This window comes from Enterobacter cloacae complex sp. IR53041 (genome assembly GCF_049238285.1).
GTDB lineage: Bacteria > Pseudomonadota > Gammaproteobacteria > Enterobacterales > Enterobacteriaceae > Enterobacter > Enterobacter roggenkampii.
Genome location: NZ_JBMKHB010000029.1, coordinates 1 through 55,231 on the forward strand (window position 1 = coordinate 1; position 55,231 = coordinate 55,231).

58 protein-coding genes (1 of these 58 cut by a window edge) are annotated in these 55,231 nt (G+C 56.8%); 16 read left to right on the forward strand and 42 right to left on the reverse strand.

Annotated features, from left to right (window positions below; genetic code table 11):
• On the reverse strand, window positions 1-133 hold a 133-nt coding region (locus tag ACOTXF_RS18320), incomplete at its 3' end, for an IS1 family transposase (RefSeq protein ID WP_421635291.1).
• A gap of 174 nt (window positions 134-307) precedes the next feature.
• On the opposite strand from ACOTXF_RS18320, the gene tam reads away from it, so the two are divergent.
• A complete protein-coding gene (tam, locus tag ACOTXF_RS18325) occupies window positions 308-1,066 on the forward strand; it encodes a trans-aconitate 2-methyltransferase (protein ID WP_039266406.1) in 759 nt (252 codons plus the stop codon).
• Window positions 1,067-1,071: 5 nt separating this feature from the next.
• On the opposite strand, the gene ACOTXF_RS18330 is transcribed toward tam, so the two are convergent.
• From ACOTXF_RS18330 to ACOTXF_RS18365, 8 genes are all read right to left on the reverse strand, one after another.
• Window positions 1,072-2,262, reverse strand: coding sequence for a cytochrome c biogenesis protein/redoxin (locus ACOTXF_RS18330; protein ID WP_045415921.1), 1,191 nt, complete (start codon window positions 2,260-2,262; stop codon window positions 1,072-1,074).
• A gap of 137 nt (window positions 2,263-2,399) precedes the next feature.
• Window positions 2,400-3,701, reverse strand: coding sequence for an ATP-binding protein (locus tag ACOTXF_RS18335; RefSeq protein WP_232927095.1), 1,302 nt, complete (start codon window positions 3,699-3,701; stop codon window positions 2,400-2,402).
• Entirely contained in the window at window positions 3,698-4,438 is a 741-nt protein-coding gene (locus tag ACOTXF_RS18340; protein ID WP_023327475.1) for a response regulator, read from the reverse strand. The genes ACOTXF_RS18335 and ACOTXF_RS18340 overlap by 4 nt, the downstream gene beginning before the upstream one ends.
• A 44-nt stretch (window positions 4,439-4,482) precedes the next feature.
• Window positions 4,483-5,478 carry an alpha/beta fold hydrolase gene (locus ACOTXF_RS18345; RefSeq protein ID WP_047746685.1) on the reverse strand — a complete coding sequence of 332 codons (996 nt, stop codon included), beginning with the start codon at window positions 5,476-5,478 and terminating at the stop codon, window positions 4,483-4,485.
• A 145-nt stretch (window positions 5,479-5,623) separates the two neighbouring features.
• On the reverse strand, window positions 5,624-6,064 hold the full coding sequence (locus ACOTXF_RS18350) for a GNAT family N-acetyltransferase (protein WP_232927097.1): 441 nt from the start codon (window positions 6,062-6,064) through the stop codon (window positions 5,624-5,626).
• Between the two features lie 12 nt (window positions 6,065-6,076).
• On the reverse strand, window positions 6,077-6,547 hold the full coding sequence (locus tag ACOTXF_RS18355) for a GNAT family N-acetyltransferase (RefSeq protein ID WP_045415930.1): 471 nt from the start codon (window positions 6,545-6,547) through the stop codon (window positions 6,077-6,079).
• Window positions 6,548-6,558: 11 nt separating this feature from the next.
• A complete protein-coding gene (locus ACOTXF_RS18360; RefSeq protein ID WP_045415933.1) occupies window positions 6,559-7,146 on the reverse strand; it encodes a hypothetical protein in 588 nt (195 codons plus the stop codon).
• Window positions 7,146-8,108 (reverse strand): hypothetical protein, encoded by a 963-nt coding sequence (locus tag ACOTXF_RS18365; protein ID WP_032674783.1) that lies wholly within the window; start codon window positions 8,106-8,108, stop codon window positions 7,146-7,148. Before ACOTXF_RS18365 ends, ACOTXF_RS18360 begins: the two co-directional genes overlap by 1 nt.
• Before the next feature lie 176 nt (window positions 8,109-8,284).
• Between ACOTXF_RS18365 and ACOTXF_RS18370 the strand changes: the two genes are divergently transcribed.
• Complete coding sequence (locus ACOTXF_RS18370) at window positions 8,285-8,833, forward strand: GNAT family N-acetyltransferase (RefSeq protein WP_032674782.1); 549 nt, start codon at window positions 8,285-8,287, stop codon at window positions 8,831-8,833.
• Here ACOTXF_RS18370 and ACOTXF_RS18375 read toward each other — a convergent pair.
• The 9 genes from ACOTXF_RS18375 to sad all read right to left on the reverse strand — a co-directional run bounded on the left by ACOTXF_RS18375 (window position 8,821) and on the right by sad (window position 19,189).
• Window positions 8,821-9,735: a bestrophin family protein gene (locus ACOTXF_RS18375; protein WP_045415936.1), complete on the reverse strand. Its 915-nt coding sequence runs from the start codon at window positions 9,733-9,735 to the stop codon at window positions 8,821-8,823. The two genes, ACOTXF_RS18370 and ACOTXF_RS18375, sit on opposite strands and share 13 nt — an antisense overlap.
• Before the next feature lie 200 nt (window positions 9,736-9,935).
• Complete coding sequence (locus ACOTXF_RS18380; protein WP_048961962.1) at window positions 9,936-11,387, reverse strand: tagaturonate reductase; 1,452 nt, start codon at window positions 11,385-11,387, stop codon at window positions 9,936-9,938.
• A 118-nt stretch (window positions 11,388-11,505) separates the two neighbouring features.
• Window positions 11,506-12,033, reverse strand: coding sequence for a GNAT family N-acetyltransferase (locus ACOTXF_RS18385; RefSeq protein ID WP_021242496.1), 528 nt, complete (start codon window positions 12,031-12,033; stop codon window positions 11,506-11,508).
• Between the two features lie 82 nt (window positions 12,034-12,115).
• The gene (locus tag ACOTXF_RS18390; RefSeq protein ID WP_021242497.1) at window positions 12,116-13,081 is read right to left on the reverse strand and encodes a sensor domain-containing diguanylate cyclase; all 966 of its coding nucleotides are present in this window, start codon (window positions 13,079-13,081) and stop codon (window positions 12,116-12,118) included.
• Between the two features lie 110 nt (window positions 13,082-13,191).
• Window positions 13,192-14,640, reverse strand: coding sequence for a GGDEF domain-containing protein (locus tag ACOTXF_RS18395; protein ID WP_021242498.1), 1,449 nt, complete (start codon window positions 14,638-14,640; stop codon window positions 13,192-13,194).
• A gap of 113 nt (window positions 14,641-14,753) precedes the next feature.
• On the reverse strand, window positions 14,754-15,110 hold the full coding sequence (locus ACOTXF_RS18400) for a DUF4186 domain-containing protein (protein WP_021242499.1): 357 nt from the start codon (window positions 15,108-15,110) through the stop codon (window positions 14,754-14,756).
• Window positions 15,110-16,036 carry a glutaminase B gene (glsB, locus tag ACOTXF_RS18405; RefSeq protein WP_008503201.1) on the reverse strand — a complete coding sequence of 309 codons (927 nt, stop codon included), beginning with the start codon at window positions 16,034-16,036 and terminating at the stop codon, window positions 15,110-15,112. The genes ACOTXF_RS18400 and glsB overlap by 1 nt, the downstream gene beginning before the upstream one ends.
• Before the next feature lie 62 nt (window positions 16,037-16,098).
• Complete coding sequence (locus tag ACOTXF_RS18410) at window positions 16,099-17,688, reverse strand: methyl-accepting chemotaxis protein (RefSeq protein ID WP_021242500.1); 1,590 nt, start codon at window positions 17,686-17,688, stop codon at window positions 16,099-16,101.
• A 112-nt stretch (window positions 17,689-17,800) separates the two neighbouring features.
• Window positions 17,801-19,189: a succinate-semialdehyde dehydrogenase gene (gene sad, locus ACOTXF_RS18415; RefSeq protein WP_045415945.1), complete on the reverse strand. Its 1,389-nt coding sequence runs from the start codon at window positions 19,187-19,189 to the stop codon at window positions 17,801-17,803.
• A 98-nt stretch (window positions 19,190-19,287) separates the two neighbouring features.
• Here sad and ptrR point away from each other — a divergent pair, with 98 nt between their 5' ends.
• A complete protein-coding gene (gene ptrR, locus ACOTXF_RS18420) occupies window positions 19,288-20,166 on the forward strand; it encodes a putrescine utilization regulator PtrR (RefSeq protein WP_021242502.1) in 879 nt (292 codons plus the stop codon).
• On the opposite strand, the gene ACOTXF_RS18425 is transcribed toward ptrR, so the two are convergent.
• The 3 genes from ACOTXF_RS18425 to ACOTXF_RS18435 all read right to left on the reverse strand — a co-directional run bounded on the left by ACOTXF_RS18425 (window position 20,120) and on the right by ACOTXF_RS18435 (window position 22,303).
• The gene (locus ACOTXF_RS18425; protein ID WP_045415948.1) at window positions 20,120-20,602 is read right to left on the reverse strand and encodes a GNAT family N-acetyltransferase; all 483 of its coding nucleotides are present in this window, start codon (window positions 20,600-20,602) and stop codon (window positions 20,120-20,122) included. The two genes, ptrR and ACOTXF_RS18425, sit on opposite strands and share 47 nt — an antisense overlap.
• Before the next feature lie 92 nt (window positions 20,603-20,694).
• Window positions 20,695-21,486: a PhzF family phenazine biosynthesis protein gene (locus ACOTXF_RS18430; RefSeq protein WP_045415951.1), complete on the reverse strand. Its 792-nt coding sequence runs from the start codon at window positions 21,484-21,486 to the stop codon at window positions 20,695-20,697.
• Window positions 21,487-21,514: 28 nt separating this feature from the next.
• Window positions 21,515-22,303: a PhzF family phenazine biosynthesis protein gene (locus tag ACOTXF_RS18435; RefSeq protein WP_045415954.1), complete on the reverse strand. Its 789-nt coding sequence runs from the start codon at window positions 22,301-22,303 to the stop codon at window positions 21,515-21,517.
• Window positions 22,304-22,480: 177 nt separating this feature from the next.
• Here ACOTXF_RS18435 and ACOTXF_RS18440 point away from each other — a divergent pair, with 177 nt between their 5' ends.
• Window positions 22,481-23,677 (forward strand): sugar transporter, encoded by a 1,197-nt coding sequence (locus tag ACOTXF_RS18440; RefSeq protein WP_045415957.1) that lies wholly within the window; start codon window positions 22,481-22,483, stop codon window positions 23,675-23,677.
• Window positions 23,678-23,772: 95 nt separating this feature from the next.
• Here the strand turns inward: ACOTXF_RS18440 and ACOTXF_RS18445 are convergent, their stop codons facing one another.
• On the reverse strand, window positions 23,773-24,438 hold the full coding sequence (locus tag ACOTXF_RS18445) for a MarC family NAAT transporter (protein WP_008502235.1): 666 nt from the start codon (window positions 24,436-24,438) through the stop codon (window positions 23,773-23,775).
• 255 nt (window positions 24,439-24,693) lie between these two features.
• On the opposite strand from ACOTXF_RS18445, the gene marR reads away from it, so the two are divergent.
• Genes marR through marB form a run of 3 tightly spaced genes read left to right on the forward strand, consistent with a single transcriptional unit; the run spans window position 24,694 to window position 25,782 of the window.
• Window positions 24,694-25,128, forward strand: coding sequence for a multiple antibiotic resistance transcriptional regulator MarR (marR, locus tag ACOTXF_RS18450; protein ID WP_008502236.1), 435 nt, complete (start codon window positions 24,694-24,696; stop codon window positions 25,126-25,128).
• A 21-nt stretch (window positions 25,129-25,149) separates the two neighbouring features.
• A complete protein-coding gene (gene marA / locus ACOTXF_RS18455) occupies window positions 25,150-25,530 on the forward strand; it encodes an MDR efflux pump AcrAB transcriptional activator MarA (RefSeq protein ID WP_008502237.1) in 381 nt (126 codons plus the stop codon).
• A gap of 33 nt (window positions 25,531-25,563) precedes the next feature.
• Window positions 25,564-25,782 (forward strand): multiple antibiotic resistance protein MarB, encoded by a 219-nt coding sequence (gene marB / locus ACOTXF_RS18460; protein ID WP_008502238.1) that lies wholly within the window; start codon window positions 25,564-25,566, stop codon window positions 25,780-25,782.
• 31 nt (window positions 25,783-25,813) lie between these two features.
• Here the strand turns inward: marB and eamA are convergent, their stop codons facing one another.
• The gene (gene eamA / locus ACOTXF_RS18465) at window positions 25,814-26,719 is read right to left on the reverse strand and encodes an O-acetylserine/cysteine exporter (RefSeq protein ID WP_021242508.1); all 906 of its coding nucleotides are present in this window, start codon (window positions 26,717-26,719) and stop codon (window positions 25,814-25,816) included.
• A gap of 194 nt (window positions 26,720-26,913) precedes the next feature.
• Between eamA and ydeE the strand changes: the two genes are divergently transcribed.
• Entirely contained in the window at window positions 26,914-28,107 is a 1,194-nt protein-coding gene (ydeE, locus tag ACOTXF_RS18470) for an efflux MFS transporter YdeE (RefSeq protein ID WP_047746701.1), read from the forward strand.
• 46 nt (window positions 28,108-28,153) lie between these two features.
• Here ydeE and zinT read toward each other — a convergent pair whose 3' ends face one another.
• The 8 genes from zinT to ACOTXF_RS18510 all read right to left on the reverse strand — a co-directional run bounded on the left by zinT (window position 28,154) and on the right by ACOTXF_RS18510 (window position 36,171).
• Window positions 28,154-28,795, reverse strand: coding sequence for a metal-binding protein ZinT (gene zinT, locus ACOTXF_RS18475; RefSeq protein ID WP_047746703.1), 642 nt, complete (start codon window positions 28,793-28,795; stop codon window positions 28,154-28,156).
• A 52-nt stretch (window positions 28,796-28,847) separates the two neighbouring features.
• Complete coding sequence (urtE, locus tag ACOTXF_RS18480; RefSeq protein WP_023327459.1) at window positions 28,848-29,546, reverse strand: urea ABC transporter ATP-binding subunit UrtE; 699 nt, start codon at window positions 29,544-29,546, stop codon at window positions 28,848-28,850.
• A 9-nt stretch (window positions 29,547-29,555) separates the two neighbouring features.
• The gene (gene urtD / locus ACOTXF_RS18485) at window positions 29,556-30,353 is read right to left on the reverse strand and encodes an urea ABC transporter ATP-binding protein UrtD (protein ID WP_047746706.1); all 798 of its coding nucleotides are present in this window, start codon (window positions 30,351-30,353) and stop codon (window positions 29,556-29,558) included.
• Window positions 30,353-31,426: an urea ABC transporter permease subunit UrtC gene (gene urtC, locus ACOTXF_RS18490; protein WP_023327457.1), complete on the reverse strand. Its 1,074-nt coding sequence runs from the start codon at window positions 31,424-31,426 to the stop codon at window positions 30,353-30,355. The genes urtD and urtC overlap by 1 nt, the downstream gene beginning before the upstream one ends.
• On the reverse strand, window positions 31,426-33,000 hold the full coding sequence (gene urtB / locus ACOTXF_RS18495) for an urea ABC transporter permease subunit UrtB (protein ID WP_047746710.1): 1,575 nt from the start codon (window positions 32,998-33,000) through the stop codon (window positions 31,426-31,428). The genes urtC and urtB overlap by 1 nt, the downstream gene beginning before the upstream one ends.
• A 24-nt stretch (window positions 33,001-33,024) precedes the next feature.
• On the reverse strand, window positions 33,025-34,296 hold the full coding sequence (urtA, locus tag ACOTXF_RS18500) for an urea ABC transporter substrate-binding protein (RefSeq protein ID WP_047746712.1): 1,272 nt from the start codon (window positions 34,294-34,296) through the stop codon (window positions 33,025-33,027).
• 201 nt (window positions 34,297-34,497) lie between these two features.
• On the reverse strand, window positions 34,498-35,601 hold the full coding sequence (locus tag ACOTXF_RS18505) for a cobalamin-independent methionine synthase II family protein (RefSeq protein WP_047746715.1): 1,104 nt from the start codon (window positions 35,599-35,601) through the stop codon (window positions 34,498-34,500).
• A gap of 156 nt (window positions 35,602-35,757) precedes the next feature.
• Window positions 35,758-36,171 (reverse strand): rhodanese-like domain-containing protein, encoded by a 414-nt coding sequence (locus tag ACOTXF_RS18510; protein ID WP_008502248.1) that lies wholly within the window; start codon window positions 36,169-36,171, stop codon window positions 35,758-35,760.
• A 73-nt stretch (window positions 36,172-36,244) separates the two neighbouring features.
• Between ACOTXF_RS18510 and ftrA the strand changes: the two genes are divergently transcribed.
• Window positions 36,245-37,252: a transcriptional regulator FtrA gene (gene ftrA, locus ACOTXF_RS18515; protein WP_021242516.1), complete on the forward strand. Its 1,008-nt coding sequence runs from the start codon at window positions 36,245-36,247 to the stop codon at window positions 37,250-37,252.
• 40 nt (window positions 37,253-37,292) lie between these two features.
• Window positions 37,293-37,829: a dihydrofolate reductase family protein gene (locus tag ACOTXF_RS18520; RefSeq protein ID WP_047746717.1), complete on the forward strand. Its 537-nt coding sequence runs from the start codon at window positions 37,293-37,295 to the stop codon at window positions 37,827-37,829.
• Window positions 37,830-38,002: 173 nt separating this feature from the next.
• On the opposite strand, the gene ACOTXF_RS18525 is transcribed toward ACOTXF_RS18520, so the two are convergent.
• On the reverse strand, window positions 38,003-38,365 hold the full coding sequence (locus ACOTXF_RS18525) for a hypothetical protein (RefSeq protein WP_032651813.1): 363 nt from the start codon (window positions 38,363-38,365) through the stop codon (window positions 38,003-38,005).
• Window positions 38,366-38,610: 245 nt separating this feature from the next.
• On the opposite strand from ACOTXF_RS18525, the gene ACOTXF_RS18530 reads away from it, so the two are divergent.
• Window positions 38,611-38,841 carry a DUF2554 family protein gene (locus ACOTXF_RS18530; RefSeq protein WP_008502251.1) on the forward strand — a complete coding sequence of 77 codons (231 nt, stop codon included), beginning with the start codon at window positions 38,611-38,613 and terminating at the stop codon, window positions 38,839-38,841.
• Here ACOTXF_RS18530 and ACOTXF_RS18535 read toward each other — a convergent pair whose 3' ends face one another.
• The gene (locus tag ACOTXF_RS18535) at window positions 38,842-40,806 is read right to left on the reverse strand and encodes a peptidase U32 family protein (protein ID WP_021242519.1); all 1,965 of its coding nucleotides are present in this window, start codon (window positions 40,804-40,806) and stop codon (window positions 38,842-38,844) included.
• 80 nt (window positions 40,807-40,886) lie between these two features.
• Window positions 40,887-41,414, reverse strand: a complete 528-nt coding sequence (locus tag ACOTXF_RS18540) for a helix-turn-helix domain-containing protein (protein ID WP_008502254.1) — start codon at window positions 41,412-41,414, stop codon at window positions 40,887-40,889.
• A gap of 89 nt (window positions 41,415-41,503) precedes the next feature.
• On the opposite strand from ACOTXF_RS18540, the gene ACOTXF_RS18545 reads away from it, so the two are divergent.
• A complete protein-coding gene (locus tag ACOTXF_RS18545; RefSeq protein ID WP_047747158.1) occupies window positions 41,504-42,670 on the forward strand; it encodes a benzoate/H(+) symporter BenE family transporter in 1,167 nt (388 codons plus the stop codon).
• Here the strand turns inward: ACOTXF_RS18545 and ACOTXF_RS18550 are convergent.
• On the reverse strand, window positions 42,650-43,522 hold the full coding sequence (locus tag ACOTXF_RS18550) for a helix-turn-helix transcriptional regulator (RefSeq protein ID WP_023292442.1): 873 nt from the start codon (window positions 43,520-43,522) through the stop codon (window positions 42,650-42,652). The two genes, ACOTXF_RS18545 and ACOTXF_RS18550, sit on opposite strands and share 21 nt — an antisense overlap.
• Window positions 43,523-43,695: 173 nt before the next feature.
• Between ACOTXF_RS18550 and ACOTXF_RS18555 the strand changes: the two genes are divergently transcribed.
• Window positions 43,696-44,592: a DMT family transporter gene (locus tag ACOTXF_RS18555; protein WP_047747160.1), complete on the forward strand. Its 897-nt coding sequence runs from the start codon at window positions 43,696-43,698 to the stop codon at window positions 44,590-44,592.
• A gap of 34 nt (window positions 44,593-44,626) precedes the next feature.
• Here ACOTXF_RS18555 and ACOTXF_RS18560 read toward each other — a convergent pair whose 3' ends face one another.
• Window positions 44,627-45,301, reverse strand: coding sequence for a DUF3313 domain-containing protein (locus ACOTXF_RS18560; protein ID WP_316937185.1), 675 nt, complete (start codon window positions 45,299-45,301; stop codon window positions 44,627-44,629).
• 135 nt (window positions 45,302-45,436) lie between these two features.
• A complete protein-coding gene (locus ACOTXF_RS18565) occupies window positions 45,437-47,032 on the reverse strand; it encodes an ABC transporter substrate-binding protein (RefSeq protein WP_232927110.1) in 1,596 nt (531 codons plus the stop codon).
• A gap of 111 nt (window positions 47,033-47,143) precedes the next feature.
• Between ACOTXF_RS18565 and pepT the strand changes: the two genes are divergently transcribed.
• Complete coding sequence (pepT, locus tag ACOTXF_RS18570) at window positions 47,144-48,373, forward strand: peptidase T (protein WP_232927107.1); 1,230 nt, start codon at window positions 47,144-47,146, stop codon at window positions 48,371-48,373.
• On the opposite strand, the gene tehB is transcribed toward pepT, so the two are convergent.
• Entirely contained in the window at window positions 48,370-48,963 is a 594-nt protein-coding gene (tehB, locus tag ACOTXF_RS18575; protein WP_048962926.1) for a tellurite resistance methyltransferase TehB, read from the reverse strand. The genes pepT and tehB overlap by 4 nt on opposite strands.
• Before the next feature lie 135 nt (window positions 48,964-49,098).
• On the opposite strand from tehB, the gene ydcK reads away from it, so the two are divergent.
• Entirely contained in the window at window positions 49,099-50,079 is a 981-nt protein-coding gene (ydcK, locus tag ACOTXF_RS18580; protein ID WP_048962925.1) for a YdcK family protein, read from the forward strand.
• Here the strand turns inward: ydcK and rimL are convergent.
• The 4 genes from rimL to ACOTXF_RS18600 all read right to left on the reverse strand — a co-directional run bounded on the left by rimL (window position 50,074) and on the right by ACOTXF_RS18600 (window position 54,568).
• Entirely contained in the window at window positions 50,074-50,613 is a 540-nt protein-coding gene (rimL, locus tag ACOTXF_RS18585) for a 50S ribosomal protein L7/L12-serine acetyltransferase (protein ID WP_045353993.1), read from the reverse strand. The genes ydcK and rimL overlap by 6 nt on opposite strands.
• Before the next feature lie 103 nt (window positions 50,614-50,716).
• Window positions 50,717-52,372 carry a glucan biosynthesis protein D gene (locus tag ACOTXF_RS18590; protein WP_021242530.1) on the reverse strand — a complete coding sequence of 552 codons (1,656 nt, stop codon included), beginning with the start codon at window positions 52,370-52,372 and terminating at the stop codon, window positions 50,717-50,719.
• Window positions 52,373-52,614: 242 nt separating this feature from the next.
• Entirely contained in the window at window positions 52,615-53,388 is a 774-nt protein-coding gene (locus ACOTXF_RS18595; RefSeq protein WP_021242531.1) for a transporter substrate-binding domain-containing protein, read from the reverse strand.
• Between the two features lie 10 nt (window positions 53,389-53,398).
• Window positions 53,399-54,568: a pyridoxal phosphate-dependent aminotransferase gene (locus tag ACOTXF_RS18600; protein ID WP_047747167.1), complete on the reverse strand. Its 1,170-nt coding sequence runs from the start codon at window positions 54,566-54,568 to the stop codon at window positions 53,399-53,401.
• Window positions 54,569-54,682: 114 nt separating this feature from the next.
• On the opposite strand from ACOTXF_RS18600, the gene ACOTXF_RS18605 reads away from it, so the two are divergent.
• Window positions 54,683-55,231, forward strand: partial view of a LysR family transcriptional regulator gene (locus tag ACOTXF_RS18605; RefSeq protein ID WP_008502268.1) — the 5' portion only. Its footprint extends 294 nt past the window's final position; 549 of the gene's 843 nt are visible here — the first part of the coding sequence; its start codon is at window positions 54,683-54,685; the stop codon falls past the right edge of the window.

A 55,231-nucleotide genomic window follows, 5' to 3' on the forward strand; every position in this document is an offset into this window, starting at 1 on the left:
AAGTGAACTGCAGTTGCCATGTTTTACGGCAGTGAGAGCAGAGATAGCGCTGATGTCCGGCAGTGCTTTTACCGTTACGCACCACGCCTTCAGTACCTGAGCAGGAGGGACAACTGATAGAAACAGAAGCCACTGGAGCACCTCAAAAACACCATCATACACTAAATCAGTAAGTTGGCACCATTACCCACCTTTCCTCATTTTCTGACTCTGCTGGCTTCTTCTGGCCAAACACCCTTGCCAATACCGCTTTGCAGGCATCTGCCTGTGCTATTCTTGCAGAAACATGCAAAACGGAGAATTGATAATGGCCGACTGGAACCCTTCTCTTTACCTGCAATTTGGCGCAGAAAGAACGCGTCCGGCCGCAGAACTGCTCGCCAGAGTTCCTCTGGATGAGGCCGCTACCATCGCGGATTTGGGCTGCGGACCGGGAAACAGCACCGCGCTGCTGAAGCATCGCTGGCCTTCTGCTCACATCACCGGGGTCGATAACTCCCCTGCCATGCTCGAGGAAGCACGCGCCGCCTTACCCGATTGCCATTTTGTAGAGGCCGATATTCGTCAGTACACGCCCGGCCAGCCGCTGAGCCTGATTTATGCCAACGCGTCGCTGCAATGGGTTCCGGACCATTACGATCTCCTGCCGCATCTAGTCTCCCTGCTTAAGCTAAATGGCGTGCTGGCGATCCAGATGCCTGATAACTGGCTGGAACCCACCCATGTGGCGATGCGTGAAGTGGCGCTGGAGCAAGACTACCCAGATCGTGGCCGCGAACCGCTGCCGGGCGTACACGCTTATTACGATATTCTGTCGGAAGCTGGCTGTGACGTGGATATCTGGCGGACAACCTATTATCACAAAATGAGCTCTCATCAGGCGATTATTGACTGGGTAAGCGCCACCGGCCTGCGCCCCTGGCTTCAGGAACTGAACGAGAGCGAGCAGAAACGGTTCCTGAAACGCTACCATGAACTGCTGGAAGAGCAGTATCCGCTCCAGGAAAACGGGCAGATACTGCTGGCTTTTCCAAGGTTGTTTATCGTGGCTCAACGCCAGCCCTGATCCGATTATGAGCGGGCTTCTTTGAGCAGTTGCTGGATAACCTTTTCCTGTTGCTCATAGTCACCTTCGCCAAAGGCGGTATAGCGCAGCTGCCCTTTGGCATCAAAATAGTAATGTGCTGGCCAGTACTGATTGCCGAACGCATTCCAGATTTGATAGTTGTTATCCGTCACCACCCGATACGGCAGTTGCCATTTATTCACCGCATTTTTAACCGACGACAGCGGTTTCTCCCAGGGATATTCCGGGGTGTGAACGCCAATCACCACCAGACCCTGCGGCTGGTACTTTGTGGCCCACTCCCGCACATGGGGGAGCGTATGCTGGCAATTAATGCAGTCCCACGTCCAGAAATCAATCAGTACAACCTTTCCCCGTAACGATTCAGACGTGACAGGGTCACCGTTTATCCACCCTGTTCCACCGCTTAGCGAAGGCAGCTGGCTGCTGGGCTCTGTCATGACTACCGGCTGGAGCTTCACCGGCGCGGTGGCAGGTTTCGCCAGATTCAAGAGCGCCGTCTCAAGACGGTCCGCGACGCCGTTTGCCCCTTTCAGTAGCGAAGTCATCCCCGTCGCGTTCAGGATGACTGCGGCTAACATCGCCACCCCCGCACCCTGACGCAGCTTCGCCATTAGCGCCGATTTTGCTCTCAGTGGTGCCATCAGCGAGCGTCCGCCAAACACGAGTAGACCCAGCATCAGCGCGCATCCGCTGCCATAGGCGGCAAGCAGTGCGCCTGTGGCGATGGCCGAATGCCCCGCAATATTAATGCTGAAAATCGTGCCCAGAATAGGCCCGGCGCAGGGAGACCAGAGCAGCCCAACCGCTAGCCCGGCCAGAAAAGCCGATGCCATTCCGCGCGTTTGCCCGCTGCGGCTGTTGAGAACATTTCCCGCGCTGACGGCCGGTCCCGCAATACGCTGGGCGAAAGACGGGAAAATCAATGCCAGCGCGGCGGTGGCCAGAATGACGAGCGCGATCCAGCGCCCGACAATGGTTGCCTCTGTTATCCACTCGCTGGCGACGGAGACGACCATTGCCACCAGGGTGAACATCACGATCATCCCCGCAAGCAGGGCCAGAATATGCCGACGCTGCCCCTGGAAACCGGCGAACAGGAGTGGAATAACCGGGAGCGTACATGGGCTGAGCAGGCTTATCATCCCGCCCAGAAAAGCGATTACCAGAAACATAGTGACCTCACATGACATGTCCTGCGACACTGCAGTGAGGCTATTTCATCGTGCGGATGTGTTCAGGGTATGTGTAAACGCGTGGGTTTTGTCTGGCTCTGTATCGCCCAGGCCGGGAGATACAAAGCCGTACAATTTTACGAACGACGCGGTAGCGTAATGGCGACATACAGTCCGCCCCCGGCGCGGTTCGCCAGCCTGAGTTTTCCTTCCAGCTGTGCGGTCAGCTGCGCGGCAATCGCCAGGCCGAGTCCTGTCCCGCCGGTATCGCGGTTACGCGAGGTTTCAACCCGATAAAACGGCTGCAGAACCGCCTCCAGCTCGGCTTCGGGTATTCCCGGTCCGTCGTCCATAATGTGAATAATGACCTCGCTGTCCGACGAAACGTCTATCGCAATCGCAGCACGCTCGCCGAATTTGAGGGCGTTATCCAGCAGGTTGGTCATCACCCGGCGAAGCGCCTGCGGCCGCGTGACGATGGGCAAGCGGGTTTCGCTTGCCTGAAAGTGCACGTTTTTACCGATGTCCTGATAATCGCAGGCGATGCTGTTGATCCAGGCGTTCAGCTCCAGCTTCAGTGACGTCTCCTCCAGTGATTCCGATGACCGGGCATACGCAATGCCCTCCCGCACCAGACGAGACATGTTATCAAGGTCGTTCAGGAGCTTGTCGCGAAGTTCAGGCTCTCCGGCCATTTCGACGCGCAGCTTCATGCGGGTAATGGGCGTCTGGAGATCGTGAGAAATCGAGGCCAGGATCTGCGCGCGTTCCCGGAGATAAGACTGTATGCGCGCCTGCATGGCGTTGAAGGCATGCGCTGCCCGCTGCACCTCAAGCGGCCCTTTTTCCGTCATAGGCTTGCTGGCCGCCGGATCCAGCGCATCCACCGCGCGGGTAAAGTGTGAAAAAGGCCGTACCACCTGCCGCACGGCGATCCAGGCGCAGACGGCCAGTACGAGCAGTTGCAGGATGAGGACGACCGGTAGCCAGCTGGCGACGGGCGGCATGCGTGGGATCAGGTCAATGGTCAGCGGTGCGCCATCACGTAACGTAAGGTGGGCCTGAATATGTGAAATGGCGCCAGGAACGGCGGTAAAGCTAAGCGGGTAATGCGCGGCCAGCGTCGCTTTTAAGGTTCTGATGGCGTCCTGCGAACGCTTATCCGTCGGCTCTGCGCCGGGTTCCCCTGTGCCCAGGATATAACGATAGTTACCTCGTTCAAGCCGCGGCAGCCAGGCGGCGCGTTCGCTGGCCGGTAAGCGATCTAAAATGGCGACGCTGGTTGCGACATCGTTTTCCAGATTACCGAGCATCACCGTGCGGGCGCTGTGCATGCGTTCAACCATGACCAGCGTCAGGCTCAGGGCGTTAGCCAGCAGCAGACCGGCCAGCACGACGAGCAGCAAACGGGCCAGCAGCGAGCGCGGCCAGATCGTCATTCGTTAACCTCTTTGATGGTCACCGGCATCGTAAAGACGTAGCCTTCGCTGCGCACGGTTTTGATATAGGCGGGCGTGCGGGCATCTTCATTGAGACGCTGGCGAACCCGGCTAACCAGCAGGTCGATTGAGCGTTCAAACAGCTCGGCGTCTCGCCCCTGCGTCAGGTTGAGCAATTGGTCTCGGGTCAGCACGCGCTGCGGATGGTCAAGGAAAACGCGCAGCAGACGATACTCCGCTCCGCTGAGCGCGACGATCACCCCTTCCGGGTCGATTAAGTGGCGAGCGACGGTATCGAGCTGCCATTCACCGAATATCACCAGACGCCCTGCTTCCGTCACCTGTAAATTGGGCGGCATCGCGCGAAAACGCCGTAAAATCGCTTTAATGCGCGCCAGTAGTTCACGCGCGACAAACGGCTTCACGACGTAATCATCCGCCCCCATTTCCAGACCCAGGATCCTGTCCGTCTCCTCGTTACGCGCGGTCAGCATCAGAATGGGCAAATCTTTATACTTCCCGACGCGCAGCTCTCGACACAGCGTAAGGCCGTCGTCACCGGGCATCATAATATCCAGCACCACCAGGTCGATATGCTGTTTATCCAGCACGGCACGCATCTCTTTGCCGTTCGCCGCGCCGGAGGCGCGATAACCGGACTTAACGAGATAGTCGACAATCAGTTCACGAATATCCCTGTCGTCATCGACGACAAGGATGTGGTCAATATGTTCCACCGAACTCTCCAGACCGAAGGGTAACGTACTGAAAATAGCACATTTCACAGCTTGTCCGCGTCGATAACCGCCTTAACGAAATCCTGCGGATCTTCCTGAGGCGGATTGTGCCCCACGGTTGCGCCGAAGGTGCGGTGCTCATATTTGCCGGTAAATTTAGCTGCATAGGCCTGCGGTGCCGGATGCGGCGCGCCGTTGTTGCCGCCTTCGATGGTGATCGTTGGTACGGTGATATTCGGCAGCGTGGCCAGTTTTTGCTCGTAGCGGTCGTATTTGCGCTCGCCTTTTTCCAGCCCTAAACGCCAGCGATAGTTACTGAGCGTCACCGCGACGTGGTCCGGGTTATCGAGGGATTTGGCGCTGGCGTTAAAGACCGCGTCGCTGAATTTCCAGTCAGGCGAGGCCTGCGACCAGATTAAGCACGCAAAGTCATGCGTGTTTTTGGCATAGCCTTCCGCACCGCGCTCTGTCGCAAAATAGAATTGATACCACCACTGCTGCTCTGCTTTTGGCGGCAGCGGCTGTTTGCCAATCTGCTGGCTGCTGATGAGATACCCGCTCACCGACACCAGTGATTTTACGCGCTCTGGCCACAGCGCCGCGACGATATCCGCCGTCCGGGCACCCCAGTCATATCCTGCAAACACCGCCTGCCGGATATTCAGGGCATCCATCAGATTAACGATATCTTTCGCCATCGCCGAGGGCTGGCCGTTGCGCGGTGTGTTTGCTGACAGGAAGCGCGTGGTACCGTAGCCGCGCAGAGACGGCACAATGACCCGGTAGCCTTTTGCCGCCAGAGCGGGTGCGACCTCGGCGTAGCTGTGAATATCGTAGGGCCAGCCGTGCAATAAAATAACCGGCTGACCGTCTTTCGGGCCAATGTCGACATAACCGACGTTCAGATCGCCAGCGTTAATTTGCTGGGGATGATCAAAGGCGGCCGCGAAATTCGTGCCGGTGGCTTCCGCCTGACAGGACATCACGGTGCCAAGCGAAACGGTCAGTGCGAGGGTTGAGTAAGCAAGTTTGCTGAACATGTTGGTATCTCCGGTTGAGTACAATTCACGGGGATATCACAACACCTCAATGTATAGCGGATATGTGCGAAAGCGGGTTTATTGCAAGCCTGTGTATGTATCCGGGACGCTGATACAGTGTGATACAAACACAGGCCTTGAAGTCTTAGAGGGAGAGACGGTAGCGGACGTAGTCGTCAGCTTCACCATATTTGTCATAAAGTTTACGCGCCGGATTGTTCTCCCGGGTGACCCAGTACAGTTTCGACCACCCTTCGCGCTTGCCTTCCTCAATCAGAGCGTCAATGAGCGCCTTACCGGCCCCCGCCCCGCGTTCGGCAGCATCAACAAACAGATCTTCCAGGTAGCAGATGGGCGCGGTTGACCAGGTGCCTTCGTGCAGAACACACATTGCGAAACCGATGATCTTTTCGTCCTTCTCCACGACCCGGCAGAACATCGATGAATGCGCTGAGAGCGCCCTTTCCCACGTCGCTGCGGTGACGGATTCCTCAAGGTAGCAATCATAAAAATGGGTATAGCCGTCCCACAGCAGTCGCCATTGGGAATAATCGTCTTTGTATAGCGGTCGTACCGTAACAGCCATGTTTTCCTCACATTACAGAGTAATCGCCATTTCAAAACAGCGTAAATCAGCCCCCGCCATACGCGAGTGATGATAGTTTTCGCGCAGCGTCACAAACCCCAGCTTCTGATAAAACGACTGGGCGTTAGGCGTTGCATCAAGCGTCAGGCGGGTTATCCCCCGGCTGCGGGCCTCATGTTTGAGGGCCTCAATAATCCGGGTCGCCATGCCTTTGCCGGAGGCTGCGGGCAAGGTGAAAATCGCCTCCAGGCAATGGGTATCCAGATCGAGGTAGCCGGTTGCCGCAACATCGCCCTTTTCATCTTCAACCACGTAAAAAGGGTATTCAATGACCATGTGCCGATAGCGTTCGGGCATCAGATCGGGCGTCCAGCGCGCAATGACCTCAGCGTCGTAACTGGTTGTACAGCCGTGACGAATCGCCTGATTGCGTATATTCCAGAGTGTTTCGGCTTCCTGTGGCGTGGCTTTTCGTAATGTCATAACCTCCCCCTTTAACGGCTTTTTAGCCGCATTTCCCGTGCCAATCTGGCAAGACGCTGAGTACGACAATAGAGCGTAAACAGAACAAAGCCGCTGCCGTTCATCACCACCCGACAAAGTAACAGCGCGAAAGATGCAATGACGTGTGGCCAGAGGCTTCCATCATGAGAAAGCATGACATGTAGAACCTGAACGAGGGTCGTTATCAGCAGGATGATGAACAACGCCATAAAGCCCGACAATCCCGACGTCCTTCCACGAGCCAGTAGTACGCTTGTCACAATGAGCGCGCCTGTCATCGTCAATGATGGTAAGAAAAAGCTCAATGCATGATGTAAAGGTGACAAACCCTGCAACGTGCTGAGAAAAGGCAAAAGGTTTAGCGCAAACGCCACTAAAAACAGAGGTAACAGCATAGCTACCGGGTAAGGATTTTGACGCGGAAGCTCGCTGAGGGGTCGCGAAAAATACCGTTCCAGCTCGGGAGTGGAATTATCCAGAAGGCGGGTATCACGACGAGCAATAGCCTCCTCTATATCTTTACCATGTTGCAGGAGATCCTGGAAAACCCGTCCGGTTAACAAACTCAAAAACTTCATCAGAATACCGCCAGTGACTGAATGGTACCGATAATGTATTTACCGGTCCGTGGTAAGTTACTGGGCGCTGCAATAACGCCGCTCACCGCACTTCCTGCTAATGCTGCGGCACTTGTTACCACTTGCCCAAGTTGTCGAGTGAGTTCTACCTGAACCGGCCCGGTTGGAAAGCGTTTCGGATAAAGACCCGCGCGGATAAGAGCCTTGATTTCTTTGTTGCTTATACCGGGGTTTTGCGCGCGAATTATCAATTCGGTCAAACGAGCACGATCCTGACGAGGATAGCTTTTTAACCATTCAGTGGCTTTCAAGGAAGATATGGATTTCATTGCACGCCAGGTGGTAACGGCTTCTTTTAATGCCCCACCTGCACTTGCTAACGAAATTACATCCAGTGATGTGGAGGTGGCGACGTACCATTCTTGCGTATCGAGCCATGCAACATTTCCGCCACCGTTTTCAACCAGATCATAAATTCGATAAAGACCGTTAACACATTGTAATCCGGTAGCGAGAGTACCAGCGTAGCCGATAGCCACTAAAACACCACTGCCTCCTGCGGTAAGAGGTGTTGCTGCCGTGCCTGCAAGCATTACACCTCCAGTAATGATCATCGCGCCACAGGATAGTACAGTCGACGCAAGCTCAGTACCCATGGATGTCGATGTCACAGCGTCAGTCAATGATTTACCTACGCTGGATGTGGATGGCTGCGAATTCGCTTTCGTTACAATTACGTGGGTTACAATACCACTTTGGCCATTAGGATGACGCTGACCAGAGCGAACCAGGTAGCGTTGAGTACCATCAGAATAAATGATACCGGCCTGAGCAAATTCGCGATTACAGTCCATGGCGGAACCCAGTGCTTTGAAATCGAAATCTGCAGCCCCTAAACCTGCCATTCGCGCATAATCATAACCGGGGAGATTGGTCTCAGGATTCATTCCAGGCAAAACCATACATTATTCCTTATGTGGGTAGGTAAGTTAGCCCAACTAATCTGATGGTAGTCGAACGCTCAGCAGAGCAAAATTTTGGTAGTAAATACGTTACAACGCAACTAAACAGAACGTCATATAGATGAAAATACCAGAACGCAAACAAAAGCATAACGCCTAAATAGGGAGATCCGCGCATGACAATACCGACGCTCACGACAGAACGTTTACTGCTGAAACCGCTGGTTGCGGAAGATGCCGTCCAGATACAAACGCTGTATCCGCGCTGGGAGATCGTCCGCTATATGGTCTCTTCCGTACCCTGGCCCTATCCGGATAACGGCGCGGAAAACTATGTCAACAACGTGGCGCTGCCGGATATGGCGAAAGGGATTGCCTGGTTCTGGAGCATCCGGCGACGTGAGGTGCCGGATGAATTGATGGGCATTATTTGCCTGTACGACGTCGAGGATAACAACCGCGGGTTCTGGCTCGCGCCGGAGTTTCAGGGGCACGGATATATGCGCGAAGCCAGCATTGCCGCGACGGATTACTGGTTCAACACGCTAAACAAATCCGTTTTGCGGGCCCCGAAGGCCGCCGCCAACAGCCGCTCCCGTCGTATTTCGGACAGTAGCGGCATGCGGCTTATCAGAACGGAGAAGAAAGCCTACGTCAGCGGGATGCTGGACTCCGAGCTGTGGGAGATTACCCGCGACGAGTGGAACGCCCGTCAGGTCAGCTGATAGTGCTTATCCGGCATCAGCCTGTCCGGAATGTTCTCTTCATCATTCATCTGCAGCAGATCGCGTTCCATCATGTTGCAGATGGCGTCCAGCGGCAGGTCGTTATCTTCCGTGCCAAACGGGTCTTCCAGCTCTTCCGCCAGGGTGTCCAGCGAAATAAAGGTGTAGGAAATCAGCGCAGAGACAAAGGGCGTCATGTAGTGCAGGTCCACAACCAGCGCGAACGGCAGCATGATGCAGAACAGATATACCGTGCGGTGCAAAATCAGCGTGTAGGCAAACGGCACCGGCGTGGTCGCAATGCGCTCGCAGCCGGAAAGGACGATAGACATGTCGTTCAGACGGTTGTTCAGGCTATGGAACAGAATGTCTGAGAGTTGCCCGTTTCGCCGCCGCACGGCCAGCCACTCCCCCATCATCAGCAAAATACGGTTCGCCGGTGAGTTGGCGTCCATGACTTTACGTAAATCCTCCGCAGCAAGATAACGAGAGAGCTGCTCAGCATTCAGTTCCCGGCGCAGGGTCATGCGCAGACAGTTGGCGAAAGCAATCTGCAGGCGGACAAATTCGCCGAGGTGCTTATCGTCGGGTAAGGTGTTTTTTACCTCGCGAAACAGCGAGCGTGCCGCTATCATCAACTGCCCCCAGAGCAGCCTCGCCTCAACGTAGCGTGAATAACAGGCGTTGTTTCTGAAACCCAGAAAGATAGCGATCGCCACGCCGAGAATGCTGAATGGCGCCACGGTAAATTTGATACCGAGCGAGGTATACCACGGCAACATCAGGATAACGGCGATAGAGAGCAGGAAGTTGAGCAGCAATCGGGTATAGATCTTGGGAAGTACCGAACCGTGCCAGACAAAAATCAGTTGTAGCCAGTGCTGTTTAGGACGAACGATCATAGTGAGTTTCAGACAAGAAAAGAGCGAGGCTATTAAACGTGATCCCCGTCACCGTTGCAAGCTTGTTAACGGGACATTGCATTTTCTCCCCTGATTAGCGAAATTCGCACGGTGCTGCATGTGCTTTTTAAAAACAAAGCACATAGTATGTTGTAACTAAATGGGGCCTATTCAAACCCGGCCGAAGCCGGGTGAATGCATTAGCAAAGCGGTTTAACCGCGGCGCGCATGCCCTTAAGCAGAATGGCATCCAAATCCAGCGTCACCTGGTCGACAAGACCGCTTACCTGCGTCAAGTCCTGCTCCCAGTGGTCGCGTGCGCTGAGCACCGACTGCACCAGTTCACGGGTGCTAAGCTGCCGATCGCGGTGCTGCGCCCACAGCTGCTGATAACGTTCCAGCCAGCGTGCATCATCCTGCACCGGATAGCTCTCCCCGTTACGCTCCGCGCGATAAAACGCGATCAATGCGGCCAGAGCAAACGTCAGGCGAGCCGGTAATTGCCCCGTCGCCGTCTGCCCTGCCAGCAGCTGCGGCAGGATGCGGGTGCGGTATTTGGTCATACCGTTAAGCGCGATGGAGAGCAGCTGGTGTCTGATGTAGGGATTACGAAAACGTCCTGTCACCGCACTGGCGAACGATTCCAGCTCGTTACACGGCAAATCGAGGACCGGAATGATCTCCTGATAAATTGCTTTTTCGACGAACGCGCAGACCTCGGCATCATTCATCGCCTCGCCTACCGTATCCAGCCCGGCCTGGAAGGCGACCGGCACCAGCGCCGTGTGCGCGCCGTTCAGAATGGCCACCTTGCGTTCTTTGTAGGGCCTGATGTCGTCGACAATCAGCACGTTTAACGGGTACTTATCCAGACGAAGTTCGTGCGAAAGAGATGCCGGTCCCTGAATCACAAACAGATAAAAATGTTCGGCCGTGTCGAGGAACCCATCGTGATAATCCAGTTCAGCCTCCAGTGCGGCCGCTTCATCGCGGGGATAGCCTGTCACGATACGGTCAACCAGCGTCGAGCAGAAGCTGTTGGCGTCGTTGAGCCACTGAATAAAGGCAGCAGGCAGCGCCCACTCCTGCGCATAGCGCAAGACGAGTTCACGCAGTGCGTCACCGTTGTAGTCAATCAGCTCGCAGGGAATGATTATCCAGCCCTTGTCAGCCGCACCGTTGAAGTGGCTAAAGCGCTCAAACAGCAGACGCGTCAGCTTCGCCGGATAGCTCACCGCAGGGGCATCGTCGACGCTGTCACCCGCGTGGTAGCTGATACCCGCTTCGGTGGTGTTCGAGAATACAAACCGCATATCGGGATTGTGAGCCAGTTTCAGAAATGCGCCATAGTCGTCATAGACGCTGATTTCCCGGTTAACGGAGCGGATCAGCCGGGCCTCGCTCACCGCCTCGCCCTGCTCATTCAGGCCACGAACGATCGTGGTGTACAACCCATCCTGGGTGCTTAACGACGGCGGGAAGTCGCTCTGAATCGGGCGTACGATTACCACGCCAGCGTTAAGATCGGTATGTTCGTTTAACAGGTCAATTTGCCAGTCGACAAACGCACGCAGGAAATTGCCTTCACCAAACTGAATGATGCGTTCTGGATAGTGCGCACCGGGAAAATCACGACGGTTGAGCGTGTTCACAAGGGGATTCCTTTTATGATTAGTCATACAGCCTGATAAGATTGGTACGATAACTTATCAAAACTTAACGACCGGAAACCCTGTTTTGATCAATCCGCGGTGCGGTTGTGCAAAATAATTATAAGAACTTATAAAAGACAGAGGTGGCGGTCATGGCGCCGTCAGGCATCAGCGCGTAGCGCGGGATCTCACCAACTTTTTGCCAGCCGGCACGCAGGTAGAAAATTTCGGCCCCGCTGCCGGTGGAGGTATCGAGCACCAGCACAGAAATGTCTCTGGCCCGGGCCTCAGCCTCCAGCGCTTCCATTAACGCCATTGCTGCCCCTTTTCGACGCGCTTTCTCATGCACCAGCAGCTTCGCCACATCCGCCCGGTGCGGCTGGTTTTCCGGCTGGTCTGCGATCAGCTGCACCGTTCCAATGACCCCGTCCTGCGCATCGACGCAGGCAAGCACCAGCCGCTCGCCTCGCGCGACGCTTTCGGCAATACCGCGCCAGAAAGTACGGGCCTTGTCGAGGCTAAAAGGGAGCATAAAGCTGACGGATGCCCCGCCGTTTACGCAGTTTTCGAGGATCCCGGCCAGCGCATCAAGATGGATGAGGATCTCTTCCCGGGTGAGGGTTTTGATTTGCAGTGAGGTATTCATTGTTTTTCCTTACGTTGAATACGCTCACTTTGGGTTTAACAACTTATTAACGCAAGCGGTTCGGACATAGGCTTTTATTATGTCACCGGGCGCGCTGGCGCTGCTGCTTCATGGCATACATCTTTTCATCGGCATCTTTTAACCACTGTTGCAGGTCGTTGCCGTTATGATCGAATTCACTGAGCCCCCATGAGAAGTGTAGCGACCACGGGTGAAGCTTGCGGGCGTTATAGCTTTCCACCTGCTCGGCGAGATACTGCATGGCTATCCAGGCGCCCTGCTCGTCGGTATCCGCGAACAGCACCGCGAACTCATCCCCGCCAAAACGCACCAGCATATCGGCCTCACGGAAAGCGCTGCGCATCAGCTGCGCCATAACTTTAAGCGCCTTATCGCCCTCTTCATGCCCGTAGCGATCGTTAATCTCCTTAAAGCGATCCAAATCCAGCCAGCCGAGCGTCAGCGGCTCCGCCCGGCGTCGGGCAACCGAAAGCGTAAACCGCACCAGCTGATTAAAGCCCCGGCGGTTGAATAAGCCGGTTAACTCATCCGTGGTCGCCGCGCTGATGGCGGCAAACTCATCTTCTGCCAGCGCGCCCAGGTCTCCCAGCACGGCAAGATCGGCCGCCGAGAACTCACGGGGGGCGTAATCAATCAGACACAGCGAACCCACGCTGGCGCCATCCCGTAAGCGCAGCGGGAAGCCCGCATAAAAACGCACGCGAGGTTCACCCGCCACCAGCGGATTATCCGCAAAACGATCGTCCTGCAGCATATCCCCAACCACCAGCGGTGCTTCGGTGAGGATCGTATGGCCACAAAACGAGATATTACGCGGAACGGTGTCAGGCGCCTTGCCATCGGCCGACTTCACGATTAGCGAGTGCTCATCAATGAGGTTGACCATTGCCAGCGGCACCTGGAAGAAGCGCTTCGCCAGACGCGTAAGCCGGTCAAACGCCGGGGAACTGTCGATCTCAAGCAGACCTGATTCGCGCAGCGAGTTCAGTCTGTCTGTTTCATTTTCAGGGGTTGCAGGTGCTTTCATAATGTCTCCTGACGTAAAGCGTTACTAAAAGCGTAGCTTAAACAGTGACATTGTCAGTGTTCTGACAGTCTGTTAAGCCACTTGCTATTCACGTCAATGCCTTATGACGATTAACGCAGCTCTGTTTCATGCCCGGTGGCGGCAGTAATATGCTCGTCCGCGACCCGGGCGCTGGTACGATTTCGACCCGCTTTTTTTGAACGATAGAGGTGATCGTCCGCTTCGGTCATGAGTTTGTTGAAGACCTCGGTTAACTGCCATGCCTCCGCCTTCCCGCTTCCAAGGCCAATACTGACCGTCAGAGAGAGCGTTTGCTGACGCCATGTAAAAGGATGGTTAGCGACGGTAGTTCTGATACGTTCCGCCAGTTCATAACCGTGTCGAGCGTCGCCAGAGTTGACCACCACCGCGAACTCTTCCCCGCCCATACGCGCGACCATCCCGTCTTCACCGACCACCTGCTGAACCTGCCGGGCGAATGACGCCAGCACGCGGTCGCCACACTCGTGGCCGTAGTTATCGTTGATGCTTTTGAAGTAATCGATATCCAGCAGCATAACGGTCAGGAAACGCGAATGGCGGTGCGTCTCTTCGTGTTTTAACGCCTCATAAAGTCCGGAACGCGAATAAACCTGCGTTAAAAAGTCATAATCCGCCCGCAGGGAAACCTGACGGATCAGGGAATTAATGGCTGCCATGCTGACGGAAACCAGCACCGGACAGATCGCCATCGTGGCAATACCCAGCCGGGCAGAAAACATCATTGGGGTGGTCAGCGGTGTCGCCACGGCAATATTAATCACCGAGTTGGCGACCAGAATAATTTCAATGGCGCCCGTGACAAACGTCAGCAAGCAGGTCACAGGCAATGGGTAGCGTACCGCACACCAGATAAGCGCAGGCAGTGGAAAAGAGAGGCTCCCCGCGCCGCCAATCACGACTGACGCGACCACCGAGACGATCAGCGCAATAACCGGTAACAGCTGCTCCAGACGTAACCTGAATTCGCGCACGGGCATGCCTATCGTGAGCATACACGGCACAACAAGCACGCCGGTTGAGAACTGCTCGCTAAACCAGTCGGCAAAGAGCGGCCAGAAGGTGTGGCTGTCAATCCCGACCGACCCTACCGCGCCGAGCAGTGCGCACAGCAGCGCAGCGATCAGGCAGTAGTTGAACAGGCGTAATGCGTTAAGCGGATCCGGGGTTTTCTTCATCAGCCGCCTGTCACGCTGAATCAGCACGGCGACCACAACGATAAAGACCATGTTAGACAGGTTGATCACCACGGAGGCTATCCCCCAGTTGGTCGTCACCGCGTCGTACATCAGCATGGCAACATAGGATACCGCGTAGTAATGCAGGCGATTCAGAAAAACATAGCGGGCAAAGATCCCTGCCATCACGCCGTTGAGGGGCCAGAACAGCGACAAGGCTTCCACGAGACGTAATTCCGCCCCCACAAAATAGAACAAAGTGGTGAGGATAAAGATCGTCGATGCATTTCGCAGCGGCGTGTCAGGCTGGAACGGCCTGAAAGCGGTAAGAGCAGAACGCATTAAATTTCATTCCATATGAAAGCTTATGGCAGTTATTGCGGTCGTCAGCACGATCGGCGCTCACTTAGGATGAATCTATAACACAAATATAACGGGATCATAACTCGTCAAATTTAGGCGTTCATCTGGAGCACCAGCCAGTGGTGAATCACGCTGACGATATACTGCTGCTGCTGCGCGGTGAGCTGAACACCGTGAGGAATATTATGCCATTTCGCCAGACAGCCCCGGCAACAGGTGGCGGTGGCATGCTGGGCGATAAATACCGGGTGACCGCGCATGGGCGTCTGTTTGCCGTCATTCGCGGGTTGTGCAGGGGCAAGGCGCTTTTCGACAAAATCAGCGGCATGCTGATCAATGGTATCGGGGCCTTTATCCCAGCAATACTGCCGTTCCTTATCGCCTAAGCGGAAGCGCGAGCGAAACGTCGATCGCGCCAGACGGGAAAAAAGGGGATCCAGGTCAGACATCAGTAAACGGAACGTCCCATACGCTGGGTCAGTTTCTCCAGAACCGCGACACCGGCAAGGGAATTTCCCGTTTCGTCCAGCTCGGGGCTCCAGACCGCAATCGCCATTTCATGCGGTACAATCGCCACCACTCCGCCGCCCACGCCCGACTTGGCCGGGAGGCCAACGCGCCAGGCAAACTCGCCGGCGTTTTGATACATCCCGCTGGTTGCCATCAGCGCGTTGACCTGGCGCGCCTGCAGAGGAGAAACCACCTCCTGGTCGAGGTGCGGCGCGTGCCCCTGATGCGCAAGGAACAGGAACGTCTGAGCCAGCTCAACGCAGCTCATTTTCAGGGCGCAGTAGTGGAAATAGTTTTGCAGGACGGTCGCCACGTCGTTATGGAAGTTGCCGAAGGATTTCATCAGCCACGCGATGGCCGCGTTACGGGCAGAGTGTTCGAACTCCGAGCGGGCCACCACCGGATCGTAGGCAATGTCGTCAACCCCCGAGAGCTGGCGTACTATCTCCAGCATTCGCTGACGCGGTGCGCTGAGGCGGCTCTGCAGCATATCGCAGACCACCAGCGCCCCGGCGTTGATAAAGGGATTGCGCGGTTTACCCTGCTCGATTTCAAGCTGAAGCAGCGAGTTAAAAGGCTGGCCGGACGGATCTTTACCCACGCGCTGCCAGATTTCGTCTTCTTCATACTGGCGCATCGCCGCAACCAGACTGAGCACTTTCGAAATGGACTGAATGGAAAAACGTTCTGTTGCATCCCCTGCCTGGAATCGCTGTCCGTCGATGGTGCAGATAGCAATACCCAGCTTATTCCCGCTGACCGAGGCAAGGGCCGGAATATAGTCGGCAACCTTCCCCTTTCCAATTAACGGACGAACCTGCGCCAGAATCTCGTCCAACATCTCATTATGGATGACCGCAGCCACACTTTGCTCCTTGCCCTCAGGCTAAAACGGGCTGCGAGTATAACAGAGGCTTATGTATTGCGTCAGGCGCTAAGACGAAAACGCGAAACGGCCTGCAATAAAAGATCGGATTGCTTTTGCAGCCGCTCAGAGGCCTCCGAGGCGTCAGAGACCAGCAGGTCCGTCTGACGGGATACCTGATTCAGCGCCTGAAGCTGACGCGTCATCAGGTGAATACGCTCTCCCTGACTGAGCGTGGCGGTGGAGATCTCATTCAGCAAACTGCTCAAATTGCCCACCAGACCGGTGACCTGCTGCAAATTCTCTTCCATCAGGGTGACGGCACGGGAACCGTCTTCGATACCCTGCAGTGAACGGTTGATCAGCTCCTGAATGGTCTGTGTCGAGTGGCTGCTCTTTCTGGCCAGCAGTCCAACCTCGCGGGCGACGACGGCAAACCCGCGCCCCTGATTTCCGGCATGGGCGGCCTCAATGGCGGCATTCAGCGCCAGGATGTTCGTCTGAAACGCCACGCTGTCGATCATCGCCACGATCCCGCGCATCTCAGACGATCGGTCGACGATCGCCTGCATAGACGCGTTTACGGTCGACATCATCTGGTCGCCGCCCACGGCTGCCTGGCGCGCTTCATCGGCCCGGGAGCTGGCGAGTCTGGCATAGCCGGTATTCCCTTCCACGTGGCTTTCCAGCGCCGCAATATGCGCCGTCACATCCTCAAGCTCTTTCGCCTGACGTGCCGACTGCTGATACAGCTTCTGGTTACCCTGCGCCAGAGAATCAATGTTCTCCACCATGGTAGCCGTGGCGTGGCTGACCTGCGTCACCAGCTGCTGCAGGCCGTGCTGCATCGTGGCAATGCTGTCGCTAAGCTGCCCTATCTCCCGGTTGAAGCGCATGACGTTCGGCGGCGTGCCGGAGAGATCCCCTGCTGCCAGCCGGTTGATATGCGCGATGAGCCGACGCAGCGGCGTAATCACCCATCGGGACATACCGAACCAGACGACAGCAGCAATGGCGACTAACAGCAACGGGGCAAAAAGGAATAACGTTTGCAGGTCAGAAAGCTGCGCCATGAGGCTCTGACGCCCCTGCATGGCCTGCTTCTCGCTTGCCTGCTGATAGCGCGCATAGTTGTCGTTAAAATCAGTCTGAAAAGCCTGCGCCGGGACGGCAAAAAAAGCGTCGATGGTATTGGTTTTGACCAGACCTTCCGCCTGCTCTTTGATCGCGCCGTAGAAGAGCTGATAGCTGTTCACCAGGGCGTCGTCTTTCGGTGGATTCAGCGCCAGCCAGGCCTTCCACGCCTGCTGAGACACCGTCAGCGCCTTTTGCGCGTCATCCATCAGGCTGTGCCAGCTTCCGTCGGATCCGGTCTCTTTATCCTGCATAAACCACACCCCGGAGCGGTTAAGGAGATCGCTTGCCGCCAGCAGAGAGACGCGGGCCAGATCCAGCTTGCTCTGCTGCTGCCACGCCAGCAGGTTTTGCTGCTCGTTGCGCTGGGCTTCGTTCAGGGAGGCGTTAAGCAGGAATGACGAGGAGAGCTGCAGCGCGGAGAAAAGGCCAATAATGCAAAAGATCCCTGTCAGCAGGCCAAAGTGACGGGGAGTGAGACGTTGCGCAATACGGCGAAAAATTTGCGTTAGGTTCATAATTAGCTTCGTTTACAAGGCGTTAGACGCGAGCGAGTCTACGAAATGAAAATGACAGAACCATTGCAGATTAATGACAACGGCCCTCGAGATGAGGGCCGACATCGCGGGATTACACGCGATCCTTCCACACCGTCTGCACGTTGCAGAACTCGTGCAACCCAAAGTGGGAAAGTTCGCGGCCAAAGCCACTTTTCTTCACGCCGCCAAAGGCCACGCGCGCATCGCTGGCGCTAAAGCCGTTGATAAACACCCCGCCGCACTCCAGCTCGCGGGAGAAGGTTTCTGCCAGCGCATCACTGGTGGTAAAGACCGTGGCAGACAGGCCAAAATCGCTGTCGTTGGCAAGCATCAGGGCATGCTCCGCGTCTTTCGCGATAGTAATGGCCGCGACCGGACCAAACAGCTCCTGCCGGAAGGCCGTCATCGCCGGGGTGACGTTCGCCAGCACGGTTGGGGCGTAATAATTCCCCTCACCGCTGATTTTCTCACCGCCCAGCAGCAGCGTTGCACCTTCCGCCAGCGTCGCCTGCACCTGCTGATGGAGTTCATCGCGCAGGTCAAAACGCGCCATCGGGCCAATATAGTTTTCTTCCTGGTCCGGCGCGCCCAGCTTCAGCGCAGCAACCGCGTCGACAAAGCGCTGGGTAAAGGTCTTCGCAATACCCTCTTCCACAATGAAGCGTTTGGCCGCCGCGCACACCTGCCCGGTATTCTGGTAGCGGCCTGCTACCGCCGCCTTCACGGCAAGATCCAGGTCGGCATCGTTGAGGACGATGAACGGGTCAGAGCCGCCCAGCTCAAGAACACATTTTTTCAGCGCGGCCCCCGCCTGAGCACCAATGGCAGCCCCGGCACGCACGCTGCCGGTGACGGTCACCGCCGCAATACGGCGATCGTTAATCGCCTGGCTGACGCCGTCATTGGTGGCGTTTACCCAGCCGAACACGCCTTCAGGGAAACCGGCATCCGCAAAGATCTGCGCGATAAGCTCCGCCGAGCCGAGGACGTTGGGCGCGTGTTTGAGCAGATAGCTGTTACCTGCCAGCAGAATCGGCACCGCGCCGCGCAGCACCTGCCAGAGCGGGAAGTTCCACGGCATGACCGCGAGGATCGGCCCCAGCGGACGGTATTCAATGACCGCATTCTGGTTTTCGACCAGCGTCGGTTCCGCCTGCAGCATCGCCGGGCCGTGCTCGGCGTACCAGTCGCACAGGCCGGCGGATTTCGCCACTTCGGCCCGCGCCTGCTGAATGGGTTTGCCCATTTCACGGGAGATCGTCTGCGCCATCTCTTCAGCGCGATGACGCAGCGCGGCGCTAAGATCGCGCAGCTTGTGCGCCCGGTGGGAGACGCTTTCGCGACGCCACTGGCGATAGCCCGCATCGGACTGAGAAATCGCGCGGTCAACCTGTTCCGACATCGCCCACGGATACGCGGCGAGGGTTTCACCCGTTGCCGGGTTGACTGAGAAGGCATGTGTTGCAGAGGAATAAGTCATGGTGTTCTCCACGTTTTTGGGTTGATTTATTGTGGCTCACTCTGCTATTTCTTAAAAATGAATAATACTAACCACCTTATTCACGAAACGAGAACGCTATGGATTTAACCCAGCTTGAAATGTTTAACGCCGTCGCGCTGACGGGCAGTATCACCCAGGCGGCGCAGAAGGTGCATCGCGTGCCGTCAAACCTGACGACCCGCATCCGCCAGCTGGAAGCCGATCTTGGCGTTGAGCTGTTTATTCGTGAGAACCAGCGTTTGCGTTTATCCCCGGCTGGCCATAACTTTTTGCGCTACAGCAAGCAGATCCTCGCCCTGGTGGATGAAGCGCGCATGGTCGTCGCGGGGGATGAGCCGCAGGGGTTATTTGCCCTCGGCGCGCTGGAAAGTACCGCCGCCGTGCGCATTCCTGAAACGCTGGCACAGTTTAACCAGCGCTATCCGCGCATTCAGTTTGCCCTTTCTACCGGGCCGTCCGGGACGATGATTGATGGCGTACTGGAGGGAACCCTGAGCGCCGCCTTTGTCGACGGGCCACTGTCGCACCCGGAGCTGGAAGGAATGCCGGTCTATCGGGAAGAGATGATGCTGGTCACGCCTGCCGGGCAGGCGGAAATCTCACGCGCCGCGCAGGTGAGCGGCAGCGACGTTTATGCCTTTCGCGCCAACTGCTCTTATCGCCGGCACCTGGAGAGCTGGTTTCACGCTGACCGCGCCGCGCCCGGCCGCATTCACGAGATGGAGTCCTATCACGGCATGCTCGCCTGCGTCATTGCGGGCGCGGGCATCGCGCTGATGCCGCGCTCGATGCTGGAGAGTATGCCCGGGCATCATCAGGTTGAAGCCTGGCCGCTGGCGGAAAACTGGCGCTGGCTCACCACCTGGCTGGTGTGGCGACGCGGGGCAATGACCCGCCAGCTGGAGGCCTTTATAGCGCTGCTAAACGAACGTCTTCAACCAGCGCCTTCTCCATAAACAGGCTGAGCGGATCGTCAACGTACGGGGGAAACGCCGGACGCAAATCGTATCCGCACTGTTCATAAAGACGCACCGCGGCGCGCTGCCTGATGCCCGTCTCCAGCCGTACCGTATGGCAATGACGGCTCAGGGCCTCATCTTCCAGGGCGGCCAATAGCGTCTCCCCAAGGTGCTGCCCACGATGGGCCGGATCGATATAGACCCGCTTCATCTCCCCCGTACCGTCGCCGTTGAGCACGATGGCGCCACAACCAACGGCCTGAAGCTGCTGGTCGCGAATGACCATCAGGATCAGCGACGTTTCCGGCAGCGCAGCCAGATCGATCAGATGATTGCTTTCGGCGGGATAGAGTTCGCTCTGATAGCGGTCCAGCGCCGCGATCAGGCTGAGAATGTCCGGGTGACGTGCAGATTCAGAGGTAATGGAATACATGGCAGGCTCCTTGCTTTTTTTGTGAGGCTAAATGTCAACATAGCGCAGGCCTGCCAGGGTGCTTCATACAATTAACTTATCGTACCGCTCCGTTAGCGCAAAAAGATTTTCCCTTTCAGGTACAGGGTGGCCTGACCGCCAATCAGCACGCGGTCGCCCTTCATTTCGCAGCGCAGATCCCCGCCACGGTGCGCCCCCTGGTGGGCATAAAGTGACGTTTTACCCAGCTTTTCGCTCCAGTAAGGGATCAGCATGCTGTGGGCGGATCCGGTAACCGGATCTTCCGGCACCCCTTCCCCCGGGCAGAAGAAGCGGCTGACGAAGTCATATTTTTCGCCCGGCGCCGTCACGCAGACCATTTTATCCAGCGGGATCATCGCCCCAATATCCGGCGTTAACGCTTCCACCTGCTGCTGGCTCTCCAGCACCACCAGGTAATCACGTCCGACGCGCACCTCTTTTGCCTCTGGGATGCCCAGGGCGCTAAACAGCAGCGCAGGTGGGTTCTCGACCACCTCCGTTGACCACGCGGGGAAGTTCAGCGTCAGCCAGTCGCCGCTGCGTTTAACCGTCAGTTCGCCCACGAAGCGCGTGGTGAAGGTAATTTCAGTGTGCGGATAGTCAAGGTATTCGAAAATAACGTGCGATGCGGCAAGCGTAGCATGGCCGCACAGGTTAATTTCATCGAGCGTGGTAAACCAGCGCAGTTCAAACCCACCGTCGGTGCGTACAAAAAAGGCGGTCTCAGACTGGTTATGCTGCTGCGCCATTTTGAGCAGCGTCTCGTCCGGCAGCCACGCTTCCAGAGGACATACCGCTGCCGCGTTGCCGCCAAAGGTTTTGTCGCTGAAGGCATCCACCAGATAAAAATCAATTTCCTGCATTGTCTCTTCCTCTCTTGTTATGGGTTATTTAGCGCAGAAAAACTGTGCCTTTCAGATAAAGTGAAGCCTGCCCGCTCATCAGCACGCGCGAGCCTTTCAGCTCACAGCGCACGTCGCCGCCGCGCGCGGAAACCTGGCGGGCAAGCATGGCTGTTTTCCCCAACTGTTCACCCCAGTACGGGATCAGCATGGTGTGCGCGGAGCCGGTGACCGGGTCTTCCGGAACGGATACCCCGGGGGAGAAAAAGCGGCTGACAAAATCGTATTCCGCCTCACCCCGTGCCGTCACGCTCACCTTATGCTCGCCCGGCGTCATCGCCGCAAAGCGTGGCGCGAGTGCTTCAACCTGCTGGCGATTGTCCAGCACGATCAGCCAGGCGCGCCCTTTGCGGGCTGCAACGTAATGACGGATACCGAGCGCCGAGAGCATCTCCGGCGGCGGCGTCTCTTCTTGGGTTGGACATGCCGGGAAGTCCAGCGTCATCCACTCCCCCTCCCGGCTGACCGTCAGGCGGCCAGAGGCGGTATCAAAGTGGATCCGCGAGTCGGGATAATCCAGTTCATTAAACAGAACGTACGCGGCGGCAAGGGTGGCGTGGCCGCAGAGATTGACTTCGGTAAGCGTGGTAAACCAGCGTAGCTCAATGCCTCCTTTAGTGCAGACGAAAAAGGCCGTTTCCGACTGATTATGCTGCTGTGCCATTTTCAGCAAGGTCTCATCGGGTAACCATTCCTTGAGCGGACAAACGGCGGCCGGGTTGCCGCCAAACGTGGTATTGCTGAACGCATCGACCAGATAAAAATCAATCTCCTGCATTGTCTTACCGCCTGTTTTTATTGTGTTGTTCTTTTATATTCAATGAAAACAGCGCTCCCGGCTACCGCTTTCATAAGGTAAATATTGAGATCTGCGTCACATAATGGTTGAGTTTTCGCCATTCAACGTTTTAAGATCGTCTCCTCTTCTTTTCAGCAACGAATCTCCGACATCCCTATGACAACGAACACAGTTTCCCGCAGGGTCGCGTGGCTACGCGTGGTCACGCTGGCCATTGCCGCGTTTATTTTTAACACCACAGAATTTGTGCCGGTTGGGCTGTTGTCTGACATCGCTGACAGTTTCCAGATGGAAACGGCGCAGGTGGGCATTATGTTGACCATTTACGCCTGGGTAGTGGCGCTGATGTCCCTGCCGTTCATGCTGCTGACCAGCCAGATAGAGCGGCGCAGGCTGCTGATCGGTCTGTTTGTCTTGTTCATCGCGAGCCACGTGCTGTCGTTTATGGCGTGGAATTTTACGGTGCTGGTCATCAGCCGCGTCGGTATCGCCTTTGCCCATGCGGTGTTCTGGTCGATCACCGCGTCGCTGGCGATTCGCCTGGCGCCGGCAGGTAAACGCGCCCAGGCGCTGAGCCTGATTGCTACCGGTACCGCACTGGCGATGGTGCTGGGTCTGCCGATTGGCCGCATCGTGGGGCAATACTTCGGCTGGCGTACCACCTTCTTCGCCATCGGCATGGGCGCGCTGGTGACGCTGGTGTGTCTGATTAAGCTGCTGCCCGCGCTGCCGAGCGAGCATTCCGGCTCGCTGAAAAGCCTGCCGCTGCTGATGCGTCGCCCTGCGCTGCTGAGCATCTACCTGCTGACCGCCATCGTGGTAACGGCCCATTACACCGCGTATAGCTACATTGAACCGTTTGTGCAGGTGGTAGCAGGCTTTAGCGCCAACTTTGCCACCGTCTTACTGCTGATCCTCGGCGGCGCGGGGATTATTGGCAGCGTGCTGTTCGGCAAGCTGGGTAACCGGCATGCCTCCTCGCTGGTAAGCAGCGCTATCTGCCTGCTGCTGGCCTGTCTGCTGTTGCTGATGCCCGCCGCGGGCAGTGAAAGCCATCTGGCGATCCTCAGCCTGTTCTGGGGCGTGGCGATCATGATTATTGGCCTGGGCATGCAGGTGAAGGTGTTGGCCCTGGCGCCGGATGCGACGGACGTCGCCATGTCGCTGTTCTCGGGAATTTTCAATCTGGGGATTGGCGCGGGTGCGCTGGTGGGTAACCAGGTCATCCTGCACGTGTCGATGTCGGCGATTGGCTATCTGGGTGCCATTCCGGCCCTGATGGCGCTGATCTGGTCCGTGCTTATCTTCCGTAAGTGGCCGGTGGCGCTGGAGGAACAAGGGCAGCACGGGTGAGGTTTGTTTGTGCCGGGTGGCGCTGCGCTTACCCGGCCTACAAAAAGACGGATTTCGTAGGCCGGGTAAGGCGAAGCCGCCACCCGGCAATGAACTTAATGATAGGTCTTAATAATCTCCAGCACGCCGTTAATAATAAACTGCACGCCCATACAGACCAGTAAGAAGCCCATCAGGCGGGAAATCGCCTCGATACCGCCCTTGCCTACCCAGCGCATGATGGCGCCGGAGCTGCGCAGCGATGCCCACACGATAATCCCGATAATCGCAAAAATCAGCGGCGGTGCCACCGTCAGCACCCAGTCCGGGAAGGTTGCGCTGTCACGCACCGTCGACGCGGAGCTGATGATCATCGCGATGGTCCCCGGCCCCGCCGTGCTCGGCATGGCAATCGGCACGAAGGCGATATTCGCGCTCGGTTCGGTTTCCAGTTCTTCCGATTTGCTGGTCGCTTCCGGCGACTCATGCGCTTTTTGCGCCGGGAACAGCATGCGGAAACCGATAAAGGCCACGATCAGCCCCCCGGCGATACGCAGGCCGGGGATGGAAATCCCGAAGGTATTCATCACCAGTTGCCCGGCGTAGTAAGCCACCATCATGATGGCAAACACATACACCGAGGCCATCATCGACTGATGATTGCGCTCGGCGCTGTTCATATTCCCTGCCAGCCCGAGGAAAAGCGCCACCGTCGTTAACGGGTTAGCCAACGGCAGCAAGACCACCAGCCCAAGGCTGATTGCTTTAATCAAATCCAACATAGTGCGTTGTCGTCCTTATCCATATTTAACACAGCAATTATAGGGGGAAAGTGTGACATTCAGCCATGGGCGCAACGTAACGATTATTTTCCTTCTGAAAAGATAACAGGAAGTTATCTCTATGATTTGAAACACCTTAAAAAAAGTTCATGAAACGTTTTAGCAATTCGTGGCATCGGCTGATTCATTCAGTTGACTTATACTTGCCTGAGCAATAATATCTGCCGTGACTAATTACTTGCCAGGGCAACCATTGTGAAAAGCACCAGTGATATCTTTAACGACGTTGTTCCGCTGGGTCGTCTTATTCATATGGTCAATCAGAAAAAAGATCGCCTGCTCAATGACTATCTGTCACCGCTGGATATCACCGCAACACAGTTCAAAGTGCTGTGTTCCATTCGCTGCGAAGTGTGTATCACGCCGGTTGAGCTGAAAAAGGTGCTCTCTGTCGATCTGGGTGCGTTAACCCGCATGCTCGATCGTCTCGTCTGCAAAGGATGGATAGAACGAAGCCCTAACCCGAATGACAAACGCGGCGTACTGGTGAAGCTGACCAGCGATGGCGCGGCCATGTGCGAGCAATGTCATCAATTAGTAGGACAAACACTGCATCAGGAACTAACAAAAAACTTAACGGCAGATGAAGTGGCAACCCTTGAGCTTTTGCTGAAGAAAATCCTGCCGTAAACAGAAAAAAGAGGTATGACGATGTCCAGACGCAATACTGACGCTATCACCATTCATAGCATTTTGGACTGGATCGAGGATAACCTGGAATCGCCGCTCTCCCTTGAAAAAGTGTCAGAGCGTTCGGGTTACTCCAAATGGCACCTGCAACGGATGTTCAAAAAAGAGACCGGCCATTCATTAGGTCAATATATTCGCAGCCGCAAGCTGACGGAGATTGCCCAGAAACTGAAAGAAAGCAATGAGCCGATCCTTTATCTGGCGGAGCGTTACGGATTTGAATCGCAGCAAACCCTGACGCGTACGTTCAAGAACTATTTTGACGTGCCGCCTCATAAGTACCGAATCACCAGCGTGCCGGGCGAATCCCGATACCTGTATCCGTTAAAACACTGTAGTTAATCATCGCCTGTCACAGACGTAACCGAGGAAATCATGAAAGTTATCGCCTCCGCCGCCCTCGCCTTGCTGGTGCTGTTCTCCAGCCAGACCTTCGCGGAGCAAACCCCTCGTGCAACGCAGCAAAATAATCCTGATACGATGATTTTGCCGTCCGCACATGACCAGTCGCCCTATGATTTCAACCACATGGGTGCTGGTAGCGACAAATCCGACGAATTAGGCGTGCCTTATTATAATCAGCACGGCTTCTGATTCGTTTTTGCCCCGCAGACGCGGGGCTTTTTTATGCCTTTTCGCTTACCCGCGTCGTCCGACGAACCCGCAGACCAAACACGTTAATGTACAGCCCGGCCATGATCAGCACGGCACCCAACAGCTGCAGCGCGCTTAGCGTTTCATCCAGCAATATCGCCGCACTGGCAAGCCCTACCACCGGCACCAGCAGAGATAACGGCGCAACGCGCCAGGTCTCATAACGCCCCAGCAGCGATCCCCAGATCCCGTAGCCCACAATGGTGGCGACAAAGGCCAGATAGACGAGAGACAGGATCGTGGTCATATCGATGTCGACCAGACTGTTCAGCATCACCGCCGGACCGTCCAGAATACTCGACGCCAGCAGAAACGGGATAACCGGGATCAGTGCGCTCCACACCACCAGCGACATCACCGCCGGGCGCGCCTCGTGCTGCATGATCAGCTTGTTGAAGATATTTCCGCAGGCCCAGCTCAGCCCCGCCGCCAGCGTCAGCATAAACCCGAGCAGCGCCACGTGCTGACCATTCAGGCTGGCCTCGATCAGCACCAGTACGCCAAACACCGCCAGCGTGATCCCCGCCAGCTGTTTGCCCTGCAGGCGCTCGCCAAACACAAACGCCCCGAGAATAATGGTAAAGAACGCCTGCGCCTGTAACACCAGCGAGGCCAGACCGGCCGGCATACCGAACTTGATGGCGCAAAAGAGAAACGCGAACTGGCCAAAGCTGATGGTCAGACCGTAGCCCAGCAGCAGTTTAAAGGGGATCTTTGGACGCGCCACAAAGAAGATGGCCGGGAAAGCGACCAGCATAAAACGTAAGCCGGCCAGCATCAGCGGCGGCATATTGTGCAGCCCCAGCTTAATGACCACAAAATTGAGCCCCCATACTACGACTACCAGCAGTGCCAGCAGCCCGTCTTTCCGCGTCATATCCTGCCCCTGAATTATTAATAATTTGTTAACACTTCAAGGTAACAGAAAAAAGTGCGTCACGAGAAGATCATTATTTCTGGCAGGCAGCTGAAGCACTTAGGGATAAATCGGGTGCTATACAAGCCCCTTATGTCATGGTAATCCTGTTAACACACATCGAATAAAAGCATAAGCATCTGTCGGGCAGGAATATGAAACCATCTCTCAGGCGCTCAACCGCAGCGCTGTTGGCATCGTCATTGTTGTTAACCATCGGTAGAGGGGCAACGCTGCCGTTCATGACCATCTATCTCACGCGCGTCTACAGCATGAGCGTCGAGAATATTGGTTATGCCCTGACCGTGGCGCTGACCATTGGCGTGGTGTTCAGCCTGGGATTTGGCATTATGGCCGATAAGTTTGATAAAAAACGCTACATGCTGATCGCGATTGTGGCGTTTATCGCCGGATTTGTGGCGATCCCGCTGGTCAATAACGTCACGCTGGTGGTGCTGTTTTTTGCGCTGATCAACTGCGCCTACTCCGTCTTTTCGACGGTGCTGAAAGCCTGGTTCTCCGACGTGCTCACCTCCAGCCAGAAGGCGCGGGTCTTCTCGCTGAACTACAGCTTCCTGAACATTGGCTGGACGGTCGGCCCGCCGATTGGCACCCTGCTGGTGATGTACAGCCTGCAGCTGCCGTTCTGGCTGGCAGCCTTCTGTGCCGCCCTGCCGCTGGGCTTTATCCACTTCTTTGTGCAGAAAAGCGTGGCGTTAGATACCGCCGAGGAGAAGACGCCGTGGCAGCCGTCGGTCTTGCTGAAAGACCGCGCGCTGTTCTGGTACACGCTCTCTGGCCTGCTGGCGTCGTACGTGGGCGGGTCGTTCGCGAGCTGTATTTCGCAATACGTTCTGGCCGCACATGCGGACAGTGATTTCGCCGAAAAGGTGGTCGCCGTGGTGCTGCCCGTCAACGCCGCCGTGGTGGTAACGCTGCAATATGCGCTGGGCCGAAAGATCTCAGCCAGCAATATCCGCCCGCTGATGTCCCTCGCCACCCTGTTTTTTATCGTGGGGCTGGGCGGCTTTATGCTCTCCGGGGAAAACCTGGTTTACTGGGGCATCGCTGCCGCCATCTTTACGCTGGGTGAGATTATCTATGCCCCGGGTGAATACATGCTGATTGACAACATTGCGCCACCGGGAATGAAGGCGAGCTATTTCTCCGCGCAGGCGCTGGGCTGGCTCGGCGCGGCGTCAAACCCGATGATCACCGGTATCATCCTGACCAACCTGCCGCACTGGTCGCTGTTTGTGATTATGATGGCCGCGATTATTGTGGCGTGGCTGATGATTTTGCGCGGGATGAGCGTGAAGGCATGGTGCGAGTCACCCAAAGCGGCGTAGCAAATGTAGGCCGGGCAAGGCGAAGCCGCCGCCCGGCAATAAAGCATCAATGGTGCAACATCTCCTCCACCACCTGCTCTTTATACATCTCGTTCGGGTAATAGGTCGGCCAGTTGTCCATCTCTTTCAGCAGCGCCTCGTGGGAGGTATTGCCCATGAAAATATGGAAGTGCGAAGAGGCCTTCGGTCCAATGTTATGGTCGCTGAACTGCACGAACTTCGGCGCCTTGCTGCCGGCATCCTTGCACTCAAAGAGATAGCGCACGCCTTTCTTGCCCGATGCGTAGGTCAGAATTTTGTAGCCGCTGTAGTCATACTGACAGCTGCTGACCGCCTTGCCTCTGTGGAATTCCATCACGTTATTTTCAATGCCGATGGCATCCACGTCCGTGGCATATCCCGTGCGGTAGTAGGCTTTCACCTCGTCAAAGGTTTTGCTTTTATCCTTCTGCGCTTTCTGCTTAAAGACCGGATCCAGCGAACCATCGAGCAGGAACGGATAGACCGACTGCCAGGTGCCGTCCCAGTCAGACAGCGCTCTGTCCTTCACGTCTTTATCCTCAAACACGCCGTTCGCCGCTTTCTGTTCTGCTTCGGTCATCTGGTGGCCGTGCGAGTGAGCAAACAGCTGGCCGCTGACCAGCAGCGCCCCCAGAGTCATGGCAAATTTCCCAATATGTGCAGCCAAAGTAACGCCCTCATTCCGTTTTATAAGAATGAAGATGTTATATTATAACATTTCAGATCGCAACCAGGCCGCGAACGCCCTCCTGCTCCATGTTTTCACCCCGCCCGCGCTGAATAATGGTGCCGCGGGACATCAGCAAATAGCTGTCGGCCAGCTCGGCGGCAAAGTCGTAAAACTGCTCAACAAGCAGGATCGCCATGTCGCCTCTGTTTGCCAGGGTGCGGATCACGTGGCCGATCTCTTTAATGACGGAAGGCTGTATGCCTTCGGTCGGTTCATCCAGGATAAGCAGCCGCGGACGACTCGCCAGCGCGCGACCAATCGCAAGCTGCTGCTGCTGCCCACCCGAGAGATCGCCCCCGCGACGGTGCTTCATCTCTTTGAGCACCGGGAACAGCTGCCAGATCTCCTCCGGCACCTGCTTCGCCTCGCGGGCGGAAAACCGCGATAGCCCCAGCAGGAGATTCTCCTCCACGGTCAGGCGCGGAAAAATCTCGCGTCCCTGCGGGACATACGCCACGCCAGACTGCACCCGCTGGTGCGGTTTGCTGTGGGTAATCGTTTTCCCCTGCCAGATGACCTCCCCGGTTTTCGCCGGGATCAGCCCCATCAGACACTTCAGCAGCGTGGTTTTCCCCACGCCGTTGCGCCCCAGCAGGCAGGTGACTTCGCCGGTGACGGCCTCAAAGCTCACGCCGCGCAGGATATGGCTGCCGCCGTAATACTGATTCAGTTCGTTGACCTGTAGCATTCCCTCTCCTTAACGTCCCAGATAGACCTCAATCACCTGCTCGTTGGCCTGCACCTCGCTAAGCGACCCTTCCGCCAGCACCCGCCCCTGATGCAGCACGGTCACATGGTCGGCAATCGTTTCAACAAAGCCCATATCGTGCTCCACCACCATCAGGGAGTGTTTGCCCGCCAGCGTTCTGAACAGCTCTGCGGTGTATTCCGTTTCCGCGTCGGTCATTCCGGCGGCGGGTTCATCCAGCAGCAGCAGATGCGGGTCCTGCACCAGCAGCATGCCGATCTCCAGGAACTGTTTCTGCCCGTGGGAAAGCAGCCCGGCCCGTCGGTCGCGCTCCGCGCTAAGGCGCAGCAAAACCAGCATCTCGTCAATGCGGTCACGCTGCTCGCCGTTGAGTTTTGCCCGCAGGCTCGCCCAGACGGACTTATCGGTTTTCATCGCGATCTCAAGGTTTTCCCACACCGTCAGCGCCTCAAAGACCGTGGGTTTCTGGAATTTGCGCCCGATGCCCTGGCGGGCGATGGCCGCAGGCTCCAGCGCGGTCAGGTCGATGGACTGATCGTAAATCGCCCTGCCGCTCTTTGGCCGCGTTTTGCCGGTGATGACGTCCATCAGCGTGGTTTTACCCGCACCGTTGGGGCCAATCACGCAGCGCAGCTCGCCCACGCCGATATTCAGCGAGAGATCGGTCAGGGCCTGAAAACCATCAAAATTGACGTTAATGGATTCAAGCTGAAGCACCGGGTCAGTCTGGTCCCGGTAGCGATCGCCGGGCAGCTGGCGGGTAAATAATCCTTCCGTTGGCTGCATTATTTCTCTCCCTTACGCAACAGACCGTAGACGCCGCGCGGCAAGAACAGCGTGACGGCGATAAAAATCAGCCCCAGAAACAGCTGCCAGTACTCCGGCATCGCGACGGTGAAGAAACTTTTCGCCCCGTTCACCAGCGCCGCGCCAATCACCGGGCCCACCAGCGTGCCGCGCCCGCCCAACGCCACCCAGATGGCGGCCTCTATCGAGTTCGTTGGTGACATTTCACCGGGGTTGATAATGCCCACCTGCGGCACGTACAGCGCCCCCGCCAGACCGCACAGCACGGCAGAGAGCGTCCATACCAGCAGCTTGAAGCCGCGCGGATCGTAGCCGCAAAAGGTCAGGCGGTTTTCGGCGTCGCGCACGGCGGTCAGGATGCGGCCAAACTTGCTCTTCGCCAGCGCAAACCCGGTGCCCAGGGCCAGAAGCAGCAACAGCACGGTCGCCAGGAACAGCGCGATGCGGGTGGTCGTTTCCGTTACCGAAAACCCGAGCAGCGTGGTAAAACCGGTAAAGCCGTTATTGCCGCCAAAGCCGGTTTCGTTGCGAAAGAACAGCAGCATCCCGGCATAGGTCAGCGCCTGGGTCATAATCGAGAAATAGACCCCTTTGATCTTCGAGCGGAAGGCAAACCAGCCGAATACCAGCGCCAGCAGCCCCGGCACCAGCACAATCAGCACCAGCGCCCAGGCAAAGTGCTGCGTGCCCCACCAGAACCAGGGCAGCTCACTCCAGGAGAGAAACGACATAAACGCGGGCAGACCGTCACCTGCCGCCTGGCGCATCAGGTACATGCCCATCGCATAGCCGCCCAGGGCGAAGAAGAGGCCGTGCCCAAGGGACAGCATACCGGCGTATCCCCACACCAGATCCAGCGCCACCGCCACGATGGCATAGCAGAGGATCTTGCCAATCAGCGTCAGCATCCAGGTCGACAGCGCCAGCGGATGCGTCGCAGGCAGTAAGGCGAAAAACGGCAGTATCAGCAAACACACCACCAGCAGGCTGCCCGCTATCTGCGTGGTGCGTGGCGCTTTGCGCGCCAGCGTTAAGGTCAGCGGCTGGCTCATCAGTCAATCACCCTCCCTTTCAGCGCAAACAACCCCTGCGGGCGTTTCTGAATAAACAGCACGATCGCCACCAGAATCACGATCTTGCCCAGAACCGCCCCCATCTGGGGTTCAAGGATTTTATTAAAGATCCCCAGCCCAAACGCCGCGGCCACGCTGCCTGCCAGCTGGCCTACGCCTCCGAGCACCACCACAAGGAAGGAGTCGATGATATAGCCCTGGCCCAGTTCAGGCCCGACGTTACCGAGCTGCGATAGCGCCACGCCTCCTAACCCCGCAATCCCGGAGCCAAGCCCGAACGCCAGCATATCGACGCGCCCTGTCGGTACCCCGCAGCAGGCGGCCATGCTGCGGTTTTGCGTCACCGCCCGCACGTTAAGCCCCAGACGGGTTTTATTCAGAATGAGCCAGGTGAAGAACAGCACCAGCAGCACGAAGCCCAGCACCACGATGCGGTTCCACGGCAGCGTCAGGTTGGCAAAAACCTGCACCCCGCCGGAGAGCCATGCCGGATTCGCCACCTCGAGGTTCTGGGCGCCAAAGGTCATGCGCACCAGCTGGATAAGCATCAGGCTGATGCCCCACGTCGCCAGCAGCGTTTCCAGCGGACGACCGTACAGATGACGGATCACCGTGCGCTCCAGCGCCATTCCAATGCCCGCCGTCAGGCAGAACGCGACCGGCAAGGCGATAACGGGATAGAGCGCCAGCCACTGGGGCGCAAGCCCGGCCATCGCCTGCTGCACCATCCAGGTCGCATATGCCCCCAGCATCAGCATCTCGCCGTGAGCCATATTAATCACTCCCAGCAGGCCGTAGGTGATAGCCAGCCCCAGCGCGGCCAGCAGCAGCACCGACCCGAGGGACAGCCCCATAAACGCCTGGCCCAGCAGGTCGCCCCACATCAGGCGGTGCTGGATCTGGCTAAGACTCTCTTCTGCGGCCGCGCGCACCGCGCTATCCGGCTCCGTCTGTGGCAGGGTAAACGGGGTAAGCCTGGACTGCACGTCCGGATCGTCTGACTGGCCTAACAATTCGACGGCCTTGCGGCGCACTTCCGGCTGCGGGCTGGCCAGCTGGAGATTCGCGACCGCCAGCAGCAGCGCCTGACGCGCCACGGCGTCCGTCTCATCGTTCACACGCTTTTCCAGAAAAGCGAGCATCCCGGGCTGGGCATCGCGCTGCAGCTGACGCGCCGCCGCCCGTCTTTCAGTGACACTGTCACTCACCAGCTGATGCGTGGCGATAGCGGTTGCAGCCAGCACGCGCAGCCGGTTCGTCAGGCGCACGGCTTTGGTTAGGCCCTCTGCCGTCTGACTCTCCCCCAGCGGGATGACGTTGCCATCGCGTTGTGCAAAGGCGTGCTTTTGCGTATCGACGTAGAGATTTTCCTTTTGTAGCGCCTCAAGGAGCGGCAGTCTTGACGCATCCGGCGCAGCGGCCCACTGCGTCAACAAATCCGCCTGCTGGCTGCGGCTGGCGGCAACAAAACGATCGGCATCCGATGCCTGCACCATCCCTGGCAGCAGTCCGGAAAGCCATACAAGAGCGATGAACATGCGCATGGCGTTCATGACGTTTCTCCCTGCGGTGATGGCTTAGTTGCTGGCGGTTTTCATCGGCTGGTCGGGCTTTTTGTCATTCCCGGCGATGAACGGGCTCCACGGCTGGGCGCGTACCGGCTGTTCGGTCTGCCACACCACGTTGAACTGGCCGTTGCCTTCGATTTCACCGATCATGACCGGCTTGTGCAGATGATGGTTGGTGGCATCCATGGTGAGCGTAAAGCCTGACGGCGCCTTAAAAGTCTGACCGGCCATTGCCGCACGCACTTTCTCCACATCGGTAGTACCGGCTTTTTCCACCGCCTGCGCCCACATATGAATCCCCACGTAGGTCGCCTCCATCGGGTCGTTGGTCACCACGGTATCGGCGTTCGGCAGCTTGTGCGCCTTCGCATAGGCTTTGTAATCCGCCACGAACGCTTGGTTAGTCGGGTTATCGACGGACTCAAAGTAGTTCCAGGCCGCCAGGTTACCCACCAGCGGTTTGGTGTCGATCCCGCGCAGCTCTTCTTCACCCACGGAGAACGCCACCACCGGCACGTCCGTCGCCTTCAGCCCCTGGTTAGCCAGCTCTTTGTAGAACGGCACGTTGGAGTCGCCGTTGATGGTCGACACCACGGCAGTTTTGCCGCCCGCGGAGAATTTCTTGATGTTGGCAACGATGGTCTGGTAGTCGCTATGACCAAACGGGGTGTAAACCTCTTCGATGTCCTTATCCTCCACCCCTTTCGAATGCAGGAACGCGCGCAGGATCTTGTTGGTGGTGCGCGGGTAAACGTAATCGGTGCCCAGCAGGAAGAAGCGTTTCGCCGCGCCGCCGTCTTCGCTCATCAGGTATTCCACCGCCGGGATGGCCTGCTGGTTCGGCGCCGCGCCGGTATAGAAGACGTTTGGCGACATCTCTTCGCCCTCATACTGCACCGGATAGAACAGCAGGCCGTTCAGCTCCTCGAAAACCGGCAGTACGGATTTGCGCGACACCGACGTCCAGCAGCCGAATACCACAGCCACTTTATCCTGGCTCAGCAGCTGACGGGCCTTCTCGGCAAACAGCGGCCAGTTTGAGGCCGGATCCACCACCACCGGCTCCAGTTTCTTGCCCAGCACGCCGCCTTTGGCGTTGATCTCATCGATGGTCATCAGCGCGACGTCTTTCAGCGGGGTTTCAGAGATGGCCATGGTGCCGGACAGCGAATGCATGATCCCCACCTTGATGGTATCGGCCGCCTGCGCGCCAAAACTCATCCCCATCGCCACGACGGACGCGGATAACGCAAAAGCTTTTAATAAGGTACGACGCTGCATATTTTCACTCCTGAAAAAGAACGCTGTGCGAAAACGTCCGGTACGGCGTGGACGCGGAAAAAAAAGTGTCAGCGAAGCAGGAGCAAAAAGAGTGCCAGAATGGAGAAAGCGCTATTTCTGGGAGGGGAACGCCGGATGTAAAGAGAACGACTCAGAATGGTACAGCGCTGCACTTTTATAATGCAGCGTCGTATAACGGGGTTACCAGACTTCGCTGGCGATCTGCGTGACCAGCCGGACTTTGTCCCACTGCTGGGCTTCGCTCAGGCTGTTGCCCTCTTCGGTCGAGGCAAAGCCGCACTGCGGGCTGAGGCAAATCTGCTCTTTTGCCACGTATTTCGCCGCCTCTTCAAGACGGGCTTTAATTCCCTCCGGATTCTCCAGCTCGCCGTTTTTTGTAGTGATAAGACCCAACACCACCTGCTGTTTGCCCGGGCGAACAAAGCGCAGGGGCGCGAAATCCCCGCTGCGGTCGTTATCATATTCGAGGAAGAAGGCGTCAACGTTGACCGTTCCGAACAGCACTTCCGCTACCGGCTCGTAGCCGCCTTCGGAAATCCAGGTGGAACGGAAATTGCCGCGACAGACGTGCAGTCCGATGGTCAGATCGTCCGGCTTGCCCTCCAGCGCCTTGTTCAGCACGCGGGCATAGATGCGCGCCAGCTCATCGGCGTCGTCGCCGCGCTCGCGGATCTGACGGCGCTGGTCGTCCGAACAGAGATAGGCCCAGACGGTGTCATCCAGCTGCAGATAACGGCAGCCCGCGTCGTAGAAGGCCCGGATGGCATCACGCCACGTGGTCGCCAGGTCATCGAAATAGACGTCAAGGTCCGGATACACGGTCGCATCAATGTCTTTGCGACCGCCGCGGAAGTGCAGCACGCTTGGGCTCGGAATGGTCATTTTTGGCTGGGCGTTACCGCTGATGCTTTTAAGAAAGCGGAAATCGTCCAGCATCGGGTGCTCACCAAAGCCCAGCTTGCCGGTGACGCGCACGCCGTGGGCTTTGGTTTGCACGCCGTTAAACTGGATGCCCTGCTGGGAATCGTAACGCTCAACGCCCTGAAGACCGTCGAAGAAGTCGAAGTGCCACCAGGCACGGCGAAACTCACCGTCGGTCACCACATGCAGGCCGCACGCACACTGCTGCTCGACGACGTGGCGAATGGCCTCGTCCTCCACCGCGCGAAGCTGCCCGGCATCAATCTCGCCGCTGGCAAATTTCAGGCGAGCCTGCTTGATGGCATCCGGGCGTAAAAAACTGCCGACTACGTCGGCGCGGTACGGGGCGTGGTGTCGTTGCATGGCAATCTCCTCAGTCTGCCGGCGATAATTGCCCGCAGTGATAATTCATTATTTGAAGTTTTAGACTTCTGGATGTCTAAATGTCCAAAAACAATGTCATACCTCACCGGTGCCGGCAAACGAGAAAATTTCACGTATGTTGAAAAAAATTCATCTTCACAGCGCGGCGACGGACGCCTCGCTGGCAAACGCGTAGCGTTCATCTTCCCAGCCGGTGATCCCACCGAGCATGATTTTGACCGGCAGCCCGAGACGCGCCAGCTTCAGCGCGGCTCTGTCCGCGCCGTTACAGTGCGGCCCTGCGCAGTAGACGACAAACAGCGTCCCTTCAGGCCATTGGGCCATGCGCTCAGCGGTCATCTGGCTCCACGGCATATGCAGAGCGCCCGGCACATGGCGACGGGCAAACTGCTCCGGGCTCCCCACCACGTGCAGCAAAACAAAGTCCTGCTCATTATGCGTGATGGCATGATGCACATCGGCGCAGTCGGTTTCGACGCTCAGGCGACGCAGAAAATGGGTAACGGCTTCCTGCGGTTCGGCAGCCGGAAATTCAGTAACATAGCTCATGATCCTTCCTCATCTTTGGCGTTTGTGTTAACACTACTCTATCCACAAATTCAGCTCATGAATGCGCTCGCTTATGCCAGAAAACAGCAAAAAGATGACAACGTTAAGACAGATTGCCCGCCCGAAGGTGGTGGTGCTGGCGTATGACGGTCTGTGTACCTTTGAGTTTGGGGTGGCGGTGGAAATCTTCGGCCTGCCGCGGCCCGAGCTGGGCGACGACTGGTATCGTTTTGCCGTGGCAAGCGTTGATAACGGTGAGCTTCGGGCGACAGGCGGGATCCGCATCATTACCGATGGCGATCTCTCCCTGCTTGCGTCTGCCGATCTGATCGTGGTGCCGGGCTGGCGGGGGGTGGACTCGCCGGTTCCGGACGCGCTCTGCAACGCATTACGTCAGGCCAGCGCGCGGGGCTGTCAGCTACTCTCCATCTGCTCGGGTGTATTTGTGCTGGCCGCCTCCGGTCTGCTCAACGGACGCAAAGCCACGACGCACTGGCGCTACATTGAGACGCTTAAAGCCCGCTACCCTGACATCGACGTGGTCGAGGATGTGCTCTACCAGGACGAAGGCGAGATCCTGACTTCCGCAGGCAGCGCGGCGGGGATCGATCTCTGTCTGCACGTCGTGCGTCGGGATTTCGGGATGGAAACCGCCAACAGCGTGGCGAGGCGGCTTGTCATTCCCCCTCACCGGGATGGATCTCAGCCGCAACAGCTGAGCCGCCCGGTGGCGCAGCTGCGGGAAAGCCAGCGCCTCGGTCAGCTGTTTGATTTTCTGCACACGCATCTTACCGAGCCGCACAGCGTCGACTCGCTGGCGCGTCGTGTCGGTATGAGTCAGCGCACGTTTCTGCGTCGCTTCGAAGCGGCAACGGGAACGACGCCTGCCCGCTGGTTACTCAATGAGCGCCTGCTGCGGGCGAAAGATTATCTGGAAAGCAGTCGTTTAAGCATCGACAGCATCGCGGAACAGACCGGGTTTGGTCAGGCATCGACGCTGCGTCATCATTTTCGCCAGCAGTTCGCAATTTCCCCGGCCCAGTACCGTAAACAATTTTCTCATGCCGGTACTGCCCGCTGAGGCGGCAGTCTTTTGGTTTCGCTGGAATACGGAGAACCTGATGGTCACCACACACGTTTTTATCGCAACCAGTCTTGATGGCTACATCGCCCGACACAATGATGATATCGACTGGCTGCTGCAGCGCGATGACCCGAATGAGGATCATGGCTACACGGCTTTCATCGCGGACAAAGACTGGATCGTGATGGGCCGGGGGAGCTATGAGAAGGTGCGGACCTTTGAGACATGGCCTTATGACCGGCCCGTACTGGTGCTCTCCCGACAGCTGGCCGACACGCCCGTACCCGACGCGCTGAGGGGCAAAGTACAGTTTTCCGGCCGCACGCCAAAGGAGGTGCTCGACGATCTGGCGAGGCAGAACGCCCGTCGCGTCTATCTTGATGGTGGGCAAGTCATACAGTCGTTCCTGCGAGAAGGGCTGGTGGCCGATATGGTGATCACAACCGTTCCTGTCCTGCTCGGTTCGGGAAAATCGCTGTTTGGCGCCCTTCCCGGGGATATCGATTTGACGCTGGTCTCCAGCCGCAGCTTCCCTTCGGGTCTGGTGCAGTCGCACTATCGGGTGACGACATAACCCCACGGCCAACACCGCTACGTTATGCGCAAAAAAAAACCGCCAAAAAATGGCGGTAAATGCTTGCATGGATAGATTTGTATTTTGGTCTCTACGTCCCGACACTCCATGGCCGGGCTGCGGATCCCATACAACCTAACACTCGTTGTCTTAACGAAGGTTAAACAGTTTTATTAACCTGCATGGGTATTGATCTGCAAATAACGCATAAGCCCCTGTTCAGCGCTCTGTTTTGCATCATCATTAATGGCTTCAAGATAAAAGGATCGCGCTACGCCATAAGGTGCCTTTTCAGAAGGAAACACCGCAAACTGGAATGTTTTTCCTCCCTCTTGATGAGTACAATCTAATTCCCAGCGCAGATCGTTAACTTTTTTGCTGCCGCAGGCAACAAGGCCATAGTCGCTGGTTAAATAGGAACCAACGCGAATTTCTGCTGATTGAATATATTCTGGTTCGTCATTAACTGCATAACGAATTCCCACAACAGCCCCGATCGCAACCGCCATAAGCGCAAGCGCTATTATTTTTTTCATTTAGTAATGACCCATTCCTTAGCCAGAGGTTCTCTATTATATAGGATTTGTCCTTAATGCAAATATCCAACTTTGGACCAGAAATGGGACGTTTACCATACGTATATGTACTTTAGGAAAAGTCTTAACCCCTATTATGAACGTACATTATTTGACATTCTCTTTGCGCTAGTTTGAATATTTGAATAATAACAATAATAAATAATCGGCATCATTAAGCCGCAACGTTATTCGGCGGTGACTTCATGGTTAAAAAAGGTTTATCTCTCGTGATGCTTATCTGTGCCCTCTTTTCAGGCCAGCTTATGGCCGGGCACAAAGGACATGAATATCTGTGGGTGAAGAATGTGGATCATCAGCTGCGTCATGAAGCCGATAGCGATGAATTGCGAAGCGCGGCGGAGGAGTCGGCGGAGGGTTTGCGCGAACACCACCTGTGGCAGAAATCGCGCAAACCGGACACGCACGTTCGGTAGTTAGCTGCCCTTGCGTTTTGGCAGGGTTTTCATCAGATCGTCCGGGCTGACGGACGCCACAATACTGCCGGGCTGCGGCATTTTGAAGATGTGGTTTTTCATCTTGCCAATCACATGCATTTCGCACGGACGGCAGTCAAATTTGAGGGTCAGCACTTCGTCACCGTTTACGAGCTGCATAGGCGTGGCCTTCCAGCTCTTGATGTTGCCTTTCGCCTGCTTAGGACACAGGTTAAACGCGAAACGAAGGCAGTGTTTGGTGATCATCACCGGCACATCGCCCTTCTCCTCATGCGCTTCATAGGCCGCGTCGATCAGCTGCACGCCGTGGCGATGATAGAATTCACGCGCTTTATGGTTGTAGACGTTGGCGAGGAAGGATAAATGCGTATCCGGGTAGACGGGCGCAGGAACGGTTTCCGCTTTACGGCTAGCGCGCGGGTAGTTCGCCAGGCGCGCGTCATCCAGCATCTCGGCGGTTTCACGGCGGAACTGGTTGAGCAAACTGTTCGGCACAAAGAGGGCATCCGGCAGGTTGACCTCAACGTTGCGGGCGTAGTAAATCGTCTGCCCCAGCTTCGCGACGCCATCCTTCAGGCTGTTGAGCGCTTTCTCCGCGTTGTTTGCCACCTCGAACAGGCCATCAAGCGTATGCGTTACGCTGATGCCGTCTTCACAGGTCATGGTCAGAATCAGCTGCTCTTCCCAGCCGCCCAGTTCAATATCCACCGCAATACGACGTTCGCTGGAGGTTTTCAGCAGCGCCTGCTGCCAGTTATGATCGAGGTTACGGTTAAGCGCCGCGTTCGGCCGTGCCTTGTAGAGATCGGCCGGCATTTCGTTCGGCCATACGCGGTAGCGGTTCTCACCGGTTTTCTCCACCGTGTTGGCGCGGAAGCCCACGACCTCACGCTTAATCATCACGTTAAGGCCATCGCCGTTCGCCAGCGGCTCCGTCACCGCAACATCAAGGTGATCTTTCGCCACTTTCAGCACTTCACCCACCGGCAAACCGATAAACTTCGGTGAGTCAAACGCGCCGATATCCCCTTTACGGGCATTCACGAAATAGTCCGTGCTGCCGCGGTGGAACGTTTTGTCCGTCGACGGAATAAAGAAATGCTCGGTACGGCCGGCCGACGCGCGCGCCAGGTCACCGCGATCTTCGATGATGGCGTCCAGCATCTGGCGATAGTGCGCGGTGATATTCTTCACGTAGCTCATATCTTTATAGCGCCCTTCAATCTTGAAGGAACGCACGCCCGCGTCGATCAGCGCGCCCAGGTTGGCGGTCTGGTCGTTATCCTTCATCGAGAGCAGGTGTTTTTCAAATGCCACCACGCGGCCCTGGTCGTCTTTCAGGGTATACGGCAGACGGCAGGCCTGAGAGCAGTCGCCGCGGTTGGCGCTGCGGCCCGTCTGCGCGTGGGAAATATTGCACTGGCCGGAATAGGCCACGCACAGCGCGCCGTGGATGAAGAATTCAATCGTCGCGTCTGTCGCCTGGTGAATATCGCGGATTTGATTCAGGTTCAGCTCGCGCGCCAGAACGATCTGCGAAAAGCCGACGTCGGAGAGGAACTTCGCCTTCTCTACCGTGCGGATATCACACTGGGTACTGGCGTGCAGTTCAATGGGCGGAATATCCAGCTCCAGCACGCCCATATCCTGAACGATCAGGGCATCCACCCCGGCCTGATAGAGATCGGTAATCAGACGTTGCGCAGGCTCCAGCTCATCATCATGAAGAATGGTGTTCAGGGTGACGAACACCTTCGCCCCGAAACGGTGGGCGAACGGCACCAGCTCAGCAATATCGCTCAGGCTGTTGCTGGCGTTATGGCGGGCACCGAAGCCCGGGCCGCCAATGTAGACGGCGTCTGCGCCATGAAGGATCGCTTCACGGGCAATGGCGGCGTCACGGGCCGGGCTTAAAAGTTCAAGATGATGGGATTGCAGGCGCATACTTCGTCGTTATCCGTTATGGTCAAAATGGCGGCTATTGTAGTCAGAAGTCTGCGTCAGCGAAACAGTTTTGCGTAGCCTCAGCGGGGATAATGAATGAGGGAGTGAAAATGCACCGTCCGGTCGCTGCTGTTGCGGTAGGCGTGCGGTTTATCGCCGGCAAAACGGACGCCGGAATCGGCAGAAATCGTCTGCCATTTGCCCTCGAGCTTCATCTCCAGCTCGCCGCTGACCACCACCACATGTTCAATCACCCCCGCCTCATGCGGCGTGGATTCACTCAGGGCGCCGGGGGCCAGGGTAATGGAGAAATAATCAAACCGGAGCGCCTCGTCCCACGGAAAGAGCGGCTTGACGACCATCGCCTGCTGCTGCGGGTCAAACACCGCCTGCCGGTCCGCCTCCGGCGTGATGAAGGCGGAAAACGGCACGTTCAGTCCCGTGGCAATTTTCCACAGCGTCGACACCGTGGGGCTGGATTCATTTCGCTCGATTTGCCCGAGCATGGCCTTTGATACGCCGGTTTCGTCCGCCAGTTTCGACAGGCTCCAGCCCCGTGCCTGGCGTAATGTTTTCAGTGTTGCTGCAAGGTGTTGTGTGATGTCCATATTTCCTCCTGACGACGAGCATACCACTTGTACGCTATAACGCACAGTGTTACCTTACCCCGGACGTTATAACGCACAATGGAGTTTTCATGCGCCCTTCCTCTCATCTTGTTCCGGTCGTACTGGCTGGATTTGTCGCCGTTCTGGTGGGTTACGCCAGCTCGGCCGCCATCATCTGGCAGGCCGCCGCCGCGGCTGGCGCCAGCGCGCAGCAGATCGCAGGCTGGATGACCGCGCTGGGGATTGGGATGGGCGTCAGCACGCTGGTGCTTTCCTGGTGGTACAAAGCGCCCGTGCTGACCGCCTGGTCAACGCCCGGCGCGGCGCTGCTCGCCACCAGCCTGCACGGCGTCACGCTGGCGGAAACCATCGGCGTGTTCATCTTTGCCAACGCGCTAATTTTGCTCTGCGGCATCACCGGGCTTTTCGCCCGTCTGATGACGCTGATCCCCCATTCGCTTGCTGCCGCCATGCTGGCCGGGGTATTGCTGCAGTTTGGCCTCCACGCGTTTGCGCATCTTGAGGGGCACTTTCTGCTGTGCGGCAGCATGATTGCGGCGTGGCTGATCGCAAAAGCGCTGTCGCCGCGCTATGCCATCGTGGTCACGCTGCTGGTGGGCGGTATCGTGGCCTGGGCCGGTGGTGACGTTGTCACGGATAAGCTCACCCTTTCTCTGGTGATGCCCGAATTTATTGCGCCTGACTTCACCTTCACCAGCCTGGTGAGTATTGGCTTGCCCTTCTTCCTCGTGACCATGGCCTCGCAAAATGCGCCGGGTTTCGCCACCATGAAAGCCTCCGGCTACCCGCTGGCGGCCTCACCGCTCATCATCGTGACGGGTGGACTGGCCCTGCTGTTTTCTCCGTTTGGCGTCTTTTCAATCTGCATTGCGGCCATTACCGCCGCCATTTGTCAAAGCCCGGATGCACACCCGAACGCGGATAAACGTTGGCTGGCGGCCATCGCAGCCGGCGGGTTTTATCTGCTGGCGGGAATTTTCGGTGGCTCCATTACCGGCATTATGGCCGCCCTGCCGCTCAGCTGGATCCAGACGCTCGCCGGTCTGGCGCTGCTGGGCACCATTAGCGGGAGTTTATATCAGGCGCTGAGTCACGAGGCGGAGCGCGACGCGGCCATCGTCACGTTTCTGACGACCGCAAGCGGCGTTACGATCCTGGGCATCGGTTCGGCGCTCTGGGGGCTGGTGCTGGGAGGGGTATGTTACGCCCTGTTTTCACGCGCTCGCAGCGCGTAGCTGCGACGGCGTCATGCCCGTCGCGCTGCGAAAGCGGTTGCTGAAGTGGCTGGCGGAGTTAAACCCGCAGGCCAGCGCAATGTCCGTCAGTGGCATGGAGGTATGCTGCACCAGCTCTTTCGCTTTGACCATTCGCCTGTGCATCACGTACTGGTGCGGTGCCAGCCCCGTCGACTGGCGGAACATGCGGGCAAAATGGTATTCGCTGAGGGCAGCCTGCGCCGCCAGCTCGGCCAGCGTCAGGGGCTGCCCCAGGTTCTCTTCGATAAAGGCCAGAACGTTGCGCAGAACAAACGGCGATAACCCGCCGGTGACGACCGGCAGCTTCCACTGCACGTTTGAGTAGTTTTGCAGCAGATGGGTCAGCAGCAGCGTGGAGGCCGTGCTCAGGGTAAGCTGGTTGGCGTGCTGCTGCCAGTCACAGCCCAGTAAAAACTGGCGATACAGCGTGGTGATCTTCGGGTCGCTGCCAAAAATACGCTCGTCCAGGGTCAGCGAAAGCGGCCGCTTATCCCAGATTTTTTCTCCCACGTCGCGCAGGTGTTCATCGGTGCAGTAGAGATGCACAAACGACAGGTCATCGCGGATATCCCACGTCGATTCGCTCTCTTTGGGCATCAGGCAGAAACGGTCCGGCCCCCCGCCGTTCTTCCAGCCTCCTGGCGTTTTTTGATAGCTTTCGTAGCCGTCCGCCACGTACAGGCTGAGGGTATGATGGTTGCTCTTTACGGTGATCGTGTCGTGCTTGTTGTACCACGCGGCCAGCTGGATACCCGAATTCAGCGAGACGGTTTCCCGCAGGACTGCATTCTGTTGGCAAAGCGTTTCAAAGGTATCGTAAGCGTGAGACATAACCGTTAGCGCGTGAAGAATTGGAATATCAGTCTAAGAAGAGTTGCCGCCCGTTGCCAGTCCCTCCAGAAGAAAAAAGCGCAAGATTTTGCAAGTCTGCCGCAAGCGGGTGAAAGCCCGTTACGCATCTCAGCGTCATACTGCGGGTTTCCGCGGTTTAAGAAGAGACAACTATGAACGCATTATTATACGGACTCGTGGTCATTATCTGGGGAACCACCTGGATTGCGATTTTCCTGCAGCAGGGCCCCGTCGCGGCGCCGGTGTCCATTTTCTGGCGCTTCGCCGTCGCCAGCCTCACCATGATGGTGGTGTTACTCGCCCTGCGTCGCCTGCGCACGCTGGCGCTTCGGGATCATCTTTTTTGCCTGCTTCAGGGATGCTGTGTTTTCTGCTTTAACTTCTGGTGTTTTTACACGGCAGCGGCACATATCAATACCGGGCTGGAGTCGGTGATCTTCTCCATGGCGGTACTCTATAACGCCATTAACAGCTTTATTTTCTTCGGACAGCGCCCGCCCGCGCGATTCTGGACGGCGGCGGCACTGGGGCTGGTCGGGATCATCACCCTCTTCTGGGACGACCTGCTGGCCAGCGGCTGGAGCGCGTCACTCCTGACGGGCATTGGCCTTTCCGCACTCGGCACGTATGGGTTCTCGCTGGGTAATATGTTCAGCATGCGCCATCAGCGCAGAGGCCTGGAAACCATGACCACCAACGCCTGGGCGATGCTCTATGGCACGCTGGTGATGGGCTGCATTGCGCTGTTCAGAGGCGATAGCTTTGTACCGGAATGGACGGTGAGCTATCTCGGCGCGCTGGTGTATCTGGCCCTGTTTGGCTCGGTGATTGCTTTTGGCGCCTACTTCACGCTGGTGGGACGTATTGGCCCGGGCAAAGCGGCCTACAGCACGCTGCTCTTCCCGCTGGTGGCGCTCTCCATCTCCACGGTGTATGAAGGCTACGTCTGGCATGTCAACGGTATCGTGGGATTAGTGCTGATTCTGGGAGGAAATATGGTGATGTTTACCAAACCGGAAACCTGGTTCAGACGCTTACGAATGGCATAAATAAAAAGGCCTGCATTACGCAGGCCGTTTTATTTTATTTCGCGGTCTTTTTCACATCAAACATGGTGGCGTCCGTCGCCATGTCATCAACAACCTGCTTCAGCGTCGCAAAGGTCATTGGTGTGTTTTCGTTATTCAGCTCTTTACCTTCGCCTTTACGTACCACCTTCATGACCGGTTTATTAGTGGCCGCATCGATCAGCTCGCCTTCAAAGAAGAGATGCGTATCCATGGTGCGGTGTCCGGTTGCCATCTGCGTCCCGGCAACCACCAGCGCAACAGGCACCACTTCATAGAACTGCAGCCCCTCTTTCTGCGAACTCACCCCGGTAATCGCGCCACGGAAAATCAGGCTGTGTTTACCCGGCGTGGTGACAACTGGCTTACACGTACCAATCGCCGTTTTCATTTTGTTATTGGTGTAATTCAACAACTCATCAAGCGTTTTTTGCCCAATTTGCGTGGTGGGTTTTGGCGTTGGATAATAGGTAATTGGCGTCCAGAGAATGCTGTCGTAATTGGCTTCGTTATACGAAGGATCGACCCAACGCAGCGTTGGTTTTCCCGTCGCCGAGGTCGTTTGCTGTAAGCCTGAATAATCTTTTAAAAAGCCGGAGTATTGTTCCGGAGCGGCGACTTTTGAAGAACAGCCCGCCAACGCCAACAGACCAGTAAGCACTGCAACTTTAAAAAAAGTTTGAGTACGCATGATAGTTTTCCATGTTATCTGCAAGTATGCATTTGAAGTTATAGCAAAAGTCTGGCGGGTTTGTTGTGACAAAAAATGATGCAGGGAGCACAAATTGCAAAAAGATTGCCCGGACGCATGCCGGGCAGTGAAAAATTACTGATTTATATCCACTTGCCAGAACAGATGTTTGCCAAACGGGTCGATTTCATAGCCCTTCACCTCCTTGCGCACCGGTTCGAAAATCGTTGAATGCGCAATCATCACCGCAGGCACCTGGTCATGCATCATCTGCTGAGCCTGTTTATACAGCGCCACCCGTTTATCATGATCGGTTATCGATTTGGCTTCAGCAACGATCTTATCAAACGGCTTATAGCACCATTTCGCCGAATTTGAGCCACCGTTCGCCGAGGTGCAGGTAAACAGCGGACCAAAGAAGTTGTCAGGATCGCCCGTTGCGGTCGTCCAGCCCATCAGCGCAGCCTGATGTTCCCCGCCCTTCACACGCTTAAGGTATTCGCCCCACTCGTAGGTAACGATTTTGGTCTGTACGCCAATTTTCGCCCAGTCCGCCTGAATCATCTCCGCCATGCGTTTCGCATTCGGGTTATAGGGCCGCTGGACCGGCATCGCCCATAAATCGATGCTGACGCCGCTGGCAAAGCCGGCCTCTTTCAGCAGCGCTTTGGCTTTTTCAGGATCGTAGTCGTAATCCTTAAGCTCGCTGTCGGCGCTCCAGACGCCCGGCGGCAGCAGGTTCTTTGCCGCCGTTCCGGTACCGTGGAACACCGCGTCAATAATGGCCGGTTTGTTGATGGCCATCGCCAGCGCCTGACGGACCTTCACGTTATCCAGCGGCGGCTTCTGCGTGTTGAACGCCAGGAAGCCGGTATTCAGCCCGGCTTTGCTCATCAGGTTGATATCTTTATTGGCCTTCATGCGCGGCAGATCGGCCGGGTTCGGGAACGGCATCACCTGACATTCGTTCTTCTCAATTTTGGCAAAACGCACGGAGGCATCCGGGGTGATGCTAAACACCAGCCTGTCCAGCTTCGATTTCCCCTGCCAGTAGTCGGCAAACGCCGTGAACAGGATCCGGGAATCCTTCTGATACTGCGCCAGCTTAAACGGCCCGGTGCCAATGGGCTCCATATCCACCTTCTCCGGCGTGCCCGCTTTCAGCATCGCGTCGGCATACTCCGCCGAAAGGATTGAGGCAAAATACCAGGCCAGATCGGCGACAAACGGCGCTTCCGGGTGCGCCAGGGTAAAGCGCACGGTGTGGTCATCGACTTTATCAATGGCGGTTATCAGGCTGCCGAACTCCAGGCTTTCGAAGTTGGAGTAGCTGCCGTTAGAGACGTTGTGGTAGGGATGATTCACGTCTTTCTGGCGCATAAACGAGAAGATCACGTCGTCGGCGTTAAAGTCGCGGGTCGGCGTGAAGGATTTATTGCTCTGGAACTTCACGCCCTTGCGCAGATGGAAGGTGTAAACCTTGCCGTCGTCGCTCACCTCCCAGCGCTCCGCCAGGCTCGGCACCAGCTCCGTGGTGCCGGGTTTGAAATCGACCAGACGGTTATAGACCGGCACGGCGCTGGCGTCGACGCTGGTTCCCGAGGTGTAAAGCTGAGGGTTAAAGTTTTCCGGCGATCCTTCGGAGCAATACACCAGCGTTTTCGCGGCGACGGCGGAACTGACCGTGAGTGCCGCGAGCGCCAGCGCTATAGTTGTGAGTTTGCTTGTCATCATTTATTCCTGTCTTTTTAATTCGACGGCTAATTAATTCTTTTGCCATTTCATAAATAACATTAAAGTGAAGTGGCAAACACCCGAAAAATAAATAAGGAACAAATCACTATGGGCTCGCCGCTTTCCAGACAATTAACGCACCGTTTTTTCCGCTATCTCGCGATCACCAGCCAGAGCGATCCCAGAGTCAAAACTCTGCCCTCAACGCCGGGCCAGCACGACATGGCGCGCGAGCTGGCGCAGGAGCTGGCACAGCTGGGGTTAGACGATATTGTGATTGATGAATTTGCCACGGTAACGGCGGTAAAAAAAGGCAACGTGCCCGGTGCGGTGCGCATCGGCTTTATTACCCATATTGATACCGTCGACGTGGGACTTTCACCGGATATTCATCCACAAATATTAACGTTTACCGGTGAAGATCTCTGTCTGAATAAAGAGAAAGACATCTGGCTGCGGGTAGAGGAGCACCCTGAAATTCTGGCTTATCCGAACGAGGAGATTATTTTCAGCGACGGAACCAGCGTATTGGGTGCCGATAATAAATCGGCCGTCACGGTGGTCATGACGGTACTGGAAAACCTGACGGCGGAGCATCGGCATGGGGATATCGTCGTGGCGTTTGTGCCTGACGAAGAGATCGGCCTGAACGGTGCAAAAGCGCTCGATCTTAAGCGCTTTGACGTCGACTTCGCCTGGACTATCGACTGCTGCGAGCTGGGGGAAATTGTCTACGAAAACTTTAATGCGGCAGCCGCTGAAATCCGCTTTACCGGCGTGACGGCGCATCCGATGTCCGCGAAAGGCGTGCTGGTGAATCCCCTGCTGATGGCGACTGATTACATCAGCCATTTTGACCGCCAGCAAACGCCCGAGTGCACCGAGGGACGTGAAGGCTATATCTGGTTTAACGGCATTCAGGCCGGACAGAACGAGGCCGTTCTTAAGGCCAATATCCGCGACTTTGACAAGGAGCGCTTTGCCGCGCGCAAGCAGCAGATTGCCGACGTGGCCGCGCTGATTGCCGCCCAATATCCGACGGCCAAAGTGGACTATCGCATTGAAGATACCTACAGCAATATCAGCAATGCGATTGGCGAAGACCGACGCGCCATCGATCTGATGTTCGAGGCGATGGAATCGCTCGGCATCACGCCGAAACCGACGCCGATGCGCGGCGGCACCGACGGCGCGGCGCTCTCGGCTAAAGGGCTACTCACCCCGAACTTCTTCACCGGGGCGCATAACTTCCACTCGAAGTTTGAATTCCTGCCGCTGTCGTCGTTTGAGGCGTCTTATAAGACAGCCCTGCAGATCTGCCTGCTGGCCGCCCGTTAAGCGGGCTTTCGTGCCAGCATCGTGGCAAAGCGCAGCTTAATGCGGTTGCCGTGTTCATCGGTGCGGTGCAGTTCGCCAACGTCTTCGTTGTATTTGAGCAACTGCCAGCCTTCATAGTAGTTGCTCAGCTCACCGCTCCTGAACGCAAACGGGAAGCCGACCGTGCAGGGGTAGTCTGCCGTATCCATGGCGGCAACGATCAGATTGTAACCGCCCGGCGTCGTGCAGCGCTGCATATTGGCGATAAGGCCCGGGATGGTTTTTGCCTCCAGGAACATCAGCACCACGGTAGAGAGAATAAAATCGTACTGGCCGTCAAAGTTCAGGTTGTTCAGATCCTTAATCGCGGTATGCAGATTAGCGATCCCTTCTTCCGCCTTGATGCGCTCGATATTGTCGATGCTCATCGGGTTCTTGTCCCACGCGGTGACATCGTAGCCGTTGGCTGCAAGATAAAGGCTGTTACGGCCGTTGCCGCAGCCCAGATCCAGCGTTTTACCGGGCTTCACGATCTCCGCGCTGTACAGCACTTCTGAATGGGTACGCGTTAAGCCATATTTCTCAGTGAAGTAATTCTCATCGACGGTCATTATTTTTCCTGCGTTCGCATAAAGTGAAAGTGTATTTTACATGCCATTTTAAGGCGTTTACCGTCTGGTTGCCAAGCCGCTCGAAATGCGAAAACTTTGCTACGTTTAGTGAAGACGCTTATCAGAGACATGAAGATGAACAAATATCGCCTTAGCGACGAGACACGCCTCTGGCAATGGAAAAACGGCGAAACCACCCACGCCACGACGCTGCGGCAGATTATCGCCACGGCGGACTTTAACGACGTGACGGTCGGCACGAAAGGCGGCTGGATTGACGATGAGCGCGCCCTCGCACAGGACGGCGACTGCTGGATCTACGATGAAAACAGCGTGGTGTTCGCCGGGGCAACCGTATCCGGCAACGCGCGTCTTACCCTTCCATGCATCATTAGCCATGACGCGCATATCGGCGGCAGCTGCTGGCTGGACGGCGCGGAGGTCAGCCACGGGGCGCGAATAAGTGACAACGTCACCATACAGCAATCCTGCGTACGGGGCGAGTGCCATATCTACGGCGACGCGCGCGTGCTGCATCACAGCGTGGTCATTGCCGCCAAAGGGCTGACGCCGGACCATGAACAGATTCTGCAAATCTACGATAAGGCGACGGTGAGCCAGTCGCGCATTGTGCACCAGGCGCAAATCTACGGCGAGGCGATGGTTAATTTTGCCTTCGTGGAACACCGGGCCGAAGTCTTCGACAACGCGATCCTGGAGGGTAACGAACTCAACAACGTCTGGGTGTGCGACTGCGCGAAAGTCTACGGCAACGCCCGCGTGATAGCCGGTTTCGACGACGATGCCATCCCGACGGTGCGCTACAGCTCGCAGATTGCGGAGAATGCCGTGGTTGAAGGCAACTGCGTCATCAAGCATCACGTCCTGATTGGCGGTCAGGCATGGCTGCGCGGCGGGCCGATCATGCTGGATGATAAAGTGGTGATCCAGGGGCGCGCGCGAATCAGCGGGGATGTGCTTATCGAGCATCGGGTTGAAATCACCGACGATGCGGTCATAGAAGCGTTTGCTGGCGAGAGCATTCATCTGCGCGGCGAAAAAGTGATAAACGGCGACCAGCGCATCACCCGCACGCCGCTGCTGGGTGCGTTATAGGGTATAAATCCTGCCGTAGATATTTACGTCGTCAAAGCGGCCATTCAGGTATTCCGCTTCCCGCAGGCACCCTTCCAGCGTAAAACCGTTGCGCACGGCAACGCTGTTGCTGTGCTGATTCGCCACCCGACACTTGATCACAAAACGGCGGATCTCACCGCGTTCAGCGTAGTAGCGCATAAACGCCTGCAGTGACTGAGAGAGAATGCCCTGCCCCTGGTGGGCTTCATCCAGCCAGTAGCCGATGTAGCCGGCTTTGTTGGTCGGTTCAATGGTGTTGAACGACAGGACGCCAACTAACGCATCATCCTTGAAAATCAGAAACATTTTAGCGTAGCCGCGCTGATGCAGCATCTGGTTGCTCTGCACGTTACGGCGGGTATCCTCTTCGCTGCCCACGTGCTGCGCCCAGTCAAAGGCTGTTTGCAGAAAGGCTCTGTTTTTAACAACGAGATTGTGCAGGTCGACGGTGTAGCGCTCTTCGACGGCGCGAAGTTCGATATCCTGGGTGACGGGGATGATTTCTGAAGACATGGTGCCTCTCAATTGCCGGGTGGCGCTAGCGCTTACCCGGCCTACGTTTCGAAACTGTAGGCCGGGTAAGGCGAAGCCGCCACCCGGCACAATCCCACAAGGGTTAACGCATTACCCTGTCGTCAACGTACTGACGTTTATCCGGCGCCGGCGGGAAATACTGGTACAGCCAGGTTTCACTGATGGCGTCGCCCTGACAGCGCAGGAACAGGCGCATATCCACCGGCTCCGTCGAATCCGACGTCGGGTACCAGTCAAACAGAATGCGATAGCCGTCAAACGGCTCAACGTAGAGGATCTCTACCTGCTTCGCTTCACCGCTGGAGAGCGTAATCACCGGCTCGATGCCTTTTGGCGCAGCGGCCTTCAGGTCGCCACCGACGAAGTCAATCGCAAAGCGACGGGCCCACACTTTCGGGTAGTTTTCCCCTGGAGCCCAGCCTTCCGGGAAGCCGCCCATGCCGGTGCGGGTCGCATAAACGTTCGCCAGCGGGGAGCGCACCGGCGGCATCGCGCTCCAGTAGAGACGATATTTGAAGTCCAGCTCGTCGCCCGCTTTTACCGCTTTTTCCGGCTGCCAGAAGCAGACCACGTTATCCAGCGTTTCACCGGTGGTCGGGATCTCCATCAGGCCAACCGCGCCTTTACCCCAGTCGTTGCGCGGTTCCACCCACAGGCTTGGGCGCTTGTTGTACCACCCCATCACGTCCTGATAGTGCGAGAAATCGCGATCGAGCTGCAGCAGCCCGAACCCTTTCGGGTTTTTATCCATATAGGCATTGAACTGCAGCTTCTGCGGGTTGTTCAGCGGACGACAAATCCACTCCCCGTTGCCGCGCCACATCGCCAGGCGGTCGGAGTCGTGAATTTGCGGGTGAATGGTGTCGCACATGCGGCGTTCGTTATTGCCGCAGCTGAACATGCTGGTCATCGGCGCAATGCCGAGCTGCTTGATGTCCTTACGCGCATAGAGGTGGTTTTCCACCTCCATGATCACCTGGCTCTTCTCGCAGTGGATCACGAACTTATAGGCGCCGGTGATGCTCGGGCTATCCAGCAGCGTATAGACGGTAAAGGTGGTGTCGCCGGGCTTGACGGTTTCAAACCAGAAGGCGGTAAAGTCCGGGAACTCTTCCGGCGTGTCGGTAAAGGTGTCTACCGCCAGACCGCGGGCGGAAAGGCCGTACTGGTAGGTGTCGTCCACCGCGCGGAAATAGCTGGCCCCCAGGAAAGAGACGATATCGCGACGCGCCAGCTCCGGCGCCTTAAACGCGCGGAAGCCCGCAAAGCCGAGATCGCTTTGCCCTTCCAGCTGTTTGGTATCCACCCCCGTTTCACCGTAGCTGAACAGCTCAGGGCGGAAGTGGATCTCGCGCGCCATAGAGGTCGACTGGTCCAGCGAGAACATCCGCACGCGGCGGCGGAATCCCATTCCCATATGGAAGAACTGCACGTCCAGCTGACGTCCTTCAATGTTGTTCCACAGAGACTGCTTTTCGTCGTAGCGAATGGCGTTGTACGCCTGCGGCGTCATGGTTGCCAGCGTCTCCGGCAGCGGACGCGGCGCGCCACCCCACGGGGTTTTCGCCAGGTCATGCGCCATGGATTGCAGTACGGAGAAGTCAAAACGACGGCTCTGGCCGTCAGCAATGTCAGAGTCGGCAGCGTATGCCGCTTTGGAAAACAGGGAAGCAAGGCCGGATGTGCCGCTCAGGGCTGCCACTGCCAGCGAGCCTTTTAGAAAACGTCTGCGATTCATGCCTGGAAAAACGTCCTTATGGTCGTGTGAATGTGTTCCGCGCTCGGCGAAATGACGGCAAGAAAGAACGCACAGCCTAAACAAAAATGGTTAAGAATCCAATTGTTGGCCGGTGATTATATGAACAAAGTGAGAAATATTTTCTGTCGACCAGAACGGCCCGAAAGTGTTGTAAAGAAAGCCTGGAAAATGTGTATAAAAATGCCCCGTCAGGACATCAGCTGACGGGGCCAATGAGGCGGTTATTTTACGCTGACATCGATACCCGGGAAGTACTTATCAGCGAGTTTGGCGATCGTGCCGTCGGCACGTACCTTATCAATTGCGGCATCAAGCTGCTTTTTGGTGGCCTCGTCACCTTTGCGCAACCCAAAACCGATCCCACTGCCGAGGATGGTGTCGTCAGACACCGGTTTGCCGATGAAGCCAAACCCTTTTCCCTGCGGCTTGCTGAGGAAACCTGCCTGCCCGGCCGCGGACATGACCAGCGAGGCGTCGATACGGCCATTCAGCAGATCGCCCCAGGCCATATTCTGATCTTTATACGACACCACGGTGACACCCTGCTTTTCCCAGTGCTCTTTGGCATAGGTTTCCTGAATGGAGCCCTGCAGCACGCCGATGGTTTTCCCCTTCAGCCCTTCTGGGGTTGCCTCAACCGCCGTGCCGGCCTTGCCGACCAGCTGCGACGGAATACGGTAGATCGGCTGGGTAAAATCAATGCTCTTGCGGCGCTGCTCGGTGATATTCATCGCCGAGTTGATGGCGTCGAATTTCTTCGCCACCAGCCCCGGGATCAGCGCATCAAACGAGGTTTCCACCCAGCTGCACTTCAGCGCTGCCGCTTTGCAGATGGCATTCCCCAGCTCAACGTCAAACCCTTCCAGTTCGCCTGCCGCATTGCGGCTTTCAAACGGCGGATATTCGGCTTCCAGACCGTAACGCAGCTCGGACGCTGCGAAGGAGGAAAAGGTACACAGCAATCCCATGCCGACAACTAGCGCGCGTAATTTCATCTCAAACTCCTTAGCGTGGTTTAACCCGACACAGGGCCTGGGCACCTGCCCGTAACGTCGCCTCATCTTTCGCAAAAGAGAGACGAATCAATTTATTATCCGTACCGTCCGCATAAAACGCCGACAGCGGAATGGTGGCAACACCGTACTCAACGATCAGCCGTTTCACCAGCTCGCTGTCGCGCTCGTCGCTGAACTGGCTGTAGTCCGCCAGCATGAAGAACGAGCCGGCGCTTGGCAGCAGCGTAAACGGAGAATCGGCCAGCAGACTGTGCAGCAGATCGCGCTTGCGCTGGTAAAACGCCGACAGCGACAGCCAGGTTTGCGGGTCAACCATATGTTCAGCAAACGCGTGCTGCATTGGCGTATCGGCAGAGAACATTAAAAATTGATGGACTTTACAAATCTCGTCCATCAGTACCGCCGGTGCAACACAGTAACCCACGCGCCAGCCGGTGACGTGATAGGTTTTTCCGAAAGAAGAAATAATCACGCTACGCTCCGCCAGCTGCGGGTGCGTAGCCATCCCGTGGTGCGGCTCACCGTCAAACACCACGTGTTCGTACACTTCGTCAGACAAAATAATGATGTCAGTATTGCGGGTCAGTGCCGCCAGCTGCTGCAGATCGTCGGCGGAGAAGACCTGACCGCTCGGGTTGTGCGGCGTATTGATGATGATCATGCGCGTGCGCGGGGTGATCGCGGCGCGAACCTCGTCCCAGTTCACGGCAAAATCCGGCACGGTGAGCCTGATGGCAACCGGCGTTGCCCCCTGCAGGCGGACAATCGGCGCGTAGCTGTCAAAGGAGGGCTCAAAGTAGATCACCTCATCACCCGGGTGCACCAGCCCGCTGATTGCCGAGTAGAGCCCTTCGCTGGCGCTGGCGGTCACCAGCACCTCGCGGCCCGGGTCATACTGCGTGCCGTAAAGCGTGGCAATTTTATCGGCAATGCGCTCTTTGAGCGTCGGCAGGCCGGTCATCGACGCGTACTGGTTATGCCCTGCCTCCATCGCGCGGGTGACGCCCGCAACAAGCTTCGGGTCGCAGGAAAAATTCGGTGCGCCCTGAGAAAGGTTTATCGCGTTATGCTGCGCCGAGAGCTGGCCGATAACGGTAAAGATCGTGGTGCCCACATCGGGCAGTTTGGAGCGCGTTTGCACAGGCGTTTGTAAAGTCATCCTCTTTCCCTTCTCATGGACATTGCATAACTATTCAAACAACATCTCTGTTGTCGGGACAATCGAATTGTTGTCATAATAGCCATGAGAAAAATGCATAGCTGAGGTATTTTCATGTCGCGCCGTTCGCTCCCGCTCAATGCCATCGACGCATTTTTAGTCACCGCGCGTCATCTGAATCTGACCCATGCTGCCGCAGAGCTTTGTCTGACGCAGGGGGCCGTGAGCCGCAAGATAGCCTCCCTCGAGGCCTGGTTTGGCTTTCCGCTTTTTGAACGCCACGCGCGCGGCCTGCGCCTCTCTTCACAGGGCTGCGCCCTGCTCCCGGAACTGCAGTCTGCGTTCGAACACTTGCTGACCGTGGCCGACCAGGCCCGCAGCCAGCAAACCGTGATCCGGCTCAAGGCGCCCACCTGTGCCATGCGCTGGCTGGTGCCGCGCCTGCTGGAGGTGGAGCGTGAGCAGCCGGATCTGCAGATCGCCCTGACCACCACCACCGATCATAACGTCAATTTCAAAACCGAATCTTACGACGCGGCCATCGTGTTCGGCACGCACATGAGCGCAGGCGACCTGCTGTTCGAAGAGGCGCTCACCCCGGTGATAAGCCCGGTGCGGGCGGGTGCAGCGCTGGGATCGCTGACGTTCCTGCATCCGACAAGG

Excerpts from the sequence above, each read along its gene's own strand:
- ACOTXF_RS18530 (WP_008502251.1), top strand. The coding sequence starts at position 38,611 with ATGGTTAAAAAAGGTTTATCTCTCGTGATGCTTATCTGTGCCCTCTTT.
- ACOTXF_RS18375 (WP_045415936.1), bottom strand. The coding sequence starts at position 9,735 with ATGATCGTTCGTCCTAAACAGCACTGGCTACAACTGATTTTTGTCTGG.
- ydcK (WP_048962925.1), top strand. The coding sequence starts at position 49,099 with ATGAACAAATATCGCCTTAGCGACGAGACACGCCTCTGGCAATGGAAA.
- ACOTXF_RS18565 (WP_232927110.1), bottom strand. The coding sequence starts at position 47,032 with ATGACAAGCAAACTCACAACTATAGCGCTGGCGCTCGCGGCACTCACG.
- ACOTXF_RS18335 (WP_232927095.1), bottom strand. The coding sequence starts at position 3,701 with ATGACGATCTGGCCGCGCTCGCTGCTGGCCCGTTTGCTGCTCGTCGTG.
- urtE (WP_023327459.1), bottom strand. The coding sequence starts at position 29,546 with ATGCTACAGGTCAACGAACTGAATCAGTATTACGGCGGCAGCCATATC.
- ftrA (WP_021242516.1), top strand. The coding sequence starts at position 36,245 with ATGCCAGAAAACAGCAAAAAGATGACAACGTTAAGACAGATTGCCCGC.
- tam (WP_039266406.1), top strand. The coding sequence starts at position 308 with ATGGCCGACTGGAACCCTTCTCTTTACCTGCAATTTGGCGCAGAAAGA.
- pepT (WP_232927107.1), top strand. The coding sequence starts at position 47,144 with ATGGGCTCGCCGCTTTCCAGACAATTAACGCACCGTTTTTTCCGCTAT.
- ACOTXF_RS18350 (WP_232927097.1), bottom strand. The coding sequence starts at position 6,064 with ATGGCTGTTACGGTACGACCGCTATACAAAGACGATTATTCCCAATGG.
- ACOTXF_RS18430 (WP_045415951.1), bottom strand. The coding sequence starts at position 21,486 with ATGCAGGAAATTGATTTTTATCTGGTGGATGCCTTCAGCGACAAAACC.
- ACOTXF_RS18360 (WP_045415933.1), bottom strand. The coding sequence starts at position 7,146 with ATGAAGTTTTTGAGTTTGTTAACCGGACGGGTTTTCCAGGATCTCCTG.
- ACOTXF_RS18590 (WP_021242530.1), bottom strand. The coding sequence starts at position 52,372 with ATGAATCGCAGACGTTTTCTAAAAGGCTCGCTGGCAGTGGCAGCCCTG.
- urtB (WP_047746710.1), bottom strand. The coding sequence starts at position 33,000 with ATGAACGCCATGCGCATGTTCATCGCTCTTGTATGGCTTTCCGGACTG.
- ACOTXF_RS18425 (WP_045415948.1), bottom strand. The coding sequence starts at position 20,602 with ATGTATTCCATTACCTCTGAATCTGCACGTCACCCGGACATTCTCAGC.
- ACOTXF_RS18540 (WP_008502254.1), bottom strand. The coding sequence starts at position 41,414 with ATGGACATCACACAACACCTTGCAGCAACACTGAAAACATTACGCCAG.
- ACOTXF_RS18385 (WP_021242496.1), bottom strand. The coding sequence starts at position 12,033 with ATGAATACCTCACTGCAAATCAAAACCCTCACCCGGGAAGAGATCCTC.
- urtD (WP_047746706.1), bottom strand. The coding sequence starts at position 30,353 with ATGCAGCCAACGGAAGGATTATTTACCCGCCAGCTGCCCGGCGATCGC.
- ptrR (WP_021242502.1), top strand. The coding sequence starts at position 19,288 with ATGGATTTAACCCAGCTTGAAATGTTTAACGCCGTCGCGCTGACGGGC.
- marA (WP_008502237.1), top strand. The coding sequence starts at position 25,150 with ATGTCCAGACGCAATACTGACGCTATCACCATTCATAGCATTTTGGAC.
- ACOTXF_RS18535 (WP_021242519.1), bottom strand. The coding sequence starts at position 40,806 with ATGCGCCTGCAATCCCATCATCTTGAACTTTTAAGCCCGGCCCGTGAC.
- ACOTXF_RS18505 (WP_047746715.1), bottom strand. The coding sequence starts at position 35,601 with ATGCAACGACACCACGCCCCGTACCGCGCCGACGTAGTCGGCAGTTTT.
- sad (WP_045415945.1), bottom strand. The coding sequence starts at position 19,189 with ATGACTTATTCCTCTGCAACACATGCCTTCTCAGTCAACCCGGCAACG.
- ACOTXF_RS18400 (WP_021242499.1), bottom strand. The coding sequence starts at position 15,110 with ATGTCTGACCTGGATCCCCTTTTTTCCCGTCTGGCGCGATCGACGTTT.
- ACOTXF_RS18550 (WP_023292442.1), bottom strand. The coding sequence starts at position 43,522 with ATGTCTCACGCTTACGATACCTTTGAAACGCTTTGCCAACAGAATGCA.
- ACOTXF_RS18365 (WP_032674783.1), bottom strand. The coding sequence starts at position 8,108 with ATGGTTTTGCCTGGAATGAATCCTGAGACCAATCTCCCCGGTTATGAT.
- ACOTXF_RS18520 (WP_047746717.1), top strand. The coding sequence starts at position 37,293 with ATGGTCACCACACACGTTTTTATCGCAACCAGTCTTGATGGCTACATC.
- eamA (WP_021242508.1), bottom strand. The coding sequence starts at position 26,719 with ATGACGCGGAAAGACGGGCTGCTGGCACTGCTGGTAGTCGTAGTATGG.
- urtA (WP_047746712.1), bottom strand. The coding sequence starts at position 34,296 with ATGCAGCGTCGTACCTTATTAAAAGCTTTTGCGTTATCCGCGTCCGTC.
- rimL (WP_045353993.1), bottom strand. The coding sequence starts at position 50,613 with ATGTCTTCAGAAATCATCCCCGTCACCCAGGATATCGAACTTCGCGCC.
- ACOTXF_RS18330 (WP_045415921.1), bottom strand. The coding sequence starts at position 2,262 with ATGTTTCTGGTAATCGCTTTTCTGGGCGGGATGATAAGCCTGCTCAGC.
- ACOTXF_RS18595 (WP_021242531.1), bottom strand. The coding sequence starts at position 53,388 with ATGAAATTACGCGCGCTAGTTGTCGGCATGGGATTGCTGTGTACCTTT.
- ACOTXF_RS18390 (WP_021242497.1), bottom strand. The coding sequence starts at position 13,081 with ATGAAAGCACCTGCAACCCCTGAAAATGAAACAGACAGACTGAACTCG.
- ACOTXF_RS18545 (WP_047747158.1), top strand. The coding sequence starts at position 41,504 with ATGCGCCCTTCCTCTCATCTTGTTCCGGTCGTACTGGCTGGATTTGTC.
- ACOTXF_RS18370 (WP_032674782.1), top strand. The coding sequence starts at position 8,285 with ATGACAATACCGACGCTCACGACAGAACGTTTACTGCTGAAACCGCTG.
- ACOTXF_RS18510 (WP_008502248.1), bottom strand. The coding sequence starts at position 36,171 with ATGAGCTATGTTACTGAATTTCCGGCTGCCGAACCGCAGGAAGCCGTT.
- ACOTXF_RS18410 (WP_021242500.1), bottom strand. The coding sequence starts at position 17,688 with ATGAACCTAACGCAAATTTTTCGCCGTATTGCGCAACGTCTCACTCCC.
- ACOTXF_RS18525 (WP_032651813.1), bottom strand. The coding sequence starts at position 38,365 with ATGAAAAAAATAATAGCGCTTGCGCTTATGGCGGTTGCGATCGGGGCT.
- ydeE (WP_047746701.1), top strand. The coding sequence starts at position 26,914 with ATGAAACCATCTCTCAGGCGCTCAACCGCAGCGCTGTTGGCATCGTCA.
- ACOTXF_RS18395 (WP_021242498.1), bottom strand. The coding sequence starts at position 14,640 with ATGCGTTCTGCTCTTACCGCTTTCAGGCCGTTCCAGCCTGACACGCCG.
- ACOTXF_RS18445 (WP_008502235.1), bottom strand. The coding sequence starts at position 24,438 with ATGTTGGATTTGATTAAAGCAATCAGCCTTGGGCTGGTGGTCTTGCTG.
- ACOTXF_RS18560 (WP_316937185.1), bottom strand. The coding sequence starts at position 45,301 with ATGCGTACTCAAACTTTTTTTAAAGTTGCAGTGCTTACTGGTCTGTTG.
- ACOTXF_RS18435 (WP_045415954.1), bottom strand. The coding sequence starts at position 22,303 with ATGCAGGAGATTGATTTTTATCTGGTCGATGCGTTCAGCAATACCACG.
- urtC (WP_023327457.1), bottom strand. The coding sequence starts at position 31,426 with ATGAGCCAGCCGCTGACCTTAACGCTGGCGCGCAAAGCGCCACGCACC.
- ACOTXF_RS18355 (WP_045415930.1), bottom strand. The coding sequence starts at position 6,547 with ATGACATTACGAAAAGCCACGCCACAGGAAGCCGAAACACTCTGGAAT.
- tehB (WP_048962926.1), bottom strand. The coding sequence starts at position 48,963 with ATGACCGTCGATGAGAATTACTTCACTGAGAAATATGGCTTAACGCGT.
- ACOTXF_RS18555 (WP_047747160.1), top strand. The coding sequence starts at position 43,696 with ATGAACGCATTATTATACGGACTCGTGGTCATTATCTGGGGAACCACC.
- ACOTXF_RS18440 (WP_045415957.1), top strand. The coding sequence starts at position 22,481 with ATGACAACGAACACAGTTTCCCGCAGGGTCGCGTGGCTACGCGTGGTC.
- ACOTXF_RS18345 (WP_047746685.1), bottom strand. The coding sequence starts at position 5,478 with ATGTTCAGCAAACTTGCTTACTCAACCCTCGCACTGACCGTTTCGCTT.
- marB (WP_008502238.1), top strand. The coding sequence starts at position 25,564 with ATGAAAGTTATCGCCTCCGCCGCCCTCGCCTTGCTGGTGCTGTTCTCC.
- ACOTXF_RS18600 (WP_047747167.1), bottom strand. The coding sequence starts at position 54,568 with ATGACTTTACAAACGCCTGTGCAAACGCGCTCCAAACTGCCCGATGTG.